Here is a 57,671-nt window from a genome sequence, read left to right as displayed (position 1 = left end):
CGCCGCAGGTTCCCGAGCACCTCTGCCTGAATCTTCTTCAGCCCCAGCGGGGCGAAGATCCCCTCGAAGATTCCGGCGACACCCCCAGCACCCTGCCAAGTCGTACGCACCGTGACTCGCGCCCCGCCGCCTTCCGAGGCAACGGTCCAGGTGGTCACCATCGTGGAATTCGAATCACGCTCGGTGACAATGAGATCCGACTCCGAAACCACTGCACGGACATTGCGAGAGCGCTTCTGGGTCGCCTGCAGTGTCCATTGCGCGACAGTACCCGCTCCCTTACCGCCCTCGAGCACGGCGTAATCGCGATAGTGCGCGGAGAGAATACGCGGGCGGACCGTGTCGTAGTCGGCGATCGCCTCTAGCGCGCGTTGCGGCTGCGCCGCTACTACGATCGAACTGCTGGCGCTGACCAATCCCACAATGAACTCCTTATCCGGTTAGAGTACTCAACGGGTCACCATCCTGCCCTGTTCACCTCGGAAGAGGCAGAACGGGCGCGGCGTGTGGCGAACCCTTCCGGGCAATTCGGTATTCCATTTCGGAATGTACGAGTGACATTTCTCCGCGACCACACCTATGCGGTGGCCCCAGGGTATGGTCCGTATTAGCTTCTAGGGGGTGGCAGTGAGTCTGTTAGGGAGGGCCGGACACACACCGGCCGCACATGAATCAGGATTCGCCGCGCATCAAGTGGGCGTGGACCGGCTCCTGGCAAGTTACCGCGCGATACCCGAGCATGCCAACGTCCGGTTGGCCAAGAAAACCTCGAACCTTTTCCGGGCCAGAGCCGAGACCATCACGCCGGGACTGGATGTCTCCGGCCTGACCAAGGTCATCACAGTGGATCCGGTCGCCGAGACCGCTGATGTCGCCGGCATGACCACCTACGAGGATTTAGTGGCCGTCACCCTCGGCTACGGACTGGCACCGCTTGTCGTTCCACAACTCAAGACGATCACACTAGGCGGGGCTGTCACCGGGCTCGGTATCGAGTCCACTTCATTCCGCAACGGCCTGCCGCACGAGTCGGTGCTGGAGATGGACGTGCTGACCGGCGCGGGTGAGCTCGTGACCGCGACACCGGACAACGAATACGCCGATCTCTTTCGCGGGTTCCCGAACTCCTACGGCACGCTGGGCTATGCCGTGCGGCTGAAGATCGAGTTGGAACGGGTACAACCGTATGTCGCCCTACGACACGTGCGTTTCCATGACCCGCGCGAACTGGAAGCGGCCATCGCGGCGATCGTCACGGACAAAACCTACGCCGGCGAGCAGGTCGATTACCTCGACGGCGTCGTGTTCTCCGCCGAGGAGAGCTATCTGACGCTGGGTCGCCAGACCGACGAACCCGGCCCGGTCAGCGACTACACCGGGATGGACATCTTCTATCAGTCGATACGGCATGGCGGCGGCGCGGCCGGTCGCCACACTCCAGTAGTCGAACGCGACCGGCTGACCATCCACGATTATCTGTGGCGCTGGGACACCGACTGGTTCTGGTGTTCCCGCGCGTTCGGCGCACAGAATCCGAAGATCCGCCGGTTCTGGCCGAAACGCTATCGGCGCAGCAGCTTCTACTGGAAACTCGTAGCGCTCGATCATAAGTACCACATCGGCGACAAGCTGGAAGCCCGTAAGGGCAATCCGCCACGCGAGCGAGTGGTACAGGACATCGAGGTGCCAGTAGAACACACCGCCGATTTCGTAGAATGGTTTCTGCGCGAGATTCCGATCGAACCGATCTGGCTGTGCCCGCTGCGCTTGCGCGAGACCTCGAACCCAGCGGACGCCCGGATAGCAGCCGATACCACCGTCGCGCGGGCATGGCCACTGTATCCGCTGGAACCGGACAGAACCTATGTGAATGTCGGATTCTGGTCGGCCGTGCCCACGGTGCCCGGAAAGCGGAAAGGAGCGACCAACCGCGCCATCGAGCGCATGGTGACCGACTTCGACGGACACAAGTCACTGTACTCGGATTCCTTCTACGACCCCGATGAATTCGCCGCGCTCTACGGCGGAGAAACCTACCCCCGACTGAAGCGACGCTACGACCCGGAACAGCGCTTACTGGATTTGTATTCGAAGGCGGTGCAACGCAAATGACCACATTCAAGGACCGCTCCGATGTCTTCGCCAACCTCGGAATCAAGCTCAGCATTGCCGAGATTTTCGAGGCCCTCGTCGAGGGCGACGTCCCCATCCGGCTGACCGCCTATGACGGCAGCACTACCGGGCCGAAGGTTTCCGAGTTCGGACTGGACATCAAGACACCACGTGGCATCAATTACCTGGTGAACGCCCCCGGTGACCTGGGCATGGCACGTGCCTATATCTCCGGCGACTTGGTCGTCAGTGGCGTACATCCCGGCAATCCGTATGAAATCCTGCAGGCGATGGACCAGCTGAAGTTTCGCCGTCCGTCCGCACTGGCCTTGGTGACCATCGCGCGCTCACTCGGCTGGGAACGGCTCAAGCCGATCGCTCCGCCGCCGCAGGAGGCCCTGCCGCGCTGGCGTCGCATCGCCTTCGAGGGGTTGCGCCACTCCAAGACCAGGGACGCCGAAGCCATTCACCATCATTACGATGTCTCGAACGCGTTCTACGAGTATGTCCTCGGCCCGTCCATGACATATACCTGTGCGCTCTATGGGGCGGAGGACTGGTCACTGGAGCAGGCACAGGAGAACAAGTACCGCTTGGTGTTCGAGAAGTTGCGGTTGCGTGCGGGCGACCGGCTGCTGGACATCGGCTGCGGGTGGGGCGGCATGGTGCGCTACGCGGCCAAGCGCGGGGTCCGGGTCATCGGCGCGACACTGTCGGCCGAGCAGGCGGCCTGGGCGCAGCAGAAGATCGCCGAGGAGGGCTTGACCGATCTGGCCGAAGTACGTCATTCCGACTACCGCGATGTGCCGGAGAGTGGCTTCGACGCGGTGTCCTCGATCGGTCTCACCGAGCACATCGGCGTGCAGAATTACCCGTTCTACTTCGGCCACATCAAGAGCAAGCTGCGCGACGGCGGCCTGTTCCTGAACCACTGCATTACTCGTCCGGACAATACGCGCACCACCAGAGCCGGCGATTTCATCGACCGCTATGTATTCCCGGATGGGGAGCTGATCGGTTCCGGCCGGATCATCTCCGAGATCCAGGACACCGGGCTCGAAGTCCTCCATGAGGAGAACTTGCGCGCGCACTACGCGCTGACGCTGCACGAATGGTGCAAGAACCTGGTCGCCAACTGGGACACCTGCGTCAAGGAAGTCGGCGAAGGCACCGCAAAGGTATGGGGCCTGTACATGGCGGGGTGCGAGCTCGGCTTTCAGCGCAACGTAGTCCAACTGCATCAGGTGCTCGGCATCAAACTGCCCGCAGACGGTGACTGGACGGTGCCCCTGCGTCCATGGTGGCAGCCGTAATCCAGTTCGCTCACAAAGCCTGGCTACCCGCTTCGTCCAACAGTTTCCCCAGGAACGCGGCGGGTAGCTCGGTGTTGCCGAGCTCAGCCGCCTTGGACAGATCAGCGCGCAACACGCGCAAGATGCCGACCACGCCCGGCCCTGCGTCGAGTAGCGGCCGGGTCCAGCCGAGGTCGGCGCAGGTCACCATGGCAGGCAGCAGCAGATTGGTCGCTTCGCCGACCCACCCTGCGGCAGCCAGGCATTCCGCTAGCAGTAGGGCGGCGTCCAGCTGTGCGCGTGGACGGTATTTCTCCAGCGTGTGGCCGTGCAGCGCACGGGCACGGCGCACCGCTTGATCGTTGGAGCCGAACCGACGTTCGGAGAGCAGTGCGCGAATCGCAGCGAGCTCCTTGACCTCGGCGGTGAGCAATGAGATACCGGTCAGCCGGTGCCCCACCTGCAGTGGCATGAACTCGACGACATCGGTGTACCCGAGTTCCGCTGCGTCTACCGGCAGGCCCAGCCGCAACCGCTCGGCGTGGACGTGCGCACCCAACCGAGGGAGCTGTTTGTCCGCGGCGATACTGGCCCCTTTGTCCAACCGGGTGGCCGCAGCGTACAGATCACCTCTATCCGCCTTCACTCTGGCGCCGGTGACGAGGATATAGATCAGCGAGTCCACTGATCCCATCCGGGCGGCCAGCTCATAACTCACGTCGAGGAGCTGATCAGCGGTCTGCAGATCACCACGGCGATAGGCCAGCTCGCCAGACAGCGCGGTGGCGGTGCGCATCGCCTGCGAGCGGGGGCCGGCTCGTGTCTGGGCAGTCTGGCACGCTTCCTCTAGACATCGGGTTGCGGCGGCGATGTCGAGCTGTTCGTAGGCGGCGGCACCGAGGCCGCATCGGCCGAAGACCATACTGAGCGGGTCCTTGGAGCGCTGATGATACTCCTCGGCCCATTCCTGGGCTTTTGTCGCGCCCTCGAAATCGAACTCACACAGGCGCACGAAGGTGGTCAGGTTCGCTGCGGCCGAGACCGCCCATGAAGGTAATTCGTCCGCATGTTGCAAGCAGTGCGTAGCCCGATCCAGCACACCCTCGGTATTGTCCCTGGCGATCTGGTCCCACGCGGTGAGCACTGACGCCTGACAGCGCTGTACGCGCACATCGTTATCACTGGGCGAACCCTGAGACAGGATGTTCGACAACCTGTTCAATGCGATGCGCGCCGCGCCGGACTGCTGCAGGCTGACATTGGCCCTGGCCACCGCCATCAGTAGTTTCGATCGCGAAGCCACCTGTTGCGCAGGAAGTTTCGACACACTATCCAGTAATGTGGCCAGGCGGGACGCGTCGATCAAGTCCATACCCCCGCCTTCGAGCAGGTCCAGCGCCATCTCCAGGTCGGTGGCGGCCAGCGCGTGATCAACCGCCTTGCGTAATAGTTGGTGCTCGGAATACCAGCGCGAAGCCTTACGGTGCAACGACTTCAATTTCTCCGGGTCGGCATGCTCGATCCTGCTGCGTAGATGCTCGGCAAACAACGGCTGCATCCGGAACCACTCCGGATCATGGTCGATCCTCCGCAAGAACAGCTCACGTTGCTCGGCCTCTTCGAGCAGCTTTTCAGCATCCTTCTCACCGGACAGCGCCGCGGCGAGCGAACCACATACTCGCTCGGTCACGGAGATCGAGATCAGGAACTCGAGCATGCCCGGTTCCAATGTAGCCAGTACATTCTCGGCGAGATACTCGCGAATGCCGTGATTGCCCGCTGACAAGGTGGTGATCAGCTCCTCGGGATCCGCTTCACCACGCAGTGACAGGCTCACGAGCTGGATGGCGGCAGGCCAGCCGTCTGTGGCCGTGTAGATCTCGTTGACCTCCTCTGCGGTGAGGTCAAAGCCGTTACGCTCCACCAGGATCTCGTGGATTCGCTCCTCGGTCAGGCGCAACGCGGCCGAGCCGATTTCGACGAGTTCGTCCTCCACACGCATCCGGCTGGTGGGCAGTCCGGTCTGCTCCCGGCTGGTCACCACGAAGCGCAGGTGATGACAGCCACTGTCCAGCAGGGCCTCCATCGCCTGATGCGCACCGGCATCGGTGATCCGATGCCAGTCGTCGACGATGACGACAATCGGCGTGCCCGCGGCGTGGATCTCGTCGATGAGCGTGGGGATCACAAATGCGGCGGCGTCGGCGGGCCGTTCCTCGAGTACTTGGTCCAGCCCGTTACCGATATCCGGCCGGACCCGGCGAATCGCCTGGAGCAAGTGAGCCAAAAACCAGATCTCATTGTTGTCATAACGGTCGATGCCAAGCCAGGCAACCGCGACGCCGTGCTCGGTGAGCTCAGCACGCCACTGCGCGGCCAGGATGCTCTTACCGAATCCAGCGGGGGCATGAATCACCGCGAGCCTGCGCTGGCCGGCCGCGCGCAGAATATCCAGCAAACGCGGCCGTAATACTGGCTTGTGGGTCGGTGTCGGCGGACGAAATTTTGTCGCCGCCGTCGGCGGCATCGGCGTGGCGGCTGCTGTCCCACCGCGCCGGGAAACGGCAGGTCGCAATGACAACGGCCAACTGCGCCGTGCAGTGACCGCAGGCGGGGGACCGGTCCACACCATGGTCGGCTCACTCCCGGAGCTCGAAGGCATCGGCTCGGGTTCGGACGTAGTGTCCAGCAATGCCATCTCATCAGGCAGCTGAGCGTGATCACGCTGTACCGCGCGCAGCATTTCGCCGAACTCATAGGCGCTGGACGGACGATTACGCGGGTCCTGCGACATGGCTTTTTCGATGGCGAAAGCCACATCCGGCGGAATATCGTGTTCGCGCAGATCCGGCGCCGACTGCGTAGTGATCCGCAAAAACTGCGCTACCACCCGTTCGCCGGCTTGCCGCTCGAATGCCGCGTGCCCAGTGAGCAACGCGAACAACGTCGCACCAAGGCCATAGACATCGGAGCGGACGGTCGGCTCTTCCCCCTTGAGCACCTCCGGCGCAGTGAACGCGGGTGAACCAGTGATCATTCTGCTGGATGTGCGGAAACCGCCTTGGATACGGGAGATGCCGAAATCGGTCAGCTGCGGCTCACCGTAGCCGCTGAGCAGGATATTGGCCGGTTTCACGTCCCTGTGCAGAATCTGCGCGCGATGCGCGCTCTCGATGGCACCCGCCAACTTCACCCCAGCACGTAGCGAGTCCGACCACGTCAAGGGCCCTTGCTCCTGGATGAGCTTTTCCAGCGAGCCCCGCATGCAGTACGGCATTACAATGAACGGCATACCGGTGGGAGTGACATCCACCTGGAGGATATCGACAATGTTCGGATGACCGGACAGTCTTCCCATGGCCTGCTCTTCACGCAAGAAACGCTCCCTGCCCTCTGCGTCGATCTCCGGGAACAGCACCTTTACCGCGACTAACCGATCCAGCGTGGTCTGGATGCAGCGGTACACCACCCCGAACCCGCCTCGGCCGACCTCAACCGCGCCCGATAGGCCCATGGCCTCGAGCTCATCGGTGTAGTCAGTGAGCACCTGAATTTGTATATTCGATTCGTCCGCAGTCGATTCAGGGACCTTGCTCCCCGAATTCGTCTGTGGATTCATGTGATCACCTCGCCTTGCATCGAATCAGCGATCATCTCCGCGCCTGAGCCGAACCCAGTGGTTTTCGGCAGGTCCGCACATAATCCAAACTAGCGCGGAGTGAGTACACGTGGGAGAAGTTCCCAGCCCAGATAGCCGTCCACACAACTGACGCCGATCATCGCTCGGCCGCGTTATCGAACCATTCTGTTCTGGGACTTGCGATATGGCGGGATACTCCAATAGCTCACGCCGACATAACTGGTGTGTAAACATCGAAACCCGCCACCGCGAAGGCGGTGGCGGGTTTCGATGTGGTACTCGGCGCGAAGACTACTTGCGCAATGAGGCCGGTACCTCGAAACGCTCACCATAGGTCTTGGCGAGGTAGTCGGCGCGGGCCACGAAAGCCTCTTGACCACCCGGATAGCCGACGATGAACTGATGCACACCACCGGTCCAGGCCGGGAAACCGATGCCGAAGATCGAGCCGATGTTGGCATCGGCCGTCGAAGTCAGCACGCCCTCGTCGAAGCACTTCTGGGTCTCGATCGCCTCCGCGAACAGCATGCGGTCGATCAGATCCTGCATCGAGACAGTGAAGTCTGCCGTGGTCTTGAAGTGCTCGCGCAGGCCCGGCCACAAACCGGTACGCTTGCCGTTCTCGTCGTACTCGTAGAAGCCTGCCTTCTCCAAACGGCCTGGGCGACCCTCCGACACCATGTAACCGATGACGGCGTGCGACGGATGCGGTTTGGCGCCCATAGTGGTGTCACCCGCCGCCGCGGCTTCCTGGGTCTCTTTGGCGATCTTCTGCATGAGCTTCATGTTGAGCTCATCCGTCAACTGCAGCGGCGGGGCCGGGTAGCCCGCTTGTAAACCGGCCTGCTCGATGGTCGCGGGCTCGACGCCCTCGCCGAGCATGGCGATCGCCTCGTTGACGAAGGTCGCGATCACGCGCGAGGTGAAGAAGCCACGGCTGTCGTTGACGACGATCGGGGTTTTCTTGATCGCAAGCGTGTAATCGTACACCCGGGCCAGCGCTTCATCCGAGGTCTTCTCACCTCGGATGATCTCCACCAGCGGCATCTTGTCGACTGGCGAGAAGAAGTGGATGCCGATGAAGTCTTCCTGGCGCTTCACGCCCGCCGCTAGACCGGTAATCGGCAGGGTAGAGGTGTTCGAGCCGAGCAGTGCGTCGGGGGTTACGACGTCCTCGATCTCCTTGAACACCTTGTGCTTCAGCTCGGTGTTCTCGAAGACAGCCTCGATGACGAAGTCCACCCCAGCGAAGTCGGCCGCGTCCGCGCTCGGCTTGATCCGGTCCAGCAGCGCCTTGGACTTCTCCTCCGTGGTTTTGCCGCGGGAGAGTGCCTTCTCCTCCAGCTTCACCGAGTAGTCCTTGCCGCGCTCGGCCGCCTCTAGCGAGACGTCCTTCAGCACGACCTCGTAGCCTGCCTTAGCGGAGACGTAGGCGATGCCCGCGCCCATCATGCCCGCGCCGAGCACGCCGATCTTGTTGATCTCCTTCTTCGGCACATCCTTCGGCCGCGAGCCACCGTTGTTGATGTGCTGCAGGTCGAAGAAGAACGCCTGGATCATGTTCTTCGCGACCGGACCGGTGAGCAGGCTCACGAAGTAACGGGACTCGATCAGCGACGCGTTGTCGATGTCGACCTGCGCGCTTTCCACTGCAGCCGACATGATGGCACGCGGCGCGGGCATATTCGCGCCCTTGAGCTGTTTGCGCAGATTCGCCGGGAACGCGGGCAAGTTCGCCGCGAAAGCGGGCGAGGACGGGGTGCCGCCGGGGATCTTGAAGCCCTTCTTGTCCCACGGCTGCACGCCGGCTTCGGGGTTGGCCTTGATCCATGCTTTGGCCGCGGGGAGCAGCTCCTCTACCGAACCGACGAGCTCGTCGACCAGACCGATCTGCTTGGCCTTGGCCGGCTTGTTGCGCTGACCCTGCAGCAGCACCTGCATCAGAGCATTCTGCAGGCCCAGCATGCGCACGGTGCGGATAACGCCACCGCCCGCGGGCAGCAGGCCGAGGGTGACCTCGGGCAGACCGATCTGCGAACCGGGCACGTCGGCCGCGATGCGGTGGTGGGTAGCCAGCGCGATCTCCAGACCGCCGCCGAGCGCGGCGCCGTTGATGGCGGCGACGACCGGCTTGCCCAGCTGCTCCAGGCGCCGCAACGGACCCTTGATCTCACCGAGCTCGTCCATCAGAGCCGCGGCGTCGTCCGGGCCGACCTTCATCATGTTCTTCAGATCGCCACCGGCGAAAAAGGTCTTCTTCGCGGAGGTCAGCACGACACCGGCGATAGAGTCCTTCTCTGCCTCCAGCCGGTCTACAGTAGCCGCCATCGACTTCTTGTACAGGTCGTTCATCGTGTTGGCGCCCTGGCTCGGGTCGTCCATCGTCAGCACGACGATGCCGTCCGAATCCTGCTCCCAACCGATCATGTTGGTTTCGCTCACAGCTTTGTGTCTCCTTGGTGAATACGCGGCGTGCGCAGGCCCCATGTGATCATGGAGGCCACCGCCTCCGGGACCGACACGCACGCCGCCACTATCCGCTGCCGGTTGGGAATCAGACCCGCTCGATGATGGTGGCCACGCCCATGCCGCCGCCGATGCACAGAGTGATCAGCGCGTAGCGGCCGTTGCGACGCTCCAGTTCGTCGATCATGGTGCCGGTGATCATCGCACCGGTCGCACCCAGTGGGTGGCCCATAGCGATCGCACCACCATTGACGTTCAACTTCTCATCCGGGATGTTCAGGTCCTTCTGGAACTTCAGCACCACGGAGGCGAACGCCTCGTTGATCTCGACAAGGTCCATGTCGTCGATGGTCAGCCCCGCCTTGGCCAGCACCTTCTTCGTGGCCGGGGTCGGCCCGGTGAGCATGATGGTGGGGTCGGCGCCGCTGGTCGCGGTCGCGACAACGCGCGCACGCGGGGTGAGACCGGAGGCCTTGCCCGCTTCTTCGGAGCCAACAAGCACCAGCGCGGCGCCATCGACTATGCCGGAGCTGTTTCCGCCGTGATGCACGTGGTTGATCTTCTCGACGAAGTAGAACTTCTGCAGCGCCACCGCGTCGAAACCACCCATCTCACCGATCGTGGCGAAGGACGGCTGCAGCTTGGCCAGGTCCGCTGCGGTCGTTCCGGGACGCATATGCTCGTCTTTGTCCAGCACGACGATGCCGTTCTGGTCCTTGACCGGGACGATCGACTTGGCGAAGTACCCGCCGGTGGTGGCCTTGGCCGCCAGCTCCTGCGAACGCACCGCGTACGCGTCGACATCATCGCGGGAGAAGCCCTCTATGGTGGCGATCAGGTCGGCGGACACCCCCTGCGGAACGAAGTAGGTATCGTAGTTGGTGGCCGGGTCCAGCGCCCAAGGGCCGCCGTCGGAGCCCATCGGCACGCGAGACATGGACTCGACACCACCGGCGAGAACCAGATCGTCGAATCCGGAGCGGACTTTCTGCGCGGCCATGTTGATCGATTCCAGGCCAGATGCACAGAAGCGGTTGATCTGGACACCGCCGACCGTATCCGGCAAGCCGGCCGCGTTGACCGCCGTGCGGGCGATATCGGCACCTTGGTCGCCGACCGGCGCGACCACGCCGAGGATCACGTCGGAGATCCGTTCCTCGTCGAGGTTCGGGAAACGACCGCGCAGTTCCTGGATCAGACCAACAGTCAAGTCAATCGGCTTGACCGAGTGCAGCGAGCCGGTCTTCTTGCCGCGGCCACGCGGAGTGCGGATGGCCTCGTAGATGTAGGCCTCTGTGGTCATATCGGAGTGTTCCTTCCTTAAGGTGCGGCGGGGCCGGACTTTCGTCCGTCCGAGCGCTGGTGTGCGACCACGTCGCGGATACGACATGGCCACAGCTGACCTCGCCGACCGTCCCTGTGACCAACCGGTCCTAACACTGTACAAATCCAGGCAGGAGCAGCGGTCACACGACTCGGTCGTACGCCTGGGCATACTTTAGAGCGTCGCCTTGCCGAGGCTCGCGACTACCCGTTCATACTACCGCGAGATGTGCGAACTCTGGTTAACTTAACGTCGTTGGAACGGTGGTTGTCAACCGTCCAGAGGTGTGGCGCCGAGTTCCCTCTTCAGCAATTCCATGGCGACCTCGTCCGGGTCGCGTCGATCGCTCAGGGGCACCGGATCAGCCGCCGCGGCCAACATCTCTCGCTCTTCTTCCGGTGTCGAGGCCGGAACGGCACTGCCACCGGACCACCCGCTGTCGGGTGACGCTTCTTCACTCGGCGCACTGTCGTATCGCGGGTAGTCCGCAGGCCCAGGATCGTCCGGCAAGTCGGGGTAGTCGGGCGGCGGAATATCGTCGTCGGCATATGACTGCGGGGTGGTGTCACCCGGACGCACGCGCCCCTCGACCGGCTTACCCACGCCCGCGTTCCCCACCTGGCTCGGACGCGAATAGCGCGGCGGCGCGGGGGCTGCAGTAGCCCGCCCGGCCGCTTGGCTACCCGCGCGCCCGTGCGAGCGCTGCCCTGCACCGCCGGATCGTAGCGGCGCGGCAGACCTGGGCGGCACTGCGCCCACTTCCCAGCGCACCTCGTGGTCACGTCCGAGTACTAACCGCACCGCCGACCGTACCGCCTCCAAGTTCCGCGGATCCGATAACCGCTGCGCCAGCGGTGGGTGCTGATGCGCGAACACGATCGCAGTGCCCTCGACCCGCACGACCGACGCACCGGCAAGCATCGCCTGCACAGCCGCACCGAATTCCCGCACCGCAGTCTTGATCTCCGCCCAGGCGGCTTCTACTTCGCGCAGTAGGTCGCCCGGCGCCGCGGATGCCGGTTGCCCTGCCGCGTCGTCTCGCGGCGCTGTATGGATGGTCGCCACAGGTACTGCTGTCGCTATGGGCGCCGCCCGCACACTGTCGGACACGGCTGAACCCGCTGCGCTCCCTATACCGCCGCGCGGCGCCTCTGGTTCGGCGCTGTCGGACGACCCGCCACCACGCAGAGCCGACCGACCGGCATCCTCTGCGCCGGTGGCAGCGGCATCACCGACTATCGGGGTACCTCGCCCGCCTCCCTCGCCTGGTCCCGCAGTGCGACCACTACTCCCACTACTTTCCCGGCGAATACTCCCACTACTTTCCCGGCGAATAGCCGCCAATGCTTCCGCACCGCGGCGACGCGGCGGCTCGATCTCAGGCGCGCTCGTAGTCACAGGGGCATCGCTCGTAGTCACAGGGGCATCGCTCGTCGTCACGGGGACAGAAGACGGCGTGGAGGCAGAAGGCGGGGTCATCGGCGCGACGGGCGCGGCGTAGGAGGAACCGCTCTCCAATCCCCGTTCCAGCCGCTCCAACCGCTGCAGAGTGGCGGTTTCGGTATCCGATACCGCGGGCAGCAGCATACGGGCGCAGACCACCTCCAGTAGCAATCGCGGCGTCGTAGCACCGCGCATCTCTCCGAGCCCCTCATGTAACAGTTCGGCGTACCGGGTCAAAGTGGCCAGACCCGAACGTTCGGCTTGCCCGCGCATCCGATCGAGCGCATCGCCAGGACCGGTGACCAATCCACGCTCAGCGGCATCAGGCACCGCACGCAGCAGGATCAGGTCACGGAAACGGTCGAGCAGGTCAGCGGCGAACCGGCGCGGATCATGCCCCGCCTCCATCATTCGATCGATCGTGCCGAACAGCGCGGCCCCGTCCTCGGTAGCCAGCGCTTCGACGGCATCATCGATCAACGCCACATCGGTAACACCGAGCAATGCGACTGCCCTGGAATACGTCACCCCCGCCGTACCCGCGCCGGCCAACAACTGGTCGAGCACGCTCAGGCTGTCTCGCGGCGAGCCGCCACCCGCACGAATCACCAAGGGGTACACAGCTTCTTCCACTGGAACATGCTCCTGCTCGCAGATCCGCCCGAGCAGACCTCGCATGACAGCGGGCGGCAGCAACCGGAACGGGTAATGGTGCGTGCGCGAACGGATAGTCGGCAGCACCTTCTCCGGCTCAGTGGTAGCGAAGATGAAGATCAAATGCGCCGGTGGCTCCTCCACAATCTTGAGCAGCGCGTTGAAACCCGCAGTGGTCACCATGTGCGCCTCGTCGACGATGAACACCCGGTACCTGGACTCGGCAGGCGCGTAGAAGGCGCGATCTCGTAGTTCACGGGTGTCGTCGACACCACCATGGCTCGCGGCGTCGAGTTCTACGACGTCCAGATTGCCCGGCCCGCCGGGGCCGAGCGCCACACAGGACGGACAGATACCACACGGAGTCGAGGTCGGCCCCTGCGTACAGTTCAGCGACCTGGCGAGAATTCGCGCGGACGAGGTCTTCCCACAGCCGCGCGGACCGGAGAACAGATAGGCGTGATTGATCCGGCCCGTGTCGAGCGCGATACTCAGGGGGTCGGTGACGTGCTCCTGACCCACCACCTCAGCGAACGTTGCCGGTCGGTACTTCCGGTACAGAGCCACGGCCAGAGGTTACCGGTGACTGGCGACAAACGACATCCCCGCCCACCCCGATGGCCGCACGATATATTTACAACCCAAACCGTGATTTACATCACAACATACGTAGCGACTTCTTTGATGGGCAACTCAGGAACAGCAGTAGGCAAATTATGAGCAATCACTCATTGATATCCCGTGCAAAACGGACTCTACACACCACGTTACCCCTTAATAACTCGTAATATGAACCAGCGCCCCGAATAACCGCGACTTTCCGGAGGTAACGAAATCATTACCATGGGTGACAGCGATGCAATCGGCTAGCTAACGTGGCAAGCGGCAACTTCGGTAGCCAAACCTTCATCAGGTTGGTGACCCCGGCCGGTCCCTCATCCCGACCGGGGCACAACCAATAAGTTTCGGCCCGGGGTAACACCCGCGCCAATTTCCACACTTCCACCGGAGGAACCTCCACCGTGCCGTCGTGTGACAACATCGCCGCCGCCTGGCTGTCCAGCACCGAATTCGCGGGCGACCGCTCCGCCGTTGCCCTGCTGAGCCGTGCCATCAGCCCGCAAGATTTCGCGATCAAGCGCGATTCCCTACCGGTGACCGCGGCGGCCGACCCGGCTACCGCCTCCGCCATCCTCGAACTCCTCGAACGTGGCCAGGTGCCGACCATGGCTGCGATCCGCACCCTGACCACGCAGAACGAAATGCGCCGCGAGGCCGAGCGTATCGAGCGTCTCGGCCGCCGTGCTCAACGCAGCATCGATGACTTCGGACGAGTGCTCGCCAAGCTCGCCGACGCGCACTGGACCGCACACGGCCATGGCCCCACCCGCCGCGATGTACTGTGCAGCGAACAGATCATGACGCTGATCCGCACCCGCGTCGGCGATATCGCTCCCGCGGCGGTCAAGCATCTCTGGTTGATCGAGCGAGCGCAACGCGCGGGCTGGATAGCCTCCAACGCCAATCCCCGGTCCTTGTGTGCCGGTCGGCGCTTTCATGCCGCCCAGTACGGCAACCGAGTGTCGCTGCGCCCGGTGAACACTATCGGAACTGTGATCGCGACCTACCTCGCTGACTATCTGAACGAACACGGTCACCCACCGCGCTGGTCGGTCGTCGCGCAGGAGCTGCGCGATGACCGCGGTCGGCGGATCTTCCACAACACCGCCGACGCTCGCGCCCAGCAGCTCTGGTTGACCACCGCAGAGTGGGTGGACATGCATGACGGCCTCCCCGTACCCGGTCGCCGGGGGCTGCGGGCAATTCGAAAATCCCGCGGTTGACCAACAGCATGTTGAGCAGTCCTGGCAGTAGCGAATTCCGGCGCGATATTCTCGCGATCGGTCACCGAGCAGGGCTGTAATGCTGACCCGGATAGCCCGGCTTGCGACCCGGATACCACGCACGGTATTGGCAATCGCGTTCGTTCTCGCCGTGCTGTGCGGCGCCTTCGGCGCGACAGCGATTACACACTTGAAATCCGGCGGGTTGACCTCGCCCAATGCCGAGTCCGCCCGGGCCATCCAGCTCATGGGCGATAAATTCGGTGGAGCGATGCCCAACTTCGTCATGCTGGTCAGCTCGGATGCCGGCGTAGAAGATCCAGACGTGGAGGCGAAGGGCATCGAACTGGTGAACGCGCTGAAAGCGCGCCCGGATATCGAAGGCGTCAATTCCTACTGGACCGCTCCTGCCTTATTGAGGAGCGCGCTGCGCAGCACTGATGGCAAGAAAGCCTTGATCGTCGCCTATCTAGCGGGCGACGAGAACCGAATACAGCAGATCGCCGGCGAGCTGGAGAAGCAGCTCACCGGCGACTTCAACGGCATTACCGTCCGCCAAGGCGGCATCGCCGCGCTGTATCACGATATGAACGTGGAAGTCACCCGAGACCTCGCTGTAGCAGAGGGTATCGCGGTGCCGCTGTCGATGGTCGTGCTGACCTTGGTGTTCGGCAGCCTTATCGCTGCCGTCCTGCCCGTGGCCATCGGCCTGTTCGCCATTGTGGCGACACTGGCGATCTTGCATTTGTTCACCTTGTTCACCGATGTCTCGATCTACGCGCTGAACTTGACGACGGCACTGGGCTTAGCGCTGGCTATCGACTACAGCCTGTTCATCGTCAGCCGCTTCCGGGAAGAACTCGACAACGGACTCGACCCGACCGCGGCCGCCATCCGGTCCGTGCAGACCGCGGGACGCACTGTGTTGTTCTCCGCACTTACCGTAGCGCTCTCTATGGCCGCGCTGGTCGTGTTCGACGTGTACTTCCTGAAATCTTTCGCCTATTCGGGCGTCGCGGTCGTCGGCGCGGCAGCAATCGCGGCAATCCTGGTCCTGCCTGCGGCGCTCACCCTGCTCGGCCCTCGGGTGAACGCCCTCGACCTACGGATTCCCCTGCGGCGCTTGTTCCACCGGTCCGCTCCGGCACCCGGTCCCCAGATGCTCGAGCAGACCGGCTGGTACCGAGTAGTCAGTCTGGTGATGCGGCACGCGGCACCGGTCACGATCGCGATCATCGTGATACTGCTCGCGCTCGGCTCCCCGTTCTTGTCGGTGAAGTTCGGCTACCCTGACGATCGGGTATTGGCTTCCGACGCCGCCAGTCGTCAGGTCGGTGACACACTACGCGCCGAGTTCCCCCAGGCCAACCCCGTGGACACCACCACGATCGTGTTGGACGGTTATCACGGCGACGCTGCGGCGATCGGTAGGTATGCCGCCGAGCTGTCCCAGATCGACGCCGTGACCACAGTGCTGTCCAATGCCGGAACCTACGTCTCCGGAAACCGTGTCGCCCCAGCCCCGCCCGGTATGGCCAACGACGCAGGAACCTTTCTGACCGTCACCACCAGGGTTGATCCCTCCTCCTCCGCCGGTGAACAACAACTGCGGACGATCCGTGCGATCCCCGCACCGGGCCCCGCGCTTTATGGTGGTGTCGCGTCGACCAATGCCGACTCCCTGAGCGCACTGGCCGATCGGCTTCCGATCGCGAGTGTGCTGATCGGGCTGACTACGTTCATCGTGCTGTTCCTGTTCACCGGAAGCATCGTGCTGCCGATCAAAGCACTCGCATTGAGCACGCTTTCCCTTGGCGCGGCATTCGGCGCGATGGTATGGGTGTTCCAGGATGGACACCTGTCCGGGCTACTCGGCTTCACTCCGACGGGCTACCTGATTCCGACTATCCCGATTCTGATGTTCTGCCTAGCCTTCGGCCTGTCGGTGGACTACGAGATGTTCCTGTTGTCGCGGGTGCGGGAGGAATGGCTGGCCACCCGTGATAACACCCGTGCGATCGCGGCCGGGGTGGCACGCACGGGCCGTATCGTCACCGCCGCGGCCGTTCTGATGGCTATCGTGTTCGGCGCATTGACGACCTCGAAAGTGTCGTTTATACAGCTGATGGGACTCGGACTCATGCTGACCGTGCTGGTCGACGCCACGATCATCCGTACCATGCTCGCACCCGCGCTCATGCGGCTGCTCGGCTCGGTCAACTGGTGGGCGCCCGGACCGCTAGTTCGCCTGCATACCGCAATCGGGTTGAACGAAGGCGAAACCACCACCGAGACTCGCACGATGGAAACCGCGAGACGGGCGTGATCGGTGACGAACAGCCACGGCCGCCGCGTCCAGGCTGAATACCCGGACACCTCACCACAGCATGCCCGAACACCACATCCACCGCGCTCGCGATGTGACCGGCACCAAATCCGATTCCTGGATATGGGCTAGCACCCGGATATCCAAGTCACGATCGGACTGCGATCTGGCCGGAGCCAGTACGTGCTCCACACGGCCGTCGAGCCGTTAGTGACTGTTCGGTAACTTTCTCGCAACGCATGAACGCGTGAAAGGAGTCAACCCGTGTCCTCAACTATCGATCCCGCAGCCACCGCCTGGCTGCTCGTCAGTACGGCTCTGGTCCTTTTGATGACCCCAGGCCTGGCCATTTTCTACGGTGGGATGGTGCGCTCGACCGGCGTACTCAACATGCTGATGATGAGTTTCATCAGCATTCCGCTGGTAACTGTGACATGGTTACTGTTCGGCTACAGTCTCGCCTTCGGCGACGACGCGGGTGGTGGACTGATCGGTGGCTCTAGCCATTTCGGGATGCGCGGCATAGACCCGAATTCCGTGCAGGGCTCGGTCCCCGAACTACTGTTCGCAACATTTCAGTTAACTTTCGCCATCCTGACCGCCGCACTGGTCAGTGGCGCCATTGCCGATCGGGCCAAGTTCGTCTCATGGATGATCTTCGTACCACTCTGGGCACTAGCAGTATACGCGCCGATCGCCCACTGGGTATGGGGTCCGGACGGCTGGCTCGCCTCATTCGGAGCGCTGGACTACGCGGGCGGTCTGGTAGTCGAGATCGCTTCCGGCGCATCGGCCTTGGCGCTTGCCTTGGTATTGGGTCCACGTATCGGGTTCAAGGTCGACGCGATGCGCCCGCACAATCTGCCTTTCGTGCTGCTCGGCGCGAGCTTGCTATGGTTCGGCTGGTTCGGCTTCAACGCCGGCTCGGCCCTGGCTGCGGATGGCCTCGCCGCGGCAGTCTTCTTGAATACACTGGTCGCGGGCTGCTTGGGCATGCTCGGCTGGCTCGTGGTGGAACAGATCCGCGATGGCAAACCGACGACCTTCGGTGCCGCTTCCGGTGTAGTGGCCGGCCTGGTTGCCATCACCCCATCTTGCGGATCGGTCAACACGCTCGGCGCGCTGCTCGTCGGTCTCACGGCCGGCATGGTGTGCTCATTCGCCGTCGGCTGGAAGTTCAAGGCGGGCTATGACGACTCGCTGGACGTTGTGGGCGTGCACCTGGTCGGCGGTGTTGTCGGCACTGTGCTGATCGGCCTGCTCGCCACCCAGGTAATGACTGGCGGGGTCGAAGGACTGTTCTTCGGCGGAGGCTTCACTCAACTCGGCAAACAGCTGGTGGCCGTGCTCGTGGTCGCTGCTTACGCGTTCGGGATTTCGTTCGCACTCGGCAAAGGCATCGACAAACTGATCGGGTTCCGGGTCAGCAAAGAAGACGAAACCGCGGGTATCGACTTTGCCCTGCACGCCGAAACGGCATATGCCGAAGGGGTACACGGACATGCGCCGCGGCGGCTCGGCGAGGGACACCTTGGCCGCACACTGGAGAACGACCGAACGGTCTGAACACATCGGGCGGCCACCGGAATCACTCTCGATGTGGGCGTGAGATGTCAGTCGTTCATCGCACCGAGCCCACTGGTGCGATGAACCTGCCTCGGCGGGCCGTATGATCTCCGTCTTGGCCTGTTTCGAACCACAGCTCGTCGTTCTACGAGAATCCACGACCGCGCGTATCACCCGCCTGATCACCACGACTGTAGGCACCCTCGCGGACTACGGCACACTGTTGTCATCATGCTCACCGGTATCGCGCCCCTGCCGCTATCGAAGTATCCGCCGGTACGTACCACTCGTGGGGGATGGAGCTCGCTCGGCATATCCGCACAGCGCAGCGTGCCCCGGAAGTGATAGGGCAGGAACAAATTCCGCATCTTCGCATTAGCAAGACCCTCGGTCGCAGACGGTCCACGCCGATGGCACGAAAACCATCGTCCACATTGAAGGCGGCAACAAGGCCACAGCGCTATCACACCGTAGTATATAGTGACTTAGCTCACACTTTTAACGCGCGAATAGCCGACCCGCCGCGTAGGCTCCAGGCCATGCCTCCGATGACGGTGACATCGACCAGTACGACGGCAACGGCCGGGGATGGACACAGGCTCATGAACGCCTACGCATTACGCCCAGATCGGTTCGATCGAGCAGGCCGAGATCAGCTTGTCGACGTTCGCGACCTCGAGGCCGCGCTACCCGGTATTCGTAGACTACGTGCGTGGGCGCACGAAGCGCTCGCGCTGCGCCCCGGCGAACACGCCGTGGATATCGGTTCCGGCACCGGCTCAGAAGTCATCACCTTCGCCGAAGCCGTGGGTCCGAACGGCAATGCGGTCGGCGTCGAGCCGGACCCGCAGCTACTCGCCACCGCTGAGCGCCGCGCCGCTCAGGCCGGCGCTACAGTCGCATTCCATCCCGGCGACGCCTATGGCATACCGTTCGGCGCGAACAGCTTCGACGCCGTCCTATGCGAGCGCGTCTTTCAGCACCTGACCGCTCCAGCCCGCGCGGCCAAAGAGATAGTACGAGTACTGCGGCCAGGTGGACGCGTCGTGGTAGTAGACAGCGATTGGGATACCGCGATCGTGCATCCTGGGGACCGGCAGGTTGCGCGTGAGGTGATCGACACACTGATTTCGGCGACCACCAACCCGTTGTCCGGACGCCGCATCCCGGGACTGCTCACCGAAGCAGGCCTCATGGTCGACGATATCGGCTCGCAAGCTCTGATACAGGACCACAGTGTCGGCGCGGGTGCGTTGGTCACCAGGATCTCCGCTATGACGGTCGCGCGCGGCGCGATCACCAGCGCGCAGCGCGATCAACTACTCGCCGACCTGGAGGCAGGCGCGGCTGACGGCGATATCCATATCTCGGTCACCATATTCGCCGTTCTCGCCCACAAACCGCACCGAACCGATCGATGACTGCGGATAGATAGCCCGTGCTCGGCTCGGCAGCCGAGCCGAGCACGGGCAGACTCGATCAGGTTCGGCGCACTTCGGCGCTGTGATGCGATCCCCTATCGACTGAGCAGCCTCTCGGTAGCCGCGAGCAGCACACAGGTGGCCAGTCCATCCATCGCTTTTTCCAATTCGGACAGCTTCGGAAAGCTCGGCGCGATCCGGATGTTCTTGTCCTCCGGATCTTTCCGGTACGGGAAAGCCGAGCCCGCCGCAGTCAGCGCGATCCCAGCATCCTTCGCGAGCGAGATCACCCGCGTCGCGGTGCCCTCGAGCACATCCAAGCTGATGAAGTAGCCGCCCTTCGGCTCGGTCCAGGAGGCCACCTTGGACGGACCGAGGCGCTCGGTCAGGATCTTCAGCACCAGCGCGAATTTCGGCTCCAGGATCGCGCGGTGTTTCTGCATGTGCGCCCGCACACCGTCGGCATCTTCGAAGAAGCGCAGGTGCCGCAGCTGGTTGATCTTGTCCGGCCCGATGCTGTTGCGCGCCGCGTGGCGCAGATACCAGTTCAGGTTCGCCGTCGAACCGCCGAGGAAACTCACACCAGCGCCGGCAAAGGTGATCTTCGAAGTAGAGGCGAATACCATTGGTCGGTTGGGGTTTCCAGCTGCGGCGGCCATGCCGAGCACATCGAATACCGGGGCCGCGATGTCGGTGAGCGGGTGCACCGCGTACGCATTGTCCCACAACAGCCGGAAGTCGGGCGCCGAGGCAGGCATGGAAACCAGTTCGCGAACAACCTCTTCGGAGAAGGAAACACCGGTCGGGTTGGCGTAGTTCGGCACCGCCCACAAGCCCTTGATCTGTGGGTCGTTCGCCAACAGATCGGCGATGATACGAGTGTCCGGGCCGTCGTGGTGCATAGGAATCGGGATCATCTCGAAACCGAGCGCCTCGGTGATCGCGAAGTGCCGGTCGTAGCCCGGGGAAGGACACAAGAACTTCACGGTGTCCTCGACAACCCAACGCCGCTCGGAGTCATCAGTGCCGTGCAGCATCGCGTAGGTGATCACATCGTGCATCAGTTCGAGACTGGCATTGTTGCCCGCGAGCAGGTTGTCCACCGGGATATGGAGCAACTCGCCGAAGATCGCGCGTAACTCAGGGAGACCATGCAAGCCTCCGTAATTGCGGCAGTCGGTACCGGAACCGTCCCGGAAATCGCCCGCACCCGGCAGCTCGAGCAGCGCGGCAGACAAGTCGAGTTGTTCCGGTGAAGGCTTTCCTCTGGTCAAGTCCAGTGCGAGCTTCTCGGCCCCGAGCTTCGCGTAGTTCGCGGACTGGGTCTCGTGTTCGCGCACGAGTTCCTCATAGCTCATCAAACCGATCTGCGTTTGCCGGGGCATCCTGGGCAGCCTTTCACGCACTGAAGGGACGGAAACTTGGCCGGACCGATGTGCGGCGGCGGCCGATATTCACGTTACCCGTGCGCCACTCGGATGCTACGCAAATAAGGCGCGTTGCCCTACGGGAGGAACCTCCGGTCACACGATCCCTTGATAAGGGGACCCCGCGCACCCGGCAGAGCCCGTTGACCCTTGCTGCCTTCCGGCCCTGGGGGGGTTCACAGGATGCGCGCCGCGCGGGATCCGTTGGTCAGTGTAGCGGGTCAGCCGCCCAACTCAACACTCGCGGACTCTCTATCCATTTCAACCAGGCATTTCACCCACTCCAGCCGCCCTATTTGGCGACTGGGCGGTGCTTACCGGTATGCTGCTGCACGGAGGATTCGCCTAGTGGCCTATGGCGCTCGCCTGGAACGCGGGTTGGGTTAACGCCCTCAGGGGTTCAAATCCCCTATCCTCCGCCGGAGAGGGGCCGGGTGGGTGTGCTTCCAGCGCATCCGCCCGGCCCCTCTGATATCAACAACGGCCATCCACCGGTCGGGGCACACACCATCGAGTTCCGCACTTCAGTCGAGTAGGACACCACACCTCATCCGGTTCATCGCAGCATCGGTGTCGGGTTCATGTCGAACTTCAGGATTTCACCGGTAGAACCGGATGAGATGCAGGAAAAGCGCAGGGTCGATATTCAGGGTCCAGCGATCGCGGCTGTGCTGCTTCCGATTACGATGCGATGATCTTCCCGTGACTCAGTGGCTTCCACTCCTCGGTTCCCTCGTCGTTGCCGGTGCGGCATTGGTTGGCGTATTGGCAGGCAACCGCACCAATCGCGCGGCGGTCGATGCCGCGGATGAGCGGAATCGGGTGACACTCGATGCCGCGCAGCGCAGTGTGGAGTTGACCAACGCGGCGGCAGATCGCCGTGATCACGAGAAGTGGCGGCGGGAGTCTGTGCTGTCCGCGGTGTCCTCGGTACTGGCGATATCCAGCGATGTCCGGCAGCAGTTGCTGCATTGTGAGCGCTGGGAGGCCGAGGAGCTGGATCAGGTTACCGAAGACATTCGTCGGTCCATCGCAGGGTCGAGCGGCTTCATTAGTGGCCTACGTGTTGTGTCGCAGCGCAAGATTCCCAATCGCTGCGAGGATTTGATGCGCACGCTCACTGCGGCGCTACACATCACCGTGCAGCGCCGCGGGGTCGAACTCGATGGTGAAGCCACCGCCGAAGAGATCGCGGAAATTCAGGCGCTATGGTCACGGGCGATCGAGAACACCATCGAGGAGGAACGCTCGGTGATCAACGCGACCCGGGCCGACCTTGATATCAAGGTCTCCAGTGACCTCCCGCACTCCACGCCGCAGCCCGCCCTCACCCGAGCCTGAGTCACTGACTTCGCCGAAGACTTGGGCATCACTGCGGCGGTCCCCCGCACGAGACCGGATCCGGCTTCGCGCGATGCGCATCATGCACGGCGGCCAGCGCGCGGCGGAGGTGATCGGTGTAGACATCGAGATCAGGCAGAACCGCCGGGTCGGCATGCAGAGATAGAGTGAGCGTGCCGCCGAGGCCGTGTACGCCGTGCGTGAGGTGCATGACCGAGCCCAGCGCCGGGAACCCAGCGGTGAACCGCACCGTCCCGCCGCCGAAAGCGAGATCAGCACGACCACGGTTGACACTGGAGACAACTGTATGGCCCGCGATCGAGTCGGGAACGGCATCGAGGGGATAGCGCTCGACATCGCGGCGCAACAGCGGAGCGGGCACGGTCGCGGTGACCCGACCCTGTGCCGACAGCAACGGGTGTTGTGCCCGCAAGCGGCGGTCGGCGAGCGCAGCGGCGATCTTGTCGGCCCGCAAGCGCAAGTCCGGTTCATCGATGAACAAGTCGACACTCAGACTTCGGTAGCTATTGCGCGGGTGGACGCCATGTCCGGTGGGCTGCTCCGACAGAGCCATCGGTACCTGAGCGCCGAGGCGCGGCACCGACTCACCCCGGTCATCCAGATAGCGGGCGAGCGCCAGCGACACTGCGGTCAGAACCACCACTGTGACGGTGCGACCGGGCACCCGCAAGTCCGCGGACCCCCACACCAGCATCCGCACCTCGTGTCCTGAGGGCGGTTCTGCCACAGGTCTGTTCACCAGACACGGCGAAAATCCTGGTCCAGGTGGCGGTAACCGGCCTTTCGCGGTCAGCTGCGTGAGTTGCCGCTGCGCTCGCATGGCTTGATACCCACGCAGCACAGTTGTCACCACCCGAATCGGCAGGCGCAGCAACCCCACCGCTATACGTACTTCACGCTCGTAGGCAACCAGCGCCGATAGCGACGGCATCTTCCTTGCTCGGCGCGGGCCCCGAAGCACAGAATCCTCGCCAGCCGTATCGGACTCGCTGAACAGCGCACGTCCGATTGCCGAGGCCCGCCGCCCATCGGCCAGCGCATGCGATAGTTGTAGGACTGCCACCAGCGCGGGCCCATCGCCTGGTCCCGGTGCGTCGAGGATTCCGCGGAACACATGCAATCGCCATGGGCGTATGGCGGCGTCGACCCCGGTACCCAGCAGTTCGCCGACCGCATCCAGCAGATGTGCCCAATTAGGTTCAGCCAGTTGATGTTCCATGAATTGCTCGACGGAGAATTCGCAGTATGCCCAGGCTGGATAATCGATATCCGCAGGCAGTTCGCGAAGGCGGATCCGCAGGTCGGGGATACGCGCACTGCGTTCGGCGACCACGGTGATCAGTTCCTCGGTGGACTGTCCGCGATCAGTGAAGCAATACAGCAGAAATAAGTCATTGCGTGTGCGTCCGGATAGCCAGTACATGGTTGCATCCTGCGGTGCCATCGCGCTCACGAGTAGCACGATATCCACTCCGGTGCCAGCACTCCAGACAAAGCAGGGACAAATACATATGATCCTGTTGCGTAATTCGCCGAGAAACCCCCATCGACCCAGAAAGCGCGAAGGCCCCGAGTCCGTGTGACTCGGGGCCTGTCCACCCTGTTCAGGTGACTCCGGAACAGTTCATCCGCGCTGGAACTCTCCCGTCGAGACCCCTGTTAGAAATGCATCCCACTCGCCCGGCGCGAAGGCCAAGATCGGGCCACGTCCGTTGTCCTTGGTATCACGAACGGCCACGTTGCCGTCGACGAGAAAGGCGACCTCCACGCAATTCCCGTCCGGGCCGCTATATGTGCTCTTACGCCACACAGCGTCCGTCAGATCAGCTTCCACCGCACTAGCTCCTTTGCTGCGTCGAGAGCGAGATTTCTCCTGACATCGTTCCAGCTAGCTCAGCACTCGGCCGGAAGACCGAATACCGCAGTGCGCCTGCCGGTAGCGCGCACTTTCCCGGTGCGTGGATATCGCACAGCGGGCTCGAGAGGAAATTAACCTCGCGCGGGGCTTGTCCCCGCGCGCAACACTAGCAGGTTCATCGAAAGTTTGCTCATCTCTTACCTATTCAACTAGAGAAATCGGACATGATCGCAAAGCACAAGGGTTGCGGGAACATTGCCATCTAGTGACATTCATTCTGCGCACTGGCGTACCACACTCGGTTCGGCGGATGTGATTGCACCGTTATCGGCAGCTAATTCACCATGGGCACAGACTGCGGCGACAGCGCCGAGCCGGGCGGTGCATCATGGAAACCATGGTCGAACGCGATCGCGACGACGCAGGTAGCGCCCGTAACTCCCGTCCACGTGACCGTCTCGGTCGTCCATTGCCACCTGGCAGTACCGGGGTTGCCCGAATTCCGGACGACCTCGAGCTGTCACCCGAGCAGACCCTGACCTTCGCTCAACAACTGCTGAACGAAGGCCTGGCATTCAATGCGCATGAGGTATTGGAAGCCGCGTGGAAGAACGGGCCGTTCGCCGAACGGATGCTGTGGCAGGCTCTCGCACAGTTCGCTGTCGGTATCACCCACATACAACGCGGAAATCCCAAGGGCGCGAGGACACTGCTCGACCGCGCGGTGGTCCGCTTGACCGCCTATCAACCTGAAGACGACCGAATGCCCTACGGTATCGACCGTGCCGGACTGATCACGCACGCCGAATCACTGCTCTCCATCTTGACGGCAGGCGGTGAACCGTCCACCACCGACCTTCAGCCGCGGCTACGCCACTGATCACGTGCCCATACCATGAATACTGTGTATACCTCACCGCTCACCGGTCTGGCCCATGACTGAGATAGGCGCGGGCCGGTACGCACCGAGCCCGTCTGGCGATCTGCACCTGGGTAACCTCCGCACCGCACTGCTCGCGTGGGCATTCGCCCGATCCACCGGCAGGCGGTTCCTGCTCAGGGTCGAGGATCTGGACCGGGTTCGCGTCGGCGCGGAACGCAGGCAATTGGACGATCTCTCCGCGATCGGCGTCGACTGGGACGGACCCGTGGTACGCCAGTCCGAACGGCTGCCGATATACCGAGCAGCTATCGAACGCCTTACCGCTGCCGGACTCACTTACGAGTGTTATTGCACCCGAAGAGAGATCCAGCAGGCAGCGACAGCGCCGCATGGCCCGATGGGCTCCTATCCCGGCACGTGCCGGGCACTGACATCGACGGCACGCGCCCAGCGGCGCGCTGAGGGGCGCCCTGCGGCGCTACGCCTGCGTGCGGCGATCACCGAATTCGACATAGACGATAGCCTGCACGGCAACTACCGCGGCCCGGTCGATGATGTGGTGCTGCGCCGCGCCGACGGCATCCCGGCCTACAATCTCGCGGTCGTAGTGGATGACGCGGTGCAGGGTATCGATCAGGTAGTGCGCGGCGACGACCTGTTGCCCTCGACTCCCCGGCAGGCTTACCTCGCGACCCTGCTCGGCCTTTCGGTACCGCACTATGCTCATGTACCACTGGTACTCAACGCGGCTGGGCGGCGGTTGGCCAAACGGGATGGCGCGGTGACGCTCGCCGACCGAATCGCACTCGGCGAGACTCCCGATGATGTCATCGCGACACTGGCTGCTTCGCTAGGCTATAACGCGACGTCGTCGGCTGAGCTACTCGCGCAGTTCGACGCGCGGCGGCTGCTTCGCGAACCGTGGGTGCTCGATGTGAATGGACTGTTGCAATGCAACCAATGTCCGTAACGTACGTATTGTCCACTACTGATCAATCGACGAGGACACACTATGACAAGCGGTGGGTACGACCCCAACCAGTATCCCCAGGGCGGGCAACCGTACGGGCAACAGCCTCAGTACGGGCAGCCCCAATACGGGCAGCAGCCCCAATACGGGCAAGATCCCTATGGTCAGTACCCACAGCAGCCCGGGTTCGGCAGCCACAACAGCCAGGCAGGTGACCTCGGCACCCGCATCGGCGCTCGTGTCATCGACTGGCTTGTGCTGTTCGTCCCCTACATCATCCTCTCCGCTCTGGTGCGAGACTCCTTCTTCCTGGCCCTCGGACTCGGCGTGCTCTGGACCGCGATGCTGCTCGGTTATTTCGTCGGCATGGAAACCTCGCAGGGCACCACGATCGGTAAGAGGCTCCTCGGCTTGAAGGTGGTCGCTCCCGGCGGCGCCGCCAAGATCGATCCGGTCACCTCGCTGAAACGCAATCTGTTCCTCGCCGCGAGCATTATTCCGTGCATCGGCGGCCTCATAACGCTGGGCCTGGCGATCTACATCGCGGTCACCATATCGCAGGACCCGAACAAGCAGGGTTGGCACGACAAGTTCGCCGGCGGCACCCAGGTGGTCAAGGCCTGACCCGCGCAAGAGTACGAAACAAACAGGGGCGCAACCATCTCGGGTACGCCCCTGTTTGTTTTCCGGCTAGCGCTACGAATTCATCATCCCCAGGCTGAACGTGATGACAATCCAGAGGATGCCGACCGCTATCGTGCCGAGACCGATCCAGATGCCTGCCAATGCCATGCCACGCCCCTCCTGGCCGGACTGCTTGACTTGGTTCAGAGCGATCGCACCGAGAATGGCGCCGATGATCGAGCCGATCCCACAGGTGACAAAGCCGGACAACGACACGATCAGCGCGGCGATCGACATCCCATTGGTACCGCGCACCGGCGCCCCATGAGGTTGCGCCCCGTAGGGTTGATAGGGACTTTGGTAGCCATAGTTCGGCTGTGGATAAGGTGATGCGGGCGGCGGATAGGACGGCTGCTGTGGTGGCATCATCGGCGGTGGCTGCATCGGATACTGTGACGCCGGCGGGTAATCGGAAGGCTGCTCAGGACTCGGGTACTGCGGGACCGGACTCTGCCCTCCGGTGTCCGGCGACACGCCTCGGTCGCCGGACTGCTTCCACCACTCGTCGGAATCACCAGGATTCGTCATTGTTACAGCGTATTCCACTACCTGGTTGGATGATGCGGGTGAGTAAGTCGAAAGCCACTGCAGAACACCTGGAGTCTGGGCGCCCCGCGCTGGAACATGCGGCATTTGCCCAGATAGCGCGGGGCTACTATGTGCCGATCGTGGCCTTGTTCACCACGACCCTGATCATCTCCAATATCTGCGCGACCAAGGGAGTGGAGATCCTCGGCGACCGCTCGCTGTCGCTCGGGCCGCTTCAGATCCTGCCCATCGCCACCGACGGAGCCTTCTTCCTGTTTCCCTTGGCCTACATCCTCGGCGACGTGCTCAGCGAGGTGTACGGTTTCCGTGCCACTCGGCGCGCCATCTACTACGGCTTCGGCGCACTGCTGCTGACAGTCGTGTGCTTCACTATCGCAATCCAACTGCCCGCCGCAGGCTTCTACGACAACCAGGAGGCTTTCCGCACCGTCCTCGGGACGACACCGCGGCTCGTTGTCGCCGGTCTGGTCGGATACTTCGTCGGCCAACTGCTGAATTCCGTCACATTGGTGTTGATCAAGGAGCGGACAAAAGAAAAACACCTGTGGGCCAGACTGATCGGATCGACTGTCGTCGGCGAATTCGCCGACACCCTGCTGTTCTGCTCGATTGCCGCAGGCGCGATCGGCATCGATACCTGGCAGCAGTTTGTGAACTTCGTAGTCGTCGGATTCATCTGGAAAACTCTCTGTGAGATACTCGTACTACCGATCACCTACCGGGTAATCGCGTTCATAAAGAAGCACGAAACCACCTACGCTCCGACGAAGACCGATCCCCTGCACGCTTGAGCGCCGACGCCGAAACAGCGCGGGCCCGCGAGCCAGGAGTCGTACACCCCGAACCGGGCGAAGCTGCCAATCGAGTTCGCGACCCGCGCAATCGGTTCCACCCGACCCGTCCACCATCCACTGTGCTCGCTGAATACTCACGGCAGCAGCGCGGCAGGCACTGTATGGCGCATCAGCTCCGTGCCTGCCAGCGACCAAGTGTCCGCGCCTTGTACTCATCGAAGTATCCACCATCGATGCTCTGCCGGATGCGGTCGACCATTCGCACCGTGAAGCGTTCGTTATGGATCGTGCACAAGGTAGCCGCGAGCATCTCTTTGGCCTTGAACAGATGATGTATGTAGGCGCGGGTGTAGTTGGCGCAGGTGTAGCAGTCACAAGACTCGTCGATCGGAGTGAAGTCACGGCGGAAGCGCCTGGTGTCGATATTGAATCGACCGGTCTCGACGTAGATCGCGGCGTTGCGCGCCACCCGCGAAGGGTTCACACAGTCGAAGGTATCCGCACCGTTCTCGATGGCAGTGAAGATGTCCTCCGGCTCGCTGATACCGAGCATGTGCCGTGGCTTGTCCTCAGGCAATTCGTCGCAGCACCAGCCGACGATAGTGCCTAGACTATGCTTCTCCAGCGCACCGCCGATGCCGTAACCGTCGAAACTTGTTCCCGTGTTTCCTCGAATGGACTCCAGCCCGCGGCAGGCCTTGCGACGCAAGTCCTCGTATTGCGCGCCTTGGATGACTGCGAACAGCGCCTGATACGGACGATGGGTGCGCGCGACAGTCAACCGCTCGTGCTCATCGATGCAGCGCTGCGCCCACTCATGCGTGCGCTGTACCGATTTCTCCTGATAAGCACGGGTGTTGAGCAGTGTGGTCAGCTCGTCGAAGGTAAACATGATGTCGGCACCTAGCTGATGCTGGATACCCATGGACACCTCGGGAGTGAACCGGTGCTTGGAACCATTCAGGTGCGAGCGGAAAGTGACGCCGTCGTCATCGACAGTAGCCAGTCGTTCTTTGCCCTTGGCGATCACATCGTCCCTGCGGACATCGACCGCTTCCATCGCGAGCACTTTCTTGAACCCGACGCCCAGCGACATCACCTGAAATCCCCCGCTGTCGGTGAAGGTGGGCCCAGACCAGTTCATAAAAGCGCCGAGCCCACCCGCTTCGTCCACAATGTCGGCGCCCGGCTGCAGATAGAGGTGGTAGGCATTGGCCAACAGCGCCTGGGCGCCGAGGTCCCGCATGGTTTCCGGCAGTACCGCCTTGACTGTCGCCTTGGTGCCAACCGGGATAAAAGCCGGCGTGGCGATCGCACCGTGCGGCGTGGCGATCACTCCGGAGCGGCCGTGCCGTCCATCCAGGCGAGTACCGATGGTGAAGGAGAATGATTCAGGACCGGACACCCCGCTATCCTCGCAGTCCGTCGGATGTCTTCCGCAGCAGGCCACCGATGCGTCCGCCGAGCGGTTCACGCAGTAGCGGCGGCCGCCGCGAACTGAGCGTTGTACAAGCGGTAATACGCTCCTCGCTCCGCGAGCAACCGCTCATGTGTGCCGTGCTCCACAATCCGGCCTGCCTCCATGACAACGATGAGGTCCGCGTCGCGAATGGTGGACAGCCGGTGCGCGATGACGAAGCTGGTCCGATCCTTGCGTAACTCGGCGGTGGCGTGCTGCACCAGCAGTTCGGTGCGGGTGTCCACCGAACTGGTCGCCTCGTCCAGGATGAGGATCGACGGCTTGGCCAGGAACGCGCGGGCAATGGTGATCAGCTGCTTTTCCCCCGCGCTGACACCGGAGCCCTCCTCGTCGATGATCGTGTCGTAGCCATCGGGCAGCGCGTGTACGAAGCGATCCACATACGCGGCACGGGCCGCGGCAAGGATCTCTTCCTCGCTCGCAAGCGGATTGCCGTACGCGATGTTCTCCCGGATAGTGCCACGGAACAGCCACGTGTCCTGCAACACCATGCCGATTCGAGAGCGCAGGTGGCCTCTGGTGACCTGGGTGATATCGACCCCATCGATAGTGATGGTTCCCGCGTTCAGCTCATAGAATCGCATGAGCAGATTCACCAACGTGGTTTTGCCCGCGCCGGTCGGGCCCACAATAGCGACCACATGGCCGGGCTCGGCGGCCAGCGACAACCGCTCGATCACCGGCTTGTCCGGTTCATAGCGGAACGAAACAGCCTCGAACTCCACCCGGCCACGGTCGACCGGACGAGTAGTAGCCATCTCCGGGTCCCGGCTTTGTTCCTCAGCATCGAGGATCTCGAAGATCCGCTCGGCCGAGGCGACTCCGGACTGCAGCAGGTTGACCATCGCGCCGATCTGGGTCAGTGGCTGGCTGAACTGCCGAGAATACTGGATAAACGCTTGTACCTCGCCCAGAGAGAGGGAGCCTGTCGCCACTTTGAGACCACCGATCAGCGCAACCAGCACGAAGTTCACATTCCCGAGAAACATGACCGTCGGCATGATCAGGCCGGAGATGAACTGCGCCCGGAAGCTGGCTTGATACAGCTGCTCGTTGCGCTTGTCGAACTCCTTGCCGACCTCACGATTGCGGCCGAATGCGGTGACCACCTCATGGCCGGTGTAGGCTTCCTCGACCTGGGCGTTGACCAGGCCGGTGTACTTCCACTGATCGACGAAGTGCGGCTTGGAGCGTTTCGCGATCTGCGCGGTGACCACAATGGCAGCCGGCACGGTAAGCAGCGTGATCACCGCGAGCAACCACGAGATCCAAAACATCATGGCCAGGATGCCCAGTACTGAGAACACCGACATGATCAGCTGGTTCATGGTCTGCTGCAGACTCTGCGACACATTGTCCACATCGTTGGTCACCCGGCTGAGCACATCACCACGCGGGGCGGAGTCGAAGTAACGCAGCGGAAGCCGATGGATCTTGTCCTCGATGTCACTACGCAACCGCTTGACCGTGCGGTTGATCACGATATTGAGCAGATATCCCTGCAGCCAGCTGAACACAGAAGCTCCGAGATAGAGCACGAGTACCAGGATGAGAACCCGACCGACTGCCCCGAAGTCCACACCGACGCCAGGTACTATGTCCATGGCTCTGAGCATGTCGGCGACCGTGTTGTCGCCCCTCGACTGCAGCTCCGCTATCGCCTGATCCTTGGTAAGCCCCGAAGGCAGCTGCTTGCCGACCACGCCGTCGAAGACCAGGTTCGTCGCCTTACCGAGCAGATAGGGACCAAATATGTTCGATACCACTGCGGCGATCGCCAACGCGACGATCACACCTACGTAGAACCGCTCAGGCGCAAGTCTGCGCAGCAGACGTTTCAGGGAGGGGCCGAACGATTTCGCTTTGCTGTCCGGCGCACCGGAGGTTGGCATTCCCGGTCTCATCGCGCTTCCCGCATCCTGCGGGACACCCGCACCCGACCAGCGCGACAAGGCGCTACGCCATGATCCCTCATCGCGCCTACGGTAATCTGCAGGACACCCGCACCCGACCGGCGCGACAAGGCCGCTACGCCATGATCCCTCATCGCGCCTCCTCGGCACTCAGCTGTGATTCGACGATTTCCCGGTACTCCGCGCACTCTCGCAGCAGCTGGTCATGGGTGCCGACACCGGCCATCGCACCATCTTCCAGCACGACGATCTGGTTGGCATCGCGGATGGTAGTGATACGCTGCGCCACGATGAGCACCGAGGCGTCGGCGGTCTCCGACTTCAGCGCCGCCCGAAGCCTGGCGTCGGTCTCGACATCGAGTGCGGAGAACGAGTCATCGAACAGGTACACCCGTGGTTTCTTCACCAGCGCTCGCGCGATGGCCAGACGCTGACGTTGACCGCCGGAGACCGTCGTGCCACCTTGAGCGACCGGAGTGTCCAGCCCCTCCGGCATGTCCCGGACGAAATCAGCGGCCTGCGCGATCTCCAGCGCGTGCCATAGCTCCTCGTCGGTGGCGTCTGGATTGCCGTAGCGCAGATTGCCTGCGACCGTCCCGGAGAACAGATATGCCTTCTGAGGCACGAGGCCGATCTGCGCACGCAACGACTCCAGGTCGATATGGCGCACGTCGGTGCCGCCAACGTAGACCGCGCCGTCGGTGACGTCCATCAATCGAGGGATGAGATTGATCAATGTGGTTTTACCTACGCCGGTGGCACCGACGATCGCGGTGGTGGTGCCGGGACGCATCTGGAACCAGATGGCCTGCAATACCGGCTGCTCCGCCCCTGGGAAGGCGAACTCGGCGAACTTGATATCCACCACAGCCGGGTCATCAGTGAACGACTGCGGCAGTCGCGGTGGGTGGACCGAGGACTCGGTGGCGAGCACTTCGCTGATCCGGTCGGCGGAAACCGCGGCCCGCGGCGCCATCATGGCCAGGAACGAGGCCATCATCACGGCCATCAGGATCTGCATGATGTAGGACAGCATCGCGGTGAGCGAGCCGATCTGCATGTTCCCCGCGTCGATCTCATGCCCACCGAACCAGATCACCGCGACAGCGGTGACATTGCTGATCAGCATGACCGTCGGAAACATCAGTGCCATCAATCGGCCCACCCGCAGCGCGGTATCGGTGAGCTCAGAGTTGGCCAGACCGAAACGCCAGATCTCCTGGCGCTCTCGAACAAATGCCCGGACCACTCGAATGCCAGTGATCTGCTCTCGCAGCACCCGGTTCACCTCGTCGATCCTGGTCTGCATCGCGCGAAAACCCGGTACCATCTTGGTGATCAACAACCCCATGGACAGACCGAGCGCGGGCACCGCGATAAGCAGCAGCCAGGACAGACCGAAATCCTCCCGCAACGCCATGATGATCCCACCGACGCACATCACAGGCGCCATCACCAATATGGTGGCCGACATCACAATAAGTAGCTGTACCTGCTGGACATCATTGGTGTTGCGAGTGATCAGCGACGGTGCGCCGAACATCCCCATCTCACGTGCGGAGAAGGTGCCCACCTGGTGCAATAACGCGCCGCGTAGATCCCGGCCCGCACCCATCGCCGCCTGCGCGCCGAGGTAGACCGCAGCGACCGAGGCGACGATCTGCACCCCGGTGATAGCAAGCATCCATAATCCGGTGCTCCAGATATAGCCGAGATCCCCCTTGGCGACGCCGTTGTCGATCAAGTCCGCGTTGCGGCTCGGCAGGTTCAGCATCGCGATAACGGAAACCAGCTGAAACGCAACGACCCCTACCAGTTGAGCACGGTACGGCGATAGGTACGTGCGAAGCAATCCGATCAGCATAATGAATCGCAGGCTACCGGTAATCAGTGGGATACGTCGTAGAGATTCCCGACCAACAGCAACACCCTCTCAACAGGACACATGACATTATCTCCTGGCCCATGCGTCCGGATTCTCGGTGAGCTCCTCCAGGAAACCGGGCAGCTGCCCGCGAGCGATGTCCTCGATGGTCACGTTCTCCAGTATCGCTCGGATATTGACCCGCAGTGCGATCCACACCCGCTGCAACGATTCGGCCGAACCGCAGTAACGCACATCCTCCGGCCGCGCACCGCGCACCGATGCGAGCGGGCCCTCCAGCGCGCGGATCACATCCGCGATGGATATCTCGGCCGCAGGCCTGGCCAGCCAGTACCCGCCAACCGGCCCACGTCTGCTGATCACCAGGTCGGCACGGCGCAGCTCACCGAGCACGGATTCGAGCACTTTAGGCGGAATCTGCTGCGCGGTAGCGATAGCCTCGGCTTTCACCACAGGAGCAGCGGGCAGCACCGACCCACCGAACCCAGCCGTAGCATTGTGCAGACGCGGAGCACTGGCGATCTCGAGCAGCGTCCGCACCGCGTAATCGATTTTCGCGGTGATGTGCACAGCGGCAACTCCCTGGCGTCGGCGGTGGGTAGCTCGAATCTACGCGGTGGCGCAGGCGATGAGCACACACGTCGCCGCGTCCAACAGCAATGATTCCACCAGCGCGTCATCCGCGTTCGGCGCCAGTTCCTTGGACATCAGCGCGACCCCGATCACCTCGAGCGCCGCACTGGCGCGCAGCTGGTCCGCCGCGGTGGCATCCGGTCCGGCGAGCCATTCCCGTAGCACCTGAGTTTCGCTCATCATATCCGGACAGCGGTCGGCCATCGCATTGACGATCGCCACCGTGTCACGCATTACGAGTACTCCGGCGTCACGGTGTTGGAGCAGACCGCGCAGATAGGTTCGCAGGACTCGGCGGATGCCATCCGGGCCATACGGAACGTGATCGAGATCGTCGACCACCGCCCGCATGTTATCGACAACCGGATCCATGATCGCCAGCAGCAGATCGAGTTTGGATGCGTAATGATAGTAGAGCGATGCCTTTGTGATTCCCACCGCATCCGCGACTTCACGCAGACTCGTCTGTTCGAACCCCTTGGCCGCGAACAATTTCACCGCCGCATCGCGAATCGCGATTTTAGTGTCTCCACCTGCGACAACGATATCTGGTGCGTCCCGGACATTCATCGGGTGATCCTCTCATTACATACTCGCTCGGCGAATATCACCCACAGAGTCGAGGTTGAACCTCCGCTTAGCTACTGGGTAGTCTACCTACCGCACGGTAGGCAGAGAGTGTCAGTGGAGGCGGGCACGCAGGATGCCCGCAAGTGCTGTCTACACGCAGACCCGGCACAGTCCCAGTTACCGCTAGGAGTTGACCACTCGTGTCCGTTTACCTGTATAGATGGGGGAAGTTCGCCTTCCGCCGCAAATGGATAGTCCTCCCGGCCTGGCTCGCCTTACTGGTGCTCCTCGTCGGCTTGGGCGCGGTATTCGGCAAATCGACCACCGACGATTTCAGCATGCCGAACCTGCCCGCAGACCGCGCCAACGAAATCCTCGACAAGCGCTTTCCCGGTGCCTCCGCTGCCTTCAAACCCAACGCGGTCACCGGTACCTATGTCATTGGCGCGCCCGAAGGGCAGCGGCTGACCGACCCGGCGAACCGGGTGGCGCTGGACGCGTTCATCGCCGAGCTCGGCGGGCTGAACATAATCGATCACAGCAAGCCGATCGTCAACCCGGTCGACGCCACTGAGAAGATGGGCTGCCTGGACAATCCCGACCCGGCGAAATGCAGCGGCGCGCCACTGAACGTGCTCAGCGAGACCGCGCCGAACACAGTGGCGGTGCTCAGTGTCCCGTTCACGATCGAGAAGATCGCCGATGTGACCGACGAGAATCGGGCGGCGGTGCAGACGGTAGCGAACGATGCGCGTAATGCCGGGCTCACGGTAGAGATCAGCGGCTCGATCATGCAGAAGCCGGAGACTCCGAGCGGCAGGTCCGAAGCGATCGGCTCCGCGGTTGCGCTGGTCGTGATGATCGTGGCGTTCGGCGCGCTCATCGCCGCATTCGTGCCACTCGTCACCGCACTCGTCGGCGTAGGCGCGGCCCTCTCGCTGATCACGCTCGGCACCTCGGTGATCGAGGTTCCCAGCTTCACCACATTCCTCGCCTTGATGATCGGCATCGCGCTGTCCATCGACTACGCGCTGTTCATCGTGTCCAGATACAAACACGAGCTGGCGGTACGGGATTCACCAGAGGAAGCCGCGGGCACCGCGCTCGGCACCGCCGGATCCGCAGTGGTATTCGCCGGCCTGACGGTCATTATCGCGCTGGCGGGTCTGAGCATCGTCGGCGTCCAGTTCATGACCTTCATGGGCCTGGGTGGCGCGATCGCCACCGGTTTCGCCGTGCTCACCGCGATCACACTCATGCCGGCGATCTTGGGTGCGTTCGGTCGCACCCTGTTCAAGCCGAAGTTGCCACTGGTGGCCCAGCACGACCCCGAGGACGATACCGCGGTCACCAACGGCATGCGCTTCGGACGGCTGATCGGCAGGGCTCCCGGCGTTGCGCTGGCGCTGAGCGTCGCGGTGCTCGGCGCGCTCGCCTTACCTGCGACGGGCTTGAATCTCGGCCTGCCCGGTGAAGACAGCATGCCGAAGACCTCGACCATCCGTAAGGCATACGAGCTGCGGACCCAAGGCTTCGGCGAAGGCAGCAACGGCGTGCTGAATGTGGCTGCCGATCTAGGCAATGTGCCCGCCGAGCAGCGCGAGGCCGCAGTCGAGGCGCTGCGCGCCAAGCTCACTTCCTATCCCGATATGGACTACGTGACCGCGCCACAATGGAGCGAAGACGGACAGGGCGTGCTGCTCAACGGTGTGCCGAAGTCGGGACCCAATAACCAGGACACCAAAGACCTGGTGCGGGAGGCCAGGCAGGCCGAGGGTGAGCTGAAGGCCGAATACGGTATGGAGTACGGCATCACCGGCACCACGGCGGTATACGCCGATATGGACCATGTGCTGCTCAGCAAAATCGTGCCCTATCTGGCGATCGTGGCGGGTGCGGCATTCGTCCTGCTGATCCTGGTGTTCCGGTCGATCCTGGTGCCGCTCACCGCGGCGCTAGGGTTCCTGTTGTCGGTGGCCGCGACCTTCGGTGCGACCGTACTGATCTTCCAGGAGGGCAAGCTCGGCCTGGTCGACGATCCGCATCCGCTGGTCAGCTTCATGCCGATCATGCTGATCGGGCTGGTGTTCGGTCTCGCGATGGACTATCAGGTCTTCCTGGTGACCCGCATCCGCGAAGAGTTCGTGCACGGCAAGTCCGCCAAAGACTCGATGGTCTCCGGCTATCACCACGGTGCACGCGTGGTGACCTCGGCGGCGATCATCATGATCTCGGTGTTCGGCTCGTTCATGCTGGAAAATGACGTGACAACGAAGTCGTTCGGCTTCGCACTGGCTGTAGGCGTGCTGCTGGACGCGTTCATCGTCCGCATGGTGCTGATGCCCGCACTTCTGGTGTTGATGGGCAAGTGGTCGTGGTGGATGCCGAAGTGGCTCGACCGAATCCTGCCCGAAATCGACATCGAAGGTGCGAAGCTGCACGAGCTGCGGCAGCGTGCGACCGAGACCGGGAAGGAGCCGGTCGGCGTCAGCTGATCCGATGACTATCGCTCGGTCCCGCCCCCATAACTCGGGTGCGGGGCCGAGTCGTTTCTACCGAGATCTTTTCCGCCAAAGCGTTTTACTGGCTCGGCTGCGGGAGTTGACAGGAGCCGACTTTCGGATTCATACCCACATAGTTGAGCGGGCCCGCGAGTGTTGTCACGGCGATCGTGGCCCAACGAGCGCAGTCGTCCGGGGGAACGCTGTCGAAATAGTTTCGCTGACCGGCTGCGAGCAGCCCGATGGCCAGCCAGATCAGCAGCAGTAGCCCGAACAGCCGGGAGACCGTGCCACGCCTGGCCCACACACGAGATTGATGGTCGCGCATCTTCGGTTCCTTCCATGCTTTCCGTGCACAGGAGATACCCGGAATATCGGCAGATACCCGGAATATCGGCCGGTACCTCCATACATTCGCCCGACGCGCATCCGAAAATAATTGAAATACTTGAGATTCACATCCTCCTGGATCACTCCGCTCACTTGGCTCGATCCTGCGAGGGTCGGGCGAACGAAACACCCACTCAACCGGCCACCATCCCTACTGTGCTACGAGCTTGGTTGTGGCACAGTGCAATCCGAAATCTTGGGATCCACGCCCAGGTAATTGAGTGGACCCGCTATAACAGTGACGGCGACGGTGGCAAAACCAGCGCAGTTCACCGGACTGCTGTCGAAGTAGTCGCGTTGCGCTGCGGCTACCATGCCGACCAGTAACCAGACCAAGACAATTACATTTCTGATTTCAGTATCCCTCTCTCACGCGGACTGCGTGACAGCGCATCTGGCAATGCGCCCTCACCGCGCTTTCCATATCGGGCCTGTACCCCGATCCCACCGAATACCCATCGCTACTGGTGACCGTGACAGGCTCCGGAATCCGCATGCCGTATCACGGCAGCGACACAAGGAAGCCAACCGCGGTATCGAGGCAGACAGATCCCGGTTTATCCAGCTATTACGCTGAGCAGCTGAGTAAACGACACCCTCGACCAGCTGCTCCCGGTCGGCGCGGGTGCTGATGAAACCGATCAGGTCTGGATACGTAGCCAGGCCCGGCTCTGAAGAGGTGGTCCTCATGTCACTCACTCGTCCCATCATGGTCCGCCCATACGTACTCTTGTCGGTCGCGGTCAGCATCGACGGCTACATCGACGACACCAGCCCGCAACGACTGCTGCTGTCCAACACCGAGGACTTCGACCGCGTCGACCGAATTCGCACCGACTCCGACGCTATCTTGATCGGCGCGACGACCATCCGCAACGACAACCCCCGTCTGATCGTGAAAAGCCGAACCCGGCAACAGGAACGCGTTGCTGCTGGACGCACCGCACAGCCACTGAAGGTGACCGTCACCGCCAGTGGCAACCTCGACCCGGACGCCGAATTCTGGCACCACGGCACCGCCGAGCACCGACCCGTCGTCTACACAACAACGGCAGGGGCGGCGAAAGCAAGCGAACGACTCAGCGACCTGGCCGAGGTTGTAGCGCTGGGCGAAACAGTCGATTTCGGCGCTCTGCTCGATGACCTCGGCGACCGCGGTGTCCAACGCCTCATGGTCGAAGGTGGCAGCCACCTGCACACCGCGTTCTTGTCGGCCGAACTCGCCGACGAGCTTCAGCTCGCGATCGGCCCGAACCTGGTCGGCGACTCCAGCGCCCCGCGATTGCTGAACCCCGCACGATTTCCTGGCGGTCCGACCCGCAGAATGAAACTGGTCGAGGTCACCCAACTCGGCGACGTCGCCGTGTTGCGCTACCACCCGAAGGAGAGCCAGTGACCGAACCAGGCCACCATCACTGGATGACGCGCGCCATCGAACTGGCTGGACGGTGCCCCACCGTAGCGGGCGCATTCTCCGTGGGCGCGGTGCTCGTGGCCGATGGACAGCAAATCGCGACCGGCTACTCCCGCGAGACCGAACCCAAGGCGCACGCCGAGGAAGTCGCCCTCGGCAAACTCGGCGCGAACGATACCCGGCTGCGCCGGGCAACGCTCTACAGCACCCTCGAGCCCTGCTCCCAGCGCGCGACCACCGCCCGTCTGCCATGCACCGACCGCATCCTCGCCGCCGACATTCCGGTTGTGGTAATCGCGTGGCGCGAACCATCGACCTTCGTCGCCAACTGCGTCGGAGTGGAGAAGCTGCGACAGCACGGCATCGAGGTGATCGAACTCCCTGAACTCGCCGAGGCCGCGAAAGCGATGAATAACCACCTGGATCTGTCCTGATAGCCGACACATCGCACCGGCGCGCGCAGGTTATCGGAATGCCCCCACATCACCCTGCTTCGTCGCAGCGAATCCGGGATTTCTCCTTGACTGGTTCCGTGAGGGTGCTTGCGGAGTTTGGCAACAGCGGCGATACCATCACCGCCTATCCCGGAGGAGGCTGCCGTGTCTGATCCAACCAGCACCGAACTCATCGAGTCGGTTGTCCAAGCTGGACGGGATTGGACACTAGGCATCAGCCAAGCCGACCAAGGGCATTTGCTCGTCAGCTCGCGTGGTGACCGCAAACTGGAGCGCCCGATCGAAATCCTCTTCACCGCACAGGAACTCCACACCTACTACCGCCAAATCGCTGACGAAGCAGAGCGTGGGGTAGCCCCGGAACCACCCTGGGAGTGGTGGATGACACTGATGTCAACCCACTTGATGGAGGCCGTACACGAAACAGACCGTCGCAATGAGCCGTGCGTAATCATGGTTATAGAAACCGGTTTCGCAGCAACTCCAGCGACGCAAGCCTAAGTTTGATCGTCAACTCAGTTGGTTTGGACGCCCTCGATTGTGGCAGCACCTTGTTCAGGCGGCCGGGGCCATCAACCGGGCAGCGTCACCACAGCATTGAGGTAGGCGCCCAATGCCCGGCCAAAGTTTACTGGGCCTCATATAAGAATTTTGATCTTCTGTGGATAATGCCCGAGATCAGGCTGGGGGTTGCCGAAGCCTGGGTCGAGCAGATGCCGTAACTGTTCGGCCATGACCTGGTTTGCCGCCTTGACCATCGTCGCCCGGCGCCTCAGCATCGACGTGACCATCATCCCAGCCTCGAGCACTGCGGCGGAGCCGTCCTCAAAGACCCACACCCAATGGCCGGCCTACACGTCGATCTCTCACGGAGCATGAATCGCTGGCGCTGACCGTAGTTCAGCCGAATTCTCCTTCCATGCCGACCGGATAGATTGAGCCGGCATCGGACTTGCCAGCTCAATCCATCTAGCCCACCCCAAGACACAGCGTTCACCTCTGCGGGTACCGTAGCATTCCTGTTGGACCAGAAACGCTGAGTCAGAACAGGATCGAGCGCGAAGGTAGGTGCCGCGAATACGATTCTCACCGCTGATAATATCCATCGGCTCACCGAAGAGTCCGGCCCTGAACGCCGCGCGCTAGTATTCAGCCAAGCCTACTGTGATACCGGCTGGGGTGAAGCGGTCGCGCTGCACCGCCACAATATCGACTTTCTCCGCCGCCTGACCGTGGCCGATAATGCTGTGCAGTTCGGCGTCGAACACGCAGTCGACAGACCAAGAACCGCAAGGTTCGCGCGGTGCCGGTTCCGCAATTCGTCCTAGACAAACTGTCGGTGAGGTGCACGGGCCGCAACCACGATGCGCTGGTGTTCGGCGATGGCGTGAACTACCTGCCCCAACCGAAGTCATCGGGCAGATGGTTCGCTGGAGCGGTGAAACGGGCGAAGGTCCACAAGATCACGCCGCACGACCTCCGACACACCTGCACCTCACTTGCGGCGTCGGCCAACATGGACGTGCTCGCGCCAACTCGGATGCTTGGTCATGCCGACGCCAGCGTCATACTACGGGTGTGCTCGGACCTGTTCGACAGTGACCTAGACCGGGCTGCCGCGGCGATTCACGCGGCGTACAGTCTGCCGAGTGTGGGCAAGAGCGCCTGACTCGGCGTGACATCGGAAACGAAGAAGCCCTCTGCCTCGGGAAACAGGAAGAGGGCTATGGCGGTGGCGGAGGGATTTGAACCCTCGGAGGGGGGTTACCCCTCACACGCTTTCGAGGCGTGCTCCTTAGGCCGCTCGGACACGCCACCGCCGACAACCATACCGGACCGGCGTCGGATAGCTAAATCACCAGGTCCACCGTGGTAATCACAGGGCCTCGGTGACCACAGATCAACGTTGGGCACGGAAGAATTCGTCGAGCAGCGCCGCGCATTCGGTTTCCAGCACTCCGCCGCGCACTTCGGGCCGGTGGTTGAGCCGACGGTCGCGAACCACATCCCAGAGCGAGCCGACAGCGCCGGTCTTCGGCTCCCACGCGCCGAAGATCAACCGACTCACTCTGGCGAGCACCAGCGCGCCCGCACACATGGTGCACGGTTCCAGCGTGACAGCGAGGGTAGTGCCCTCCAACCGCCACCCGTCACCATGGACAGCTGCGGCACGACGCAGTGCCAGGATCTCCGCATGCGCGGTCGGGTCGCCGAGCGCTTCTCGCGCGTTCGCCGCGCGCGCCAGCTCCCTTCCGGCGGCGTCGAACACCACTGCCCCGACGGGCACGTCTCCCGCCCTGACAGTCGCCGCGGTGACCAGGGCGGCACGCACCATATCCACATTCGAGATACCGGCTGCGGCGCGGGACGGTCCGTCCGACAGAATTCCCACGTCAGCGCGGCAGCTTGTCCAGCACCGCGGAGAGTTCGTCGGTGAAGCCGAGCCGCTGGGCGATCATGCCGAGTTGCTCGTCCGGATAGAGATCTGTCTCGGCGAGAATGACACTCAGCACCGGTTCGGGCAGGCCGAGATCTGCGAGCACGCCGAGGTCGCCCTCTTCCCAGGGCTCGACATTGTCGAGTTCGTCTGGGTCGATGTCCGGGATGTCGATATTCAGGGTGTCGAGCACGTCCGCGGCAATGTCGTAGTCGATCGCGGCCGTCGCGTCCGAGACCAACATCCGGGTTCCACTCGGTGCGGGCCGGAGCACGATGAAGAACTCGTCATCGATGTCGAGCAATCCGAACACAGCACCAGAGCTGCGCAGAGCCTTCAGTTCGTTTTCCGCGGCGGACAAATCGGTAAGCGCAGCCCGGCTCAGCGGACTGCATCGCCATTTGCCACTCTCGCGGACAACCGCCACTGCGAACCCCTCTACGTCATCGTAATCGGCCGACGCCGCCCCATTAGTGCCCGAGCGCTGTGCTGCCATGGCCGCAACGGTAGTCGGCTCGAACGGAAATGTTGAAGTCGTATGCCAATCTGTTCTGGTGACTTCGGCGAAAAAAGCGCCCGTGTGTGTGCTCGGCACTGGATTAATCGGGGGATCGTTGCTGCGTGCAGCCGTCGCCGCGGGTTACGCGGGGTGGGGGTACAACCGCACCCCTGCCGGTGCGCGGGCCGCACGCGCCGACGGATTCGACGTCACCGAGGACCTGCCCGCCGCACTGCGCCGGGCCGCGGAAACCGACGCGCTGGTCGTTATCGCGGTACCGATGCCCGCAGTGGACCGTATGCTCTCTGCGATCGCGACCTTCGCGCCGCATTGCGTGCTCACCGATGTAGTGAGTGTGAAAGGGCCAGTTGCCGCGGCGGTGCGCGAACACGATCTCACCGACCGGTACGTCGGCGGCCATCCGATGGCAGGAACGTCCGAATCCGGATGGACTGCTACCGATCCCGGCCTGTTCCACGACGCGGTGTGGGCCGTCGGGGTGGATGAGGGAGTCGGGGCCGACCCGTGGACGCGAGTAGTGCGGCTGGCTCTTGCTTGCGGATCGGTGGTTGTTCCGGTGGTGGCGGCCGAGCATGATCGGGCTGTCGCCCGCATCTCCCACCTACCACATGTCCTCGCTGAGGCACTGGCACTGGCAGGCGCCACGGGCGGTGACCTCGCGCTGGGCTTGGCCGCCGGATCGTTTCGCGACGGCACCCGCGTCGCAGGCACCGCACCGGATCTGGTTCGCGCGATCTGCGAACCCAATTCCGGCGCATTATTGGAGGTGCTGGACGAAACCCTCCGTGTGCTATACACCACACGCGACCAGCTGCGTGCGGAGAATTCACTCGCGGACCTGACCGAGACGGGGCACCATGCGCGACTGCGTTATGAATCAGCCCGGCGCTGGGAGATCACCGGCATTCACCCAGGCGACCACAATTGGTTAGAGAGCTTACGGGCGGCAGGCGCTCGCGGCGGGGTACTCACTCAGCTGGGTTGAACCGCACGTTCAGATCCGCTGGGCCAAGCCTGGGTAGTCCAAGAGGAAACCGTCCGCGTCCACCGTAACGGTCGCGCTGGAGACCGGGGACAACACACTGATGCCGTCGACAGCGCTGCTGTAGATTAGTGTGGCCTCTTGGACGAGTAGATCGGGCAGTCGAACATAGACTACGGGGAGTTGAATCTCCTCGGCCGCATGTTGCAGGTCGTAGCGGCGGATCGGCAGAGTGTTGAAGAATGGGCTGAGCACCACGTCCACATCGAGCGCGCCGGCGAAAGTGGAACGGACATGACTGCCACCCGCGTCGATGAGCCAGTAGTTCTCTTCGTCACGAGCGATCGAGGCCTGCCGTTCCCCCGCGGTGGTCGTGGCCCGCAACGAGAGCCGTTTCGTAGCGCCGTTCTCGTCGGTTACCAGGTCATATGAGGCGCTGAACGCCGAATGCTCCGCGCACTCGCCACCGATCATGCGCCCAGTGGCGCGGATACGGTTTCCGGCGAGCGTCACCCGTACCGACTCCATCCGCGATGCGTCATGGGCACGCCACGTGAGGACCGCAGGCCAGCGGGATCCTCGCGGAATCCTGCCGGGGCTCTCGAGATCGGAGGCTGGGGTTATCACACACCTACCGTAAGCGAAGTTCAGAACTGACTTACACAGCCACAGCGTAATGAACGCCACCCAGCGCACTGCGCACCTGCTGAAGCGGCCTATATAGCAGTGCGGGGTGTTCAGCCGGTCACCGCGGACTCCGATTCCCATCCCTGCGGGGCATCCGGAAATGATTGCTGCTGATAGCCGCCACGCAACGTGCCCGCCAAATAGGCCGCCCGGCAAGCGCGACGAGCGATCTTGCCGCTGGAGGTGCGCGGGATCGAGCCTGCGGGCACCAACAACACATCACGCACCATGACCCCGTGACGCTGGGCGATCGCGGTACGCACAGAGTCGACAACCGGCTGGGACTCCAGCTTGCCCGCGCCGGTATTGCGTTCGGCGACGATCACGAGCTGCTCGGAGGTGTTCTCGGCATCGAATGTCAGGCCGAAACGACTGCTCTGCTCGAAGACCACCTCGGGCAGTTCGTTGGCAGGCACAGAGAACGCGGCGACGAAACCGGGCCGCAGCGCCGTGCTGGATTCCTGTGCGGAGAACTCCAGGTCCGGTGGGTAGTGGTTGCGGCCATCCACAATGATGAGGTCCTTGACCCGGCCGATGATGTACAGTTCGCCGTCGAGATAGGCCCCGTAATCACCGGTGCGCATCCAGTGGGCATTCGTCGGCGTGCCCTCCGCATGGCTGCCTTCTGGTTGCCGTGCGATCAGTGCGGCGCGGAAAGTGGCGTCGGTCTCCTCGGGACGGGACCAGTATCCGGTGCCCATGTTCGCACCGTGTAGCCAGATCTCGCCGACTTCGCCGTCGCGCCGCTCGGTGCCGTGCTCCTGATCGACGATCGCCGCCCATTGTGACAACGCGACATAACCACAGGACACCTGCGCGACAGCGTTCTCGGCATCTGGCGCTACCGGGACCATGCGTCCTAGGTTCAGCTCGGCACGATCGACATAGATCACCTTCGCCTTGTCCTGCGACCTGGTCGCCGACACGAACAACGTCGCCTCCGCCATGCCGTAGCAGGGCTTGATCGCTGTTTCCGGCAGCCCATAGGGCCCGAAAGCGTCGTTGAACTTCTTCATCGACGACACCGAGACCGGCTCGCTACCGTTGATCAACCCGATCACATTGGATAGATCCAATTCCTCGCCCGGTCTCGGCTTACCTCGCACCGCAGCATGCTCGAACGCGAAATTGGGCGCGGCTGCGAAAGTTCCCGCACCATCGGAGGCCGCGGCCAGCTCCTTGATCCAACGATAAGGACGCCGTACGAACGCACTCGGCGACATGATCGTGATGAAACCGCCCCCAATGGTCGGCAGGATCACACTCAACAAGCCCATATCATGGAACAACGGCAACCAGGTAACCCCGCGGGAATGCTCGGTAACACCGATAGCGTCGATCATCTGCAACAGGTTCGTGCCCACCGCACGGTGCGTGATCTCCACCCCGACCGGCGTTCGGGTAGATCCCGAAGTGTACTGCAGGTAGGCGACGCTGTCGGTATCGATGTCCGGTCGCGCCCAGGACGCGCCGACGGTGTCCGGAATCGCCTCCACCGCGATGACGCGCGGGCGCTGCGCTGCGGGCAGGTGTCGGAAAAATTTCCGCACGCCGTTAGCAGCGGAGCTGACCGTGAGAATCGCAGCGGGCGTACAGTCGCCGAGCACCGCACGCAACCGGTCGGTGTGACCTTGCTCCTCCGGATCGAACAGCGGGACAGCGGTGCTGCCCGCATACACCGCAGCGAAGAGCGAGACGACGTAGCCGAGACCCTGCGGAGCGAGAATCGCCACCCGGTCACCCGGCTCGGTTACCTGCTGCAGCCGAGCCGCCACCGCACGCAACCGCACACCGAACTGCTGCCAGGTGAGCTCATAGTGCTCCCCATCGCGTTCGCGCGAGTAGTCGATGTAGCGGTACGCGAGACCCTCGCCGTTCTCCACACTGTGCTTATCGACGAAGTCGATCAGGGTCTTGTTCCCCGGGATCGTGATATTGCCCTGATCGTCCAGGTAGTCGTCGAAGGTTTCGTCGATCATCGCCCTATCCTTTTCCAGCGCACAGCCACACGGGCCGTGCAATGACACCGAACACAGGTCGATAGCGAAGCGTCGGAAAGCTAGAAGGTATCCCAGCCCACTGCGGTCAATATCGGCCGAAAGCGAGCGAGACATTATGCCCGCCGAAGCCGAAGGAGTTGCTCACGGCATAGTCGATGCGCCCTGGCCTGGGTTGGCCGTGCACAACATCCAAATCGATCTCAGGGTCTTGATTCTCCAGGTTCAGCGTAGGCGGCACAATATCGTCACGCAGGCTGAGCACCGTGATCACCGATTCGAGCGCCCCAACCGCGCCGACAGAGTGACCAAGGGCCGATTTCGGCGCGTACACCGACGCATGGGTACCGATGGCCGCGGTAATCGCATACGCCTCTGCCGTGTCGCCGATCGGAGTTCCGGTAGCGTGCGCGTTGACATGCGTGATGTCGTCCTTGGCCAGACCGGCGGTCTGCAGGGAGCGCGTTATCGCACGCGCCGCACCTGTGCCCTCTGGATCGGGCGCGACGAGGTGGAAACCGTCGGAAGTGACTCCTGCGCCGAGCAGACGTGCGTGGATGGTCGCGCCGCGTGCCTTCGCGTGCTCCTCTGTCTCGATCACCATCATCGCGCCCGCCTCGCCGAAAACAAAGCCGTCGCGATCGATATCGAACGGCCGCGAGGCGCGCTTCGGCGCATCGTTACGAGTACTCATAGCACGCATCATCGTGAATGCCGCGATCGCGAGGGCCTGGATCGAACCCTCCACGCCACCGGTGACCACGATGTCGGCGTCCTCCATGACAATCATCTTCCACGCGTTGGCGATCGCTTCCGCTCCTGACGAGCAGGCCGACACCGTCGTCAGCGCGCCTGCCCGCGCATCGAGTTCCAAGGCAGCGCATGCCGCTGCCCCATTCGGCATCGTCGCTTGCACGGAATACGGCGAAACCTTGCGATAACCGCCATTGGCCAGTTTGTCCCGCGCATCGATGACTGCGTCGGCGCCGCCGAGTCCAGTGCCGAGAGATACTCCGAGCCGGTGCTTGTCTACCACTGGACTGCCCGCATTGCGCCAGACTTCACGAGCGAGCACGATGGCCATCTGCTCCACGTAGGACAACCCGCGGCTCTCCTCTTTGGTGAGATACGAGGAGGGTGCGAACTTCAAGTGGCCGCCGATCTGCACCGGCAACTCGAACTGGCCGACAAAGTCGTCCTCCAGGGCAGCGATACCGCTCTCACCATTGAGCAGTCCCTTCCACATGGAGTCCACGTCGCCAGCGATGGATGTGGTCGCCGCGAGGCTGCTGACCACGACAGAGGGGAATTCTCCGTTCCTTATGAAGGGAGTCTGCATGATCGCTCACTTTCTTGGCTTCGCTGCTGGGAACTTGTCGAGCTACTGGAAACTTGTCGAACAGAAAGCGCATGCCTGAGCGCCCCACCTGGATCGTGGGCAGCCCGCGCGGATGGCACTGGAGCGCGGACAGATCAGCCGATCATCACAGCCTCGGACAATCGTCTCTGTGCATTATTGGAAAAGCACCTCGATCACACCGTGTGACACGCGGGCAGTACCTGCTGCCGGGACCTCGGCTGCATTATTCGCCGATCGTCCCGGACGACTCGAGTAACCTGCTCCCGAGGCATAGGACACGGCGAGGTCCGGTGCAGACAGGAGAAAGGAAGGTCGTGACAGGCGCGCTGATGGTCGGGCTTTTCGCCGGAATCGGTGGTCTCGAACTCGGCCTTGGCAGGCACGGCTGGCACACCGAACTGCTATGCGAAATCGAGCCAGGCGCCCAAAGCGTGCTCGCCGCTCGTTTCCCTGATGTGCCGCTGCATTCCGATATCACCCGACTACGCGCCATCCCTGCAGGAACGGAGCTGGTCGCAGCGGGATTTCCGTGCCAGGACCTCTCTCAGGCAGGCCGCACCGCAGGCATCACCGGCACCCGTTCCGGCCTGGTCGACGAGGTGTTCCGGCTAGTGCGCCGCAAACGCGGTCCACGCTGGCTACTGATCGAAAACGTGCCCTTCATGCTGCAGCTCGGCCGAGGCGCGGCGATGCGACATATCACCAGTGCGCTCGACGAACTCGGCTACACCTGGGCCTACCGAGTAGTGGACGCACGCGCATTCGGCCTGCCACAACGTCGTCAGCGGGTTCTGATGCTGGCTTCCCGTACTGAAGACCCTCGCGGGGTACTGTTCGGCGAGGACGCAGGGCCGCGCACGGTCGGCGACCCTACACTCGATCCCTGTGGCTTCTACTGGACCGAGGGAGTGCGCGGACTAGGCTGGGCGGTAAACGCGGTACCAACTCTGAAAGGCGGCTCGGCGCTCGGCATTGCCAGCCCGCCCGCAGTGCGGCTACCGTCCGGTGAGCTCGTCACCCCTGGTATCGCCGATGCCGAACGTTTGCAGGGGTTCGATGCGGGCTGGAGCACGCCTGCGCTGGAGACACCTGGTGTGCGCAACGGTCATCGCTGGAAGCTGGTCGGCAATGCGGTAAGCGTGCGGATGGCGGCATGGGTCGGCGCCCGGCTGGCCGCGCCACTCGAACCGATACTCGTTGATCAGCCGTTGGCAACAGGCGCACCGTGGCCGATCGCCGCGTGGGGCCGCGCCGGATCGGCATACAGGGTGCCCATATCTACCTGGCCGGTGCACGAGCCGTACGAAGACCTGACCCACTTCCTCACCGATGCTCAACTACTCTCCGCCCGCGCCACGGCCGGATTCCTGCGCCGAACCACCATGGGAAGTCTGCGTTTTCCATCCGGCTTCCTCGCCGATGTGGAAAACCATCTCGACCGGATGGGCGGCTGGGCGGCATGACGCGGCAGCCGAGCACAGATGCGGTCACCAGCGCGCGGATGGCGCGTCAGCGCCGCAGCGGAACCAATCCGGAACTAGCGCTGCGTCGCGAACTGCACCGACGCGGCCTACGCTATTTCGTCGATCGCGCGCCGATCCGCGGGCAGCGCCGCCGCGCGGATCTCGTATTCCCACGCCGCCGGGTCGCGGTCTACATAGACGGCTGTTTCTGGCACCGTTGCCCCGAACACGCCACTGATCCGAAGCGCAATGCCGAATGGTGGACCGCCAAGCTGGCGGGAAACGTAGCCAGAGACCGTGCCACCGACGCGGCGCTGAGCGCGGCAGGGTGGCGTGTCATCCGCATCTGGGAACACGAAGACCCCGTCAGTGCGGCCGACCGCGTCCAAACAGCGCTTGCCGCGCGTTAACGGTGCCGGACCCGAACCACAGAGCGCGGCGCATGTGAGGCCAGATAGCCGGACAGCACCATCATCATGATGATGGCTATTCCAGCTATAGCCGTCGCGAAGTCGAACATAAGAACCTCCTCCGATTACGACTGTCGTTCAGCGTGCCCGGTGAAGCTGACAAGACCCTGTGTCCTTGGTGGCAAAGCTGTGTGCGATCACACCGTTAGCCAACAACAAACTGATATACCAAAGCAGCACAATAGGGTTGTGATGGGTGGCCCAGAACTCGCCGAAAAGCACAATAGACTGCCCTCGGCGATGGTCGGGGCGGCGCTCGCGATCGCGGGATTGTGCTATTCATCCTGGATGCTTCAGTTCGTGCTGAAGATCAATCTGGACCCGGTCGGCTCTTTCCTCAGCGAACTAGACGCACAGGGCAAGCCATACCGACAGGTATTCGCGACTGCAGACATCATCGCGGGCGCATTGCTGGTATCGGCGGCGACCGCAGGGCTGCTGCTTTTCCCTCGTCGCAGGCTCACCACGACCGGCTGGGTGGCCCTGTTCTGTTTCGGCGCGGCAACCATCGCAGATGCGCTCCTACCGTTGCGCGATTGCGCCTCCAGCGCGAACAAGTGCGGCGGCTCCAACGAATTGTTCCCGCAACTGCATCAACTGCACGCATTGACCAGCACCCTGGCAATCACCGCCATCGCCACCGCGGCGTTCTCCTTCAGCCTGGCCGCGTTCCGGTATAGGCACTGGCGAGTTCTGCGGAGGTTCGGGCTGGTCGCGCTGACTATCGGGTCGACGGCGACCGTGTGGTTGCTGGTCGCCGACAATCTCACCGGCAATTACGCTCTCGGCATTGCCCAACGCATCCAGGTAGGAGCGATATCGCTGTGGCTGCTCGCGCTGGCCACTTCGGCGCGCAAAGAGAGCCACGAGTGGGCCGAACCGAGCTGACTGCGGTCACCTAGCACGCCCACACATCTGCCGTCCGCAGGCTCGAACCCCTGCCCGCCACTACGACACCGCAGCTGTGCGGTCGGATACAGCGGACCGAGTTCGAGTTGCGGAGATCGGGGGTTCGAATCAGTAGGGTCAGGATCATGACCACCGCTGCTTTCCAGATCTCCGGGCAGCTCGACACTCTCGCCGAGGCGACCGCCCGACTGTTCGACACCATTCGCGGCCTCGACGAGCATGCCGTCGCCGAGCCCTCCTTACTGCCCGGTTGGACCCGCGGCCATGTCCTTGCCCATCTAGCCCGCAATGCCGATAGTCTGGTGAACCTGCTGCTGTGGGCGCACACTGGCATCGAAATGCCACAGTATGCCAGTGTTTTTCTCCGCAATCACGATATCGAGGCCGGCGCGGCACGTCCGCTCGCCGAACAACTCATCGACAATGAGGCCGCCGCGACTCGCCTGCTCGGGCTCGCTCGGTCACTGCCGGAGCACACTTGGCAAGCGCAGGTCCGCACCCGTCAGGGTCGCCCGATCCCCGCCGCCGAAGCACTTTGGATGCGCCTACAAGAGGTCGAAATCCACCATGTGGACCTGAACGCGGGCTACCATCCTGCTGATTGGCCCGCTCCCTTCCTCACTCGTATTCTCCATCAAGTCACCACCGATATGACCCGCCGCGCCGCCGATACCTCCCTCGAACCGTTCACCATCCGAACCACTGACACCGACCGCGCCGCCGACATCGGCACTTCCCCCGCTACCCGTACCATCACCGGCACTGCGGCAGCACTCGCCGCATGGCTACTCGGACGCAGCACCGGGTCCGGTCTGACCGGCGATCTACCTACCCTCCCCACCTGGAAGTGAGCCTCCACCGAGTTCAATCACGATATACGCCGCAATCTGACATATTCTGGCGTACATATCGCTACTGCCACACATGCTGTGGGTGGTCGAGTTCTGTAAGTGAAGGACTGAGCAGAGTGGATCTTCTTCTCGAGGGCGTTGTCGAGTCGAAAACATTCGGTCTGGTTACCCTGACTACCGATACCGATTACGCGGGCATTTGCGTGGAGCCGAGCGCGTGATGAGAATCTTCTACACTGCGGACCTCCATATCGGTCATCGCATGGTTGCCGAGAGCCGTGGATTTCCGGACGCCGCCACACATGACGCCGAACTCGCGCGGCTCTGGGATCAGGGAGTGTGCGCCGACGATCAGGTGTGGGTGCTCGGCGACATCTCGGTCGGCGGCACCAAGAACGAGACGGCCGCCCTGCGTTGGCTGTCGCACCGTAGTGGCCGCAAACATCTGATATGCGGCAATCACGATGGCTGCCACCCGATGCGTTCGAAAGCCGCGCGGTGGCAGCGCGTCTACCTGGAGGCGTTCGACAGCGTGCAGCAGACCGCAATACACAAGATCACCGGCCATCGAGTCCTGCTGTCACACTTCCCCTTCCGCGGCGACGCTGAAGGCGATCACACGTCGGTGAACAGGTTCGAGGAATGGCGGCATCCCGATGGCGGACAGTGGCTGTTGCACGGACACACCCACTCCCGTGAAAGTCAACGCGGCCGACAGCTGCACGTCGGACTCGACGCACACAACCTATCGTTGGTGCCGCAGCAATGGGTCATCGACCGCATCACAATCGGGTCGTGTTCCACCCCCATGATTCACCAAGAGCAACTGAACACGTTCCAACTACAGCAGTTGCGGGATGCGACGCTGCATTACTACGCGGTCGGCGAGTACCCCGAGGTCCTGCCGGAACCAGTGCGGCAGTTCACCAACGCATCAGACGGCGGCTTGCTCGGCCTGATCGAGCTCGCGATCACGCAAGCCCGAAAGCTCGACAGTCTCGATCACTGATCGGGTGTCTCAAACCCTGCTTCGCCCATAGACGAGCGGAGTGTTTTGGTGGTACCAGAGTGCTGTTCGGCCACCATTCGACTACTGTCGGAAGTTCACTCATCTGCTATGCAGGCCGTCGTAGTGGTCGAGCAGAGAGCGCCAAGCCAACGACCAGGGGAACCGATGGAGGTAGTTCTCTCCGGCACCCGGTTCGTATTGTTCGTATGCCGCGTCTCCGCCGAGCACGGTCACACCCCAGTCCGACAACTTGCGTATGGCATCCTGCACGGCGGGAAAACGGAGCTGTGCCCAGTTGGAGAACGGCACAGCCACCACGGGCAGCCCTTTGCCGACCGCTTCGACCAGCAACCCGAGCGGTAGCGTGTCGGAGATCCCGGCCGCCCACTTAGCGAGCGAGTTACAGGTGATCGGCGCGACAATCATCGCGTCGGCAGGCGGTAGTACATCGGGTGCGTCCGGTTCCTTGTACTGGCTGCGCACCGGATATCTGGTCTTGGCCTCGAGTGCTCCGGCATCGATGAACCGGCGACCGTCCGGAGACGCGATCACGCATACGTCCCAGCCTTCGGCCTGGGCCAGTTTCACCAACGTGCCGACATCACGCGCTGCGGGAGAACCTGTGACGATCGCGTACAGGACTGGGACACCGTTGTGGCTCATAAATCCCATGGTGACAGCTTCGGACACCACGTCACGCGACGAAGTTCGCTGAGCTTTTCACGGACCGGGCATCGCCGAATACGAGCACGTGCGCCTGCAGGTGGCAGCGCTCCAGACCGAAGCACGATCTCGAACGCGTCGGGAGCGTAAATATGGTGCGCCCGAAGGGATTCGAACCCCTAACCTTCTGATCCGTAGTCAGATGCTCTATCCGTTGAGCTACGGGCGCGTGCGTTATTCACTTGTACCCGGTTTCCCGGGTGTGGCGGAGGCGAGAGGATTTGAACCTCCGGTCCCCGTGAAGGGACAACTCATTAGCAGTGAGTCCCATTCGGCCGCTCTGGCACGCCTCCTGGAGCCTTCTCTACGAGGGCACCGGTCCTTTCGAACCGCCGGGCAGTAAGGTTACATGAGCTACCGTGCAGATCACAAAACTGCTGTTCAACGCAGGTTACTGTCGAACCAGTCGAAGATTCTGGTCTGCGGATCGACCAGGACTGACTCGTCGACCTCCTGGGTGTCGGCGCGGTGGTACCGGCCGGGATAAGTGATGACCAAGCTGGCGACTGCCGCACGGGCGGTCGCGTCGCGTAACTTGTCGACATCGGCAGGTGGGGTGGCCGGATCGTCGGTGCCGAACAGGCCGAGCCACGGTGCCTGCAGATCGGGGGCGGCGCAGACCAGAGCGGCGGCCTGGTCAGTGAGCGGCTCGACGATGCCGGGCGCTGCGACACTCACCACGGCGCCGATCCGGCGGTTGGTCGCGACCAGGAATGCCGCGGTACCCGCGGAGTCGAAACCGAGCACGCCGATGGTGTCGGGATACACCCCACGGCTGGTGAGCCAGTCGAAGCACGCGTCGAATTCGTCGAATAGTTCATCACCGAACACCGCGCCGCCCAGTTCGTCATCGATCCCGTGGAAGAGATCGGGTGCGACTACCGTCCAGCCCTCCCCGGCGAATGCGTTCATCAGTTCTCGTAAGGCACCGGTGAGCTCATGGGACTCGTGCAGCACTACGATTCCGCCACGAGCGTTGCCCTCCGGCTCCACCACGATGATGGGCACTTGCCCACGGGTAGCCAACCGCTCGTCTCTCAGATCACCGACCCGCAACGGAGCCATTTCGGCGTAGGTGCCCGACATGAAACCAGCCTAGGACGAGTTGCTGCTCTTCGGAAGAAATTGCACGTGAGAGCCGACAAACGCGGTAATCTCCGATACGCTGACCGGGCTTTCCGCGACGCCGATTAGGGTTGCAGTGTGACAGCGCAGATCCGGCCGGACCTCGATGCGATTCCGGCGTACACTCCCGGCCGCAGCCATCCCGACGCAGTCAAACTGGCCAGCAACGAAACAACCTCAGGCCCACTTCCCTCCGCCACCAAAGCCATCGCAGAGGCTGCAGAGCTGGCCAATCGTTACCCGGACAATCAGGCCAGGGAATTGCGCACAGCACTAGCCGGCTTCCTCGGTGTGGGATTCGACAATATCGCGGTCGGATGCGGCAGCGTAGCGCTGTGCCAAGAGCTGGTCCAGATCACCTGCTCTTCGACGGCCGACGAGGTGTTGTTCGCCTGGCGCTCATTCGAGGCGTATCCGATCGTGTCCAAGGTCGGTAATGCCACTGCGGTGTCCGTACCACTCACTACCGATCTGGTACACGATCTGGACGCGCTGGTCGCCGCGATCACCAACCGAACCAAGCTGATCTTTGTCTGTAATCCGAACAACCCAACCGGAACTGCCGTGGGCAAGATGGAGCTGGTCCGATTCCTGGACCAGGTGCCATCGCATGTGCTGGTGGTGTTGGACGAGGCCTATTACGAGTATGTGCGGCGGACCGATCATCCGGATGGAGTCGAACTCGGCCGGTCTCGACCCAATGTGGTGGTGCTGCGCACTTTTTCCAAGGCCTATGGACTGGCCGGCTTGCGAGTGGGTTACGCGGTGGGCGATCCCGCTGTGATCACGGCCTTGTTGAAGGTGCACATCCCGTTCAGCGTGAATCGGCTCGCGCAGGCGGCGGCGATCGCTTCGCTGGAAGCACGCGACGAACTACTCGATCGCACCGACCTGCTGATCGCCGAACGCGATCGGATGCGTGATGCGCTGGTGGCGACTGGGTATTCGGTGCCGCCGAGCGAAGCGAATTTCGTCTGGCTCCCGCTGGGCGCGCACAGTGCCGAGTTCAGCGACGCGAGCGCGCAGGCTGGTGTAATGGTGCGACCATACGGTGCCGATGGTGTGCGCGTCACCACTGGTGACCGACACGAGAACGACCTGTTTCTGAGCTTCGCCACAGATCGTGCTGTGCGCTCGCGTTTTCTCGCTTAATAGACGCCGAGCGCACGCGCGATTGTCGGCCAGGATCGAACCAGCTCGTCGGCCCAATACGGCCAGGAATGCGTGCCGGTGGCCCGAAAGTGCGCGGTGATCGGGATGCCGAGCGCATTGAGTCGATCGGCGAGTCGTCGGGTGCAGGCATTGGTCGTCGCTTCCAAGGCACCGCCGAATATGACGGTCCCGGCGAAGTCGATATTCGGATTCCATGGCACGTCGTACACGCCGGGTAGACCGCTGCCGACCGAAAGGTAAATCGTCTTGCCCCGCAGCGCATCCGCATGCAGTGTGACATCGTGGGCCAGCCAATCCGGGTCGTCCGGCTTGCCGAACATATTGTCCGGATCACCTCGGTAGGTGGATACCACGGCACGCGCCTGTGCCTGGCCGAGATCGGTTCCTGTCGAAAAACAACCGCTGTGTGCGGCGATGGCGGTATAGAGCCTCGGCTGACGGAAGGCGAGCATCATCGCGGCCTCAGCGCCCATCGAAACACCCATGACCGCGTTGCTGCCATTGCCGTCGAACTCCGTATCGATCAGCGGGGGCAACTCCTTGGTCAGAAAGGTCTCCCACATGTTGAAGCCGAGCACCGGGTCAGGACGCTGCCAGTCGGTGTAGAAGCTGGCCGGTCCGCCGACGGTGAACACCACGTTGACATCCTTGTCCGCGTAGAAGCTGACCGCGTGCCCGAGCTCGATCCAGTTGTTGCTGTCCGGGAGCGTGCTACGTCCGTCGAGCATATAGACGGTCGGGCGGGGGCTGGACTGATCACGCGGCAACAGCACCTGAACTTGGACCACGCGGCGCATCGCGGGAGAGACGACGAAAACCCGGAGCCTTCGGTCGTCGATCGGTTCGATGTGGTCGATCCGCGGGGCCGCGGGCTGCGCGCTGATCGGCCCAGCCGGACCAGAGCCGTCCACAGACGCGGTATTCGCCGGCACAGGCGAGCCTGAGACAGCGGTTACCTGCGGGGCACCGAACGCCAGCGCGCCGCATACCAACGCGACGCTGACAAAGGCACTGGAGACCCCACGCCACATCCCGCGTCGAGAGGACATGCCGACCATCCTGCCAGAGACCGCGCAGGCGGGTGGGCTTGTGATCGCATCGAGAACCGTGCGCCGCGCTCACCGCGTAGCGAGTCCTTCCTCCCAGCGCCGCTCTACCCCGGCGAAACGCCATACCGCGATAGCGACCGCCCAAGTGAGCACGAAAAGCCCCACGATGATGTAACCGAGCGCACCGAGGTCGAGATTACCGACCCAAGCCATGACACCCGACTCGACCTGGAGTTTCTCGACGAAGATCGAGATGATCTCCTGTCCACCGATCAGTAGTGCGACCACGACCGATAGTCCGGTGATCACCAAGTTGTAGTAGATCTTGCGCACTGGTTTCACGAAGGCCCAGTCATAAGCGAAGCTCATAAACGAGCCGTCCAGAGAATCGAACAGCGTCATGCCCGCGGAAAACAAGACGGGCAGAACCAGAATCGAATACCAGGGCAGCCCGGTCGCGGCCGCGCCGCCCGCGATCACCAACAGACCGACCTCGGTGACGGTGTCGAAACCGAGTCCGAACAGGACGCCGACCGGGTACATATGCCGCGGCTTGCGAACCAGGCCGACTACTGGTCGCAGCACCCGATTCAGCAGCCCTCGGCTGTCGAGTCGGCGTTCCAGCTGCACCTCGTCGAACTCACCGCGACGCATCTTCCGGAAGACCTGCCAGATACCCACCAGAGAAGCCAGGTTCAACAAACCGATCAGAATCAAGAAGGTACCGGACACGCCGGTACCCCATAGACCGGTCCAGCGTTGCAGTGCCGAATCCTCATTCTCCAGGTTGGCCGCGAGCGCTCGCACACCACTCGCGAGCAATGCGACGAGCACGAACACCACGGTGGAATGACCGAGCGCGAACCAGAATCCGACGGTTTGCGATTTCTTTCCATCGTTGTCTGCCAGTAGTTTTCGTACGGTATTGTCGATCGCGGCGATATGGTCCGGGTCGAAAGCATGCCGCATGCCTAACGTATAAGCGGTCACCCCGAGGCCGACACCGAACACCGACCCTTGGACCAGGTAGTTGCCCGGCACCACGAACAACAGCAATGTT

49 protein-coding genes, 4 tRNA genes and 1 other RNA gene (2 of these 54 cut by a window edge) are annotated in these 57,671 nt (G+C 62.7%); 24 read left to right on the top strand and 30 right to left on the bottom strand.

Annotated features, from left to right (window positions below):
- Nucleotides 1–422, bottom strand: partial view of an SRPBCC family protein gene (locus tag ACX4ZE_RS08000; protein WP_480272674.1) — the 5' portion only. The gene continues 13 nt to the left of window position 1, outside the view; the window shows 422 of its 435 coding nt (coding positions 1–422); it begins with the start codon at nucleotides 420–422; its stop codon lies beyond the left edge, outside the window.
- A gap of 205 nt (nucleotides 423–627) precedes the next feature.
- On the opposite strand from ACX4ZE_RS08000, the gene ACX4ZE_RS07995 reads away from it, so the two are divergent.
- On the top strand, nucleotides 628–2,112 hold the full coding sequence (locus ACX4ZE_RS07995) for an FAD-binding oxidoreductase (RefSeq protein WP_480272673.1): 1,485 nt from the start codon (nucleotides 628–630) through the stop codon (nucleotides 2,110–2,112).
- Nucleotides 2,109–3,425 carry a class I SAM-dependent methyltransferase gene (locus ACX4ZE_RS07990; RefSeq protein ID WP_480272672.1) on the top strand — a complete coding sequence of 439 codons (1,317 nt, stop codon included), beginning with the start codon at nucleotides 2,109–2,111 and terminating at the stop codon, nucleotides 3,423–3,425. Before ACX4ZE_RS07995 ends, ACX4ZE_RS07990 begins: the two co-directional genes overlap by 4 nt.
- A 10-nt stretch (nucleotides 3,426–3,435) precedes the next feature.
- Here the strand turns inward: ACX4ZE_RS07990 and ACX4ZE_RS07985 are convergent, their stop codons facing one another.
- From ACX4ZE_RS07985 to ACX4ZE_RS07970, 4 genes are all read right to left on the bottom strand, one after another.
- A complete protein-coding gene (locus ACX4ZE_RS07985) occupies nucleotides 3,436–7,023 on the bottom strand; it encodes a protein kinase domain-containing protein (RefSeq protein ID WP_480272671.1) in 3,588 nt (1,195 codons plus the stop codon).
- A gap of 312 nt (nucleotides 7,024–7,335) precedes the next feature.
- Complete coding sequence (locus tag ACX4ZE_RS07980) at nucleotides 7,336–9,486, bottom strand: 3-hydroxyacyl-CoA dehydrogenase NAD-binding domain-containing protein (protein ID WP_480272670.1); 2,151 nt, start codon at nucleotides 9,484–9,486, stop codon at nucleotides 7,336–7,338.
- 112 nt (nucleotides 9,487–9,598) lie between these two features.
- Nucleotides 9,599–10,813 carry an acetyl-CoA C-acetyltransferase gene (locus ACX4ZE_RS07975; protein ID WP_480272669.1) on the bottom strand — a complete coding sequence of 405 codons (1,215 nt, stop codon included), beginning with the start codon at nucleotides 10,811–10,813 and terminating at the stop codon, nucleotides 9,599–9,601.
- A 291-nt stretch (nucleotides 10,814–11,104) separates the two neighbouring features.
- A complete protein-coding gene (locus tag ACX4ZE_RS07970) occupies nucleotides 11,105–13,498 on the bottom strand; it encodes a DNA polymerase III subunit gamma and tau (protein WP_480272668.1) in 2,394 nt (797 codons plus the stop codon).
- A 455-nt stretch (nucleotides 13,499–13,953) separates the two neighbouring features.
- Between ACX4ZE_RS07970 and ACX4ZE_RS07965 the strand changes: the two genes are divergently transcribed.
- From ACX4ZE_RS07965 to ACX4ZE_RS07950, 4 genes are all read left to right on the top strand, one after another.
- Entirely contained in the window at nucleotides 13,954–14,775 is an 822-nt protein-coding gene (locus ACX4ZE_RS07965) for a hypothetical protein (protein ID WP_480272667.1), read from the top strand.
- A gap of 79 nt (nucleotides 14,776–14,854) precedes the next feature.
- Nucleotides 14,855–17,101, top strand: a complete 2,247-nt coding sequence (locus tag ACX4ZE_RS07960; RefSeq protein ID WP_480272666.1) for an MMPL family transporter — start codon at nucleotides 14,855–14,857, stop codon at nucleotides 17,099–17,101.
- Nucleotides 17,102–17,365: 264 nt separating this feature from the next.
- Nucleotides 17,366–18,667: an ammonium transporter gene (locus tag ACX4ZE_RS07955; protein WP_480272665.1), complete on the top strand. Its 1,302-nt coding sequence runs from the start codon at nucleotides 17,366–17,368 to the stop codon at nucleotides 18,665–18,667.
- 602 nt (nucleotides 18,668–19,269) lie between these two features.
- Nucleotides 19,270–20,088 (top strand): methyltransferase domain-containing protein, encoded by an 819-nt coding sequence (locus tag ACX4ZE_RS07950; RefSeq protein ID WP_480272664.1) that lies wholly within the window; start codon nucleotides 19,270–19,272, stop codon nucleotides 20,086–20,088.
- A gap of 95 nt (nucleotides 20,089–20,183) precedes the next feature.
- Here ACX4ZE_RS07950 and ACX4ZE_RS07945 read toward each other — a convergent pair whose 3' ends face one another.
- Nucleotides 20,184–21,473: an aspartate aminotransferase type Ic gene (locus tag ACX4ZE_RS07945; protein WP_480272663.1), complete on the bottom strand. Its 1,290-nt coding sequence runs from the start codon at nucleotides 21,471–21,473 to the stop codon at nucleotides 20,184–20,186.
- Between the two features lie 153 nt (nucleotides 21,474–21,626).
- Nucleotides 21,627–21,721: signal recognition particle sRNA small type (gene ffs / locus ACX4ZE_RS07940), an RNA gene on the bottom strand.
- A 128-nt stretch (nucleotides 21,722–21,849) separates the two neighbouring features.
- On the opposite strand from ffs, the gene ACX4ZE_RS07935 reads away from it, so the two are divergent.
- A tRNA-Ser gene (locus ACX4ZE_RS07935) sits at nucleotides 21,850–21,934 on the top strand.
- 283 nt (nucleotides 21,935–22,217) lie between these two features.
- Nucleotides 22,218–22,856 (top strand): hypothetical protein, encoded by a 639-nt coding sequence (locus ACX4ZE_RS07930; protein ID WP_480272662.1) that lies wholly within the window; start codon nucleotides 22,218–22,220, stop codon nucleotides 22,854–22,856.
- Between the two features lie 28 nt (nucleotides 22,857–22,884).
- Here the strand turns inward: ACX4ZE_RS07930 and ACX4ZE_RS07925 are convergent, their stop codons facing one another.
- Nucleotides 22,885–24,321 (bottom strand): wax ester/triacylglycerol synthase domain-containing protein, encoded by a 1,437-nt coding sequence (locus ACX4ZE_RS07925; protein ID WP_480272751.1) that lies wholly within the window; start codon nucleotides 24,319–24,321, stop codon nucleotides 22,885–22,887.
- Between the two features lie 180 nt (nucleotides 24,322–24,501).
- Nucleotides 24,502–24,711, bottom strand: coding sequence for a DUF397 domain-containing protein (locus ACX4ZE_RS07920; protein WP_480272661.1), 210 nt, complete (start codon nucleotides 24,709–24,711; stop codon nucleotides 24,502–24,504).
- A 421-nt stretch (nucleotides 24,712–25,132) separates the two neighbouring features.
- Here ACX4ZE_RS07920 and ACX4ZE_RS07915 point away from each other — a divergent pair, with 421 nt between their 5' ends.
- From ACX4ZE_RS07915 to ACX4ZE_RS07905, 3 genes are read left to right on the top strand one after another with little or no spacing between them, the layout of a single operon-like run.
- Nucleotides 25,133–25,615 carry a DUF309 domain-containing protein gene (locus ACX4ZE_RS07915; protein WP_480272660.1) on the top strand — a complete coding sequence of 161 codons (483 nt, stop codon included), beginning with the start codon at nucleotides 25,133–25,135 and terminating at the stop codon, nucleotides 25,613–25,615.
- A gap of 55 nt (nucleotides 25,616–25,670) precedes the next feature.
- Complete coding sequence (gene gluQRS, locus ACX4ZE_RS07910) at nucleotides 25,671–26,588, top strand: tRNA glutamyl-Q(34) synthetase GluQRS (protein ID WP_480272659.1); 918 nt, start codon at nucleotides 25,671–25,673, stop codon at nucleotides 26,586–26,588.
- Between the two features lie 42 nt (nucleotides 26,589–26,630).
- Nucleotides 26,631–27,212 carry an RDD family protein gene (locus tag ACX4ZE_RS07905; RefSeq protein ID WP_480272658.1) on the top strand — a complete coding sequence of 194 codons (582 nt, stop codon included), beginning with the start codon at nucleotides 26,631–26,633 and terminating at the stop codon, nucleotides 27,210–27,212.
- Nucleotides 27,213–27,284: 72 nt separating this feature from the next.
- On the opposite strand, the gene ACX4ZE_RS07900 is transcribed toward ACX4ZE_RS07905, so the two are convergent.
- The gene (locus ACX4ZE_RS07900; protein ID WP_480272657.1) at nucleotides 27,285–27,800 is read right to left on the bottom strand and encodes a DUF4190 domain-containing protein; all 516 of its coding nucleotides are present in this window, start codon (nucleotides 27,798–27,800) and stop codon (nucleotides 27,285–27,287) included.
- A 29-nt stretch (nucleotides 27,801–27,829) separates the two neighbouring features.
- Between ACX4ZE_RS07900 and ACX4ZE_RS07895 the strand changes: the two genes are divergently transcribed.
- Complete coding sequence (locus tag ACX4ZE_RS07895; protein ID WP_480272656.1) at nucleotides 27,830–28,612, top strand: queuosine precursor transporter; 783 nt, start codon at nucleotides 27,830–27,832, stop codon at nucleotides 28,610–28,612.
- Nucleotides 28,613–28,784: 172 nt separating this feature from the next.
- Here ACX4ZE_RS07895 and tgt read toward each other — a convergent pair whose 3' ends face one another.
- The 5 genes from tgt to ACX4ZE_RS07870 form a co-directional block, all read right to left on the bottom strand.
- The gene (gene tgt, locus ACX4ZE_RS07890) at nucleotides 28,785–30,020 is read right to left on the bottom strand and encodes a tRNA guanosine(34) transglycosylase Tgt (RefSeq protein ID WP_480272655.1); all 1,236 of its coding nucleotides are present in this window, start codon (nucleotides 30,018–30,020) and stop codon (nucleotides 28,785–28,787) included.
- Between the two features lie 65 nt (nucleotides 30,021–30,085).
- Complete coding sequence (locus tag ACX4ZE_RS07885; RefSeq protein WP_480272654.1) at nucleotides 30,086–31,999, bottom strand: ABC transporter ATP-binding protein; 1,914 nt, start codon at nucleotides 31,997–31,999, stop codon at nucleotides 30,086–30,088.
- 139 nt (nucleotides 32,000–32,138) lie between these two features.
- The gene (locus tag ACX4ZE_RS07880) at nucleotides 32,139–33,872 is read right to left on the bottom strand and encodes an ABC transporter ATP-binding protein (protein ID WP_480272653.1); all 1,734 of its coding nucleotides are present in this window, start codon (nucleotides 33,870–33,872) and stop codon (nucleotides 32,139–32,141) included.
- Between the two features lie 87 nt (nucleotides 33,873–33,959).
- A complete protein-coding gene (locus tag ACX4ZE_RS07875; RefSeq protein WP_480272652.1) occupies nucleotides 33,960–34,463 on the bottom strand; it encodes an RrF2 family transcriptional regulator in 504 nt (167 codons plus the stop codon).
- Between the two features lie 39 nt (nucleotides 34,464–34,502).
- Nucleotides 34,503–35,096 (bottom strand): TetR/AcrR family transcriptional regulator, encoded by a 594-nt coding sequence (locus ACX4ZE_RS07870; RefSeq protein ID WP_480272651.1) that lies wholly within the window; start codon nucleotides 35,094–35,096, stop codon nucleotides 34,503–34,505.
- A 200-nt stretch (nucleotides 35,097–35,296) separates the two neighbouring features.
- On the opposite strand from ACX4ZE_RS07870, the gene ACX4ZE_RS07865 reads away from it, so the two are divergent.
- Nucleotides 35,297–37,591: an MMPL family transporter gene (locus tag ACX4ZE_RS07865; RefSeq protein ID WP_480272650.1), complete on the top strand. Its 2,295-nt coding sequence runs from the start codon at nucleotides 35,297–35,299 to the stop codon at nucleotides 37,589–37,591.
- 85 nt (nucleotides 37,592–37,676) lie between these two features.
- Here ACX4ZE_RS07865 and ACX4ZE_RS07860 read toward each other — a convergent pair whose 3' ends face one another.
- Nucleotides 37,677–37,925, bottom strand: coding sequence for a hypothetical protein (locus ACX4ZE_RS07860; RefSeq protein ID WP_480272649.1), 249 nt, complete (start codon nucleotides 37,923–37,925; stop codon nucleotides 37,677–37,679).
- A 750-nt stretch (nucleotides 37,926–38,675) separates the two neighbouring features.
- Here ACX4ZE_RS07860 and ACX4ZE_RS07855 point away from each other — a divergent pair.
- The 3 genes from ACX4ZE_RS07855 to ACX4ZE_RS07845 all read left to right on the top strand — a co-directional run bounded on the left by ACX4ZE_RS07855 (nucleotide 38,676) and on the right by ACX4ZE_RS07845 (nucleotide 40,357).
- On the top strand, nucleotides 38,676–39,383 hold the full coding sequence (locus ACX4ZE_RS07855) for a RibD family protein (RefSeq protein WP_480272648.1): 708 nt from the start codon (nucleotides 38,676–38,678) through the stop codon (nucleotides 39,381–39,383).
- The gene (locus tag ACX4ZE_RS07850; RefSeq protein ID WP_480272647.1) at nucleotides 39,380–39,835 is read left to right on the top strand and encodes a deaminase; all 456 of its coding nucleotides are present in this window, start codon (nucleotides 39,380–39,382) and stop codon (nucleotides 39,833–39,835) included. The genes ACX4ZE_RS07855 and ACX4ZE_RS07850 overlap by 4 nt, the downstream gene beginning before the upstream one ends.
- A gap of 165 nt (nucleotides 39,836–40,000) precedes the next feature.
- Nucleotides 40,001–40,357, top strand: coding sequence for a hypothetical protein (locus tag ACX4ZE_RS07845; RefSeq protein ID WP_480272646.1), 357 nt, complete (start codon nucleotides 40,001–40,003; stop codon nucleotides 40,355–40,357).
- 137 nt (nucleotides 40,358–40,494) lie between these two features.
- Here the strand turns inward: ACX4ZE_RS07845 and ACX4ZE_RS07840 are convergent, their stop codons facing one another.
- Nucleotides 40,495–40,635, bottom strand: coding sequence for a hypothetical protein (locus tag ACX4ZE_RS07840; protein WP_480272645.1), 141 nt, complete (start codon nucleotides 40,633–40,635; stop codon nucleotides 40,495–40,497).
- Between the two features lie 363 nt (nucleotides 40,636–40,998).
- On the bottom strand, nucleotides 40,999–41,124 hold the full coding sequence (locus tag ACX4ZE_RS07835; protein WP_480272644.1) for a hypothetical protein: 126 nt from the start codon (nucleotides 41,122–41,124) through the stop codon (nucleotides 40,999–41,001).
- A gap of 35 nt (nucleotides 41,125–41,159) precedes the next feature.
- Here ACX4ZE_RS07835 and ACX4ZE_RS07830 point away from each other — a divergent pair, with 35 nt between their 5' ends.
- On the top strand, nucleotides 41,160–41,525 hold the full coding sequence (locus ACX4ZE_RS07830) for a site-specific integrase (RefSeq protein WP_480272643.1): 366 nt from the start codon (nucleotides 41,160–41,162) through the stop codon (nucleotides 41,523–41,525).
- A gap of 58 nt (nucleotides 41,526–41,583) precedes the next feature.
- On the opposite strand, the gene ACX4ZE_RS07825 is transcribed toward ACX4ZE_RS07830, so the two are convergent.
- The 3 genes from ACX4ZE_RS07825 to ACX4ZE_RS07815 all read right to left on the bottom strand — a co-directional run bounded on the left by ACX4ZE_RS07825 (nucleotide 41,584) and on the right by ACX4ZE_RS07815 (nucleotide 42,789).
- Nucleotides 41,584–41,674: transfer RNA gene (locus ACX4ZE_RS07825), tRNA-Ser, on the bottom strand.
- Between the two features lie 82 nt (nucleotides 41,675–41,756).
- On the bottom strand, nucleotides 41,757–42,191 hold the full coding sequence (locus tag ACX4ZE_RS07820; RefSeq protein WP_480272750.1) for a nucleoside deaminase: 435 nt from the start codon (nucleotides 42,189–42,191) through the stop codon (nucleotides 41,757–41,759).
- A 58-nt stretch (nucleotides 42,192–42,249) separates the two neighbouring features.
- Nucleotides 42,250–42,789 (bottom strand): tRNA adenosine deaminase-associated protein, encoded by a 540-nt coding sequence (locus tag ACX4ZE_RS07815; RefSeq protein WP_480272642.1) that lies wholly within the window; start codon nucleotides 42,787–42,789, stop codon nucleotides 42,250–42,252.
- Nucleotides 42,790–42,844: 55 nt separating this feature from the next.
- Between ACX4ZE_RS07815 and ACX4ZE_RS07810 the strand changes: the two genes are divergently transcribed.
- Nucleotides 42,845–43,798 carry a prephenate dehydrogenase gene (locus ACX4ZE_RS07810; RefSeq protein WP_480272749.1) on the top strand — a complete coding sequence of 318 codons (954 nt, stop codon included), beginning with the start codon at nucleotides 42,845–42,847 and terminating at the stop codon, nucleotides 43,796–43,798.
- 9 nt (nucleotides 43,799–43,807) lie between these two features.
- Here the strand turns inward: ACX4ZE_RS07810 and ACX4ZE_RS07805 are convergent, their stop codons facing one another.
- The 3 genes from ACX4ZE_RS07805 to ACX4ZE_RS07795 all read right to left on the bottom strand — a co-directional run bounded on the left by ACX4ZE_RS07805 (nucleotide 43,808) and on the right by ACX4ZE_RS07795 (nucleotide 47,818).
- Nucleotides 43,808–44,422: a putative glycolipid-binding domain-containing protein gene (locus ACX4ZE_RS07805; RefSeq protein WP_480272641.1), complete on the bottom strand. Its 615-nt coding sequence runs from the start codon at nucleotides 44,420–44,422 to the stop codon at nucleotides 43,808–43,810.
- A 110-nt stretch (nucleotides 44,423–44,532) separates the two neighbouring features.
- Complete coding sequence (gene fadD32 / locus ACX4ZE_RS07800; RefSeq protein WP_480272640.1) at nucleotides 44,533–46,461, bottom strand: long-chain-fatty-acid--AMP ligase FadD32; 1,929 nt, start codon at nucleotides 46,459–46,461, stop codon at nucleotides 44,533–44,535.
- A 106-nt stretch (nucleotides 46,462–46,567) separates the two neighbouring features.
- Complete coding sequence (locus tag ACX4ZE_RS07795) at nucleotides 46,568–47,818, bottom strand: KasA/KasB family beta-ketoacyl-ACP synthase (RefSeq protein WP_480272639.1); 1,251 nt, start codon at nucleotides 47,816–47,818, stop codon at nucleotides 46,568–46,570.
- 350 nt (nucleotides 47,819–48,168) lie between these two features.
- Between ACX4ZE_RS07795 and ACX4ZE_RS07790 the strand changes: the two genes are divergently transcribed.
- The 5 genes from ACX4ZE_RS07790 to ACX4ZE_RS07770 all read left to right on the top strand — a co-directional run bounded on the left by ACX4ZE_RS07790 (nucleotide 48,169) and on the right by ACX4ZE_RS07770 (nucleotide 52,541).
- Nucleotides 48,169–49,302 carry a DNA cytosine methyltransferase gene (locus ACX4ZE_RS07790; RefSeq protein WP_480272748.1) on the top strand — a complete coding sequence of 378 codons (1,134 nt, stop codon included), beginning with the start codon at nucleotides 48,169–48,171 and terminating at the stop codon, nucleotides 49,300–49,302.
- Complete coding sequence (locus tag ACX4ZE_RS07785; RefSeq protein WP_480272638.1) at nucleotides 49,299–49,712, top strand: very short patch repair endonuclease; 414 nt, start codon at nucleotides 49,299–49,301, stop codon at nucleotides 49,710–49,712. The genes ACX4ZE_RS07790 and ACX4ZE_RS07785 overlap by 4 nt, the downstream gene beginning before the upstream one ends.
- Before the next feature lie 252 nt (nucleotides 49,713–49,964).
- Complete coding sequence (locus tag ACX4ZE_RS07780) at nucleotides 49,965–50,660, top strand: DUF998 domain-containing protein (RefSeq protein ID WP_480272747.1); 696 nt, start codon at nucleotides 49,965–49,967, stop codon at nucleotides 50,658–50,660.
- A gap of 146 nt (nucleotides 50,661–50,806) precedes the next feature.
- Nucleotides 50,807–51,532, top strand: coding sequence for a maleylpyruvate isomerase family mycothiol-dependent enzyme (locus tag ACX4ZE_RS07775; RefSeq protein WP_480272637.1), 726 nt, complete (start codon nucleotides 50,807–50,809; stop codon nucleotides 51,530–51,532).
- A gap of 220 nt (nucleotides 51,533–51,752) precedes the next feature.
- Nucleotides 51,753–52,541 (top strand): metallophosphoesterase, encoded by a 789-nt coding sequence (locus ACX4ZE_RS07770; protein ID WP_480272636.1) that lies wholly within the window; start codon nucleotides 51,753–51,755, stop codon nucleotides 52,539–52,541.
- Nucleotides 52,542–52,640: 99 nt separating this feature from the next.
- On the opposite strand, the gene ACX4ZE_RS07765 is transcribed toward ACX4ZE_RS07770, so the two are convergent.
- The 4 genes from ACX4ZE_RS07765 to ACX4ZE_RS07750 form a co-directional block, all read right to left on the bottom strand.
- Complete coding sequence (locus tag ACX4ZE_RS07765; RefSeq protein ID WP_480272635.1) at nucleotides 52,641–53,204, bottom strand: flavoprotein; 564 nt, start codon at nucleotides 53,202–53,204, stop codon at nucleotides 52,641–52,643.
- Between the two features lie 153 nt (nucleotides 53,205–53,357).
- Nucleotides 53,358–53,433 (bottom strand) — tRNA-Arg (locus tag ACX4ZE_RS07760).
- 34 nt (nucleotides 53,434–53,467) lie between these two features.
- Nucleotides 53,468–53,557: transfer RNA gene (locus tag ACX4ZE_RS07755), tRNA-Ser, on the bottom strand.
- An 88-nt stretch (nucleotides 53,558–53,645) separates the two neighbouring features.
- Complete coding sequence (locus ACX4ZE_RS07750) at nucleotides 53,646–54,350, bottom strand: dienelactone hydrolase family protein (RefSeq protein WP_480272634.1); 705 nt, start codon at nucleotides 54,348–54,350, stop codon at nucleotides 53,646–53,648.
- A 117-nt stretch (nucleotides 54,351–54,467) separates the two neighbouring features.
- On the opposite strand from ACX4ZE_RS07750, the gene hisC reads away from it, so the two are divergent.
- Nucleotides 54,468–55,541, top strand: a complete 1,074-nt coding sequence (hisC, locus tag ACX4ZE_RS07745; protein WP_480272633.1) for a histidinol-phosphate transaminase — start codon at nucleotides 54,468–54,470, stop codon at nucleotides 55,539–55,541.
- Here the strand turns inward: hisC and ACX4ZE_RS07740 are convergent.
- Complete coding sequence (locus tag ACX4ZE_RS07740) at nucleotides 55,538–56,611, bottom strand: alpha/beta hydrolase (protein WP_480272632.1); 1,074 nt, start codon at nucleotides 56,609–56,611, stop codon at nucleotides 55,538–55,540. The genes hisC and ACX4ZE_RS07740 overlap by 4 nt on opposite strands.
- Nucleotides 56,612–56,680: 69 nt before the next feature.
- On the bottom strand, nucleotides 56,681–57,671 hold the 3' portion of the coding sequence (gene nicT / locus ACX4ZE_RS07735; protein WP_480272746.1) for a Nickel transporter NicT. It continues 41 nt past the right edge of the window; only the last 991 of its 1,032 coding nucleotides appear in the window; its start codon lies off the right edge, out of view; its stop codon occupies nucleotides 56,681–56,683.

It is taken from the genome of Nocardia sp. TBRC8007, from assembly GCF_056629435.1.
The sequence above is the reverse complement of the archived record's forward strand: the minus strand, read 5'-3'. Positions and strand labels throughout refer to the sequence as shown.

Excerpts from the sequence above, each read along its gene's own strand:
- ACX4ZE_RS07820 (WP_480272750.1), bottom strand. The coding sequence starts at position 42,191 with ATGGTGCGTGCCGCCCTGGTCACCGCGGCGACTGTCAGGGCGGGAGAC.
- ACX4ZE_RS07915 (WP_480272660.1), top strand. The coding sequence starts at position 25,133 with ATGGTCGAACGCGATCGCGACGACGCAGGTAGCGCCCGTAACTCCCGT.
- ACX4ZE_RS07895 (WP_480272656.1), top strand. The coding sequence starts at position 27,830 with ATGATGCGGGTGAGTAAGTCGAAAGCCACTGCAGAACACCTGGAGTCT.
- ACX4ZE_RS07750 (WP_480272634.1), bottom strand. The coding sequence starts at position 54,350 with ATGTCGGGCACCTACGCCGAAATGGCTCCGTTGCGGGTCGGTGATCTG.
- ACX4ZE_RS07960 (WP_480272666.1), top strand. The coding sequence starts at position 14,855 with ATGCTGACCCGGATAGCCCGGCTTGCGACCCGGATACCACGCACGGTA.
- ACX4ZE_RS07770 (WP_480272636.1), top strand. The coding sequence starts at position 51,753 with ATGAGAATCTTCTACACTGCGGACCTCCATATCGGTCATCGCATGGTT.
- ACX4ZE_RS07775 (WP_480272637.1), top strand. The coding sequence starts at position 50,807 with ATGACCACCGCTGCTTTCCAGATCTCCGGGCAGCTCGACACTCTCGCC.
- ACX4ZE_RS07885 (WP_480272654.1), bottom strand. The coding sequence starts at position 31,999 with ATGAGACCGGGAATGCCAACCTCCGGTGCGCCGGACAGCAAAGCGAAA.
- ACX4ZE_RS07860 (WP_480272649.1), bottom strand. The coding sequence starts at position 37,925 with ATGCGCGACCATCAATCTCGTGTGTGGGCCAGGCGTGGCACGGTCTCC.
- ACX4ZE_RS07900 (WP_480272657.1), bottom strand. The coding sequence starts at position 27,800 with ATGACGAATCCTGGTGATTCCGACGAGTGGTGGAAGCAGTCCGGCGAC.
- ACX4ZE_RS07780 (WP_480272747.1), top strand. The coding sequence starts at position 49,965 with ATGGGTGGCCCAGAACTCGCCGAAAAGCACAATAGACTGCCCTCGGCG.
- ACX4ZE_RS07870 (WP_480272651.1), bottom strand. The coding sequence starts at position 35,096 with ATGAATGTCCGGGACGCACCAGATATCGTTGTCGCAGGTGGAGACACT.
- ACX4ZE_RS07925 (WP_480272751.1), bottom strand. The coding sequence starts at position 24,321 with ATGGCACCGCAGGATGCAACCATGTACTGGCTATCCGGACGCACACGC.
- ACX4ZE_RS07905 (WP_480272658.1), top strand. The coding sequence starts at position 26,631 with ATGACAAGCGGTGGGTACGACCCCAACCAGTATCCCCAGGGCGGGCAA.
- ACX4ZE_RS07855 (WP_480272648.1), top strand. The coding sequence starts at position 38,676 with ATGTCACTCACTCGTCCCATCATGGTCCGCCCATACGTACTCTTGTCG.
- ACX4ZE_RS07880 (WP_480272653.1), bottom strand. The coding sequence starts at position 33,872 with ATGCTGATCGGATTGCTTCGCACGTACCTATCGCCGTACCGTGCTCAA.
- ACX4ZE_RS07975 (WP_480272669.1), bottom strand. The coding sequence starts at position 10,813 with ATGACCACAGAGGCCTACATCTACGAGGCCATCCGCACTCCGCGTGGC.
- ACX4ZE_RS07950 (WP_480272664.1), top strand. The coding sequence starts at position 19,270 with ATGAACGCCTACGCATTACGCCCAGATCGGTTCGATCGAGCAGGCCGA.
- ACX4ZE_RS07815 (WP_480272642.1), bottom strand. The coding sequence starts at position 42,789 with ATGGCAGCACAGCGCTCGGGCACTAATGGGGCGGCGTCGGCCGATTAC.
- fadD32 (WP_480272640.1), bottom strand. The coding sequence starts at position 46,461 with ATGATCGACGAAACCTTCGACGACTACCTGGACGATCAGGGCAATATC.
- ACX4ZE_RS07990 (WP_480272672.1), top strand. The coding sequence starts at position 2,109 with ATGACCACATTCAAGGACCGCTCCGATGTCTTCGCCAACCTCGGAATC.
- ACX4ZE_RS07985 (WP_480272671.1), bottom strand. The coding sequence starts at position 7,023 with ATGAATCCACAGACGAATTCGGGGAGCAAGGTCCCTGAATCGACTGCG.
- gluQRS (WP_480272659.1), top strand. The coding sequence starts at position 25,671 with ATGACTGAGATAGGCGCGGGCCGGTACGCACCGAGCCCGTCTGGCGAT.
- ACX4ZE_RS07765 (WP_480272635.1), bottom strand. The coding sequence starts at position 53,204 with ATGAGCCACAACGGTGTCCCAGTCCTGTACGCGATCGTCACAGGTTCT.
- ACX4ZE_RS07785 (WP_480272638.1), top strand. The coding sequence starts at position 49,299 with ATGACGCGGCAGCCGAGCACAGATGCGGTCACCAGCGCGCGGATGGCG.
- ACX4ZE_RS07740 (WP_480272632.1), bottom strand. The coding sequence starts at position 56,611 with ATGTCCTCTCGACGCGGGATGTGGCGTGGGGTCTCCAGTGCCTTTGTC.
- ACX4ZE_RS07840 (WP_480272645.1), bottom strand. The coding sequence starts at position 40,635 with ATGCTGAGGCGCCGGGCGACGATGGTCAAGGCGGCAAACCAGGTCATG.
- ACX4ZE_RS07790 (WP_480272748.1), top strand. The coding sequence starts at position 48,169 with ATGGTCGGGCTTTTCGCCGGAATCGGTGGTCTCGAACTCGGCCTTGGC.
- ACX4ZE_RS07795 (WP_480272639.1), bottom strand. The coding sequence starts at position 47,818 with ATGCAGACTCCCTTCATAAGGAACGGAGAATTCCCCTCTGTCGTGGTC.
- ACX4ZE_RS07945 (WP_480272663.1), bottom strand. The coding sequence starts at position 21,473 with ATGCCCCGGCAAACGCAGATCGGTTTGATGAGCTATGAGGAACTCGTG.